Source organism: Blastococcus sp. LR1 (genome assembly GCF_020166105.1).
Lineage (GTDB): Bacteria > Actinomycetota > Actinomycetes > Mycobacteriales > Geodermatophilaceae > Blastococcus.
Genome location: NZ_JAIUJY010000005.1, coordinates 340,581 through 391,678 on the forward strand (window position 1 = coordinate 340,581; position 51,098 = coordinate 391,678).

Consider the following 51,098-nt stretch of genomic DNA (forward strand, 5'->3'; position numbering starts at 1 on the left):
GTGGCAGGTGCGGTCTGGGCACTCTCCACCTCGTTCACCGACCCCGTCGGTGGCGCGGACAGGCTGCTGTCGGAGATCGATGCCCTGGCGAACGGCGTGCGCGATCCCATGCGGAACGCCGACGTCCCCTTCGTCGTCCTCCGCTCGGAGCCGGTCGCGGCCGGGGGGCTGCTCGTCCGGAAAATCCCGCACTGCTCCCTCACCATCGACCGCGAGAGCGGCGTGGTCACCTGGGTGGACGACGCCGTCCGGCGCCGCGTCCAGTTGCCGCTGGGAAACGGTCCCGGGGAGGTGGCGGGGCTGCTGCGTGCGAGCTATCCGCCGGTGAAGGCCGGACATCCGCAGCTCCCCGATGTCTTCCGGCTGATGCTGGTCGACGGCAGCGGGCGGGTGCTCGCCCGCAGTGCGGTGCGGGCGGCCGCCCACATGGACCAGATGTGGCCGGTGGAGCTGCTCGAGACCAGCGGCCTCCCCGTGCAGACACGACGGTTCAAGAACACCCGGCTCCTCAACAAGGCGCATCCCGGAGCGGCGCCGCTGTGGGTCTTCAGCGGCGGTCTCTGGCTGCTCATGCTCTGGTCGTTGCTCGGGGCGGTGTTGCTGCTCGTCGTCGGCGGCCTCGTCGTCGGCGATCCCATCTGGTCGGACTGGTCGGGTTTCTTCGGCCCCTTCTGGCCGGACTGGTCGGGATTGTTCGACTAGTGAGGAGTGCGCCCGACGGGGTTGTCCACAGGCGGCTGTGAGTGCGCCACCTCCTCTCTGCGGAACGGTTACGTTCCGCGGCGATCGAATGAGGAGGTGGTACGGGCGTGGCGGACATCGTGGTCGATCTCCCCCTGCTCCGCGAGACCGCAGGCGGTCTCGGGATGCTCATGCACGAGTTCCAGCGGTCGGCGGCGATCGTCGAGGACGCGGAACCGGCTGTCGGTCGGAACGCGTTGCTGGACGAGCTGCGCGAGTTCGTCGACGAGTGGACGTGTAATCGCGAGAAGCTGCTCCAGTCGCTCCAGGCGGTGTACGAGGCGGCGACGCAGAGCCATGACGCCTACGTGCAGGTCGACAACGAACTCGCCCAGGCGATCCAGACCGCGACCGAGGGGTGCGCGCCGTGACCGCCACCCCGGTGGCGCCCGCCTCCTTCGAGCCGCTGGACCACCGCAACAGCGTGCCGGGCGACCCCGATGAGCTCGCCACCCTGGCCCGGCGGTACGCCGACACGGCCGCGGAGATCGAGGCGCAGGCCGCCAACCTGGCCGAGCTCACCTCGACGTCGCAGGAGGCGTGGAAGAGCGAGGCGGGCGACAACTTCGTCGAGGTGGCAGGAGACCTGGCCGGCCGCATCGGCCGGGCACGAGCACGGTACGAGGCCGCCGCGCAGGCGCTCTCCTTCTTCGCCACCGCCCTGGAAGGGGTGCAGACCGAGGCCTACGACGCTGTCCGCCGGGCGCAGGCGGCCGAGGATTCGCAGCGCGCGCTTCGCAACTCCGCACCCGACGCAGCCGCTCCCGGGGCGACTCCTGAGCAGCTTCGCGCCGCCGGTGCGGAGCAGCAGGCGCACCTGCGGGCGGTCGCCGGCGCGGCGGACGAATTGGCCGCCGCCCGCCGGGACTACTTCTTCGCCGTCGAGTCCTACGACCGGGCCGCGAGGGCGGCGGCCGAGATCTTGAGCACCGGGCGCAGCGGCGATGACCTGGCAGACGACTGGTGGGACGAGAACGCGTGGTGGATCGACGCGGTGCTCGACGTCATCTCCATCGTCGCGCTGGCGCTGGTGATCGTCGCGGTGGTCATCGCCATCGTCCTCGGCCCCGGGATCGCGATCGTCGGCACGCTCCTGGCCGCCAGCAGTGGCCTGAGCCTGATCTCCGCGGCCGTGCGCCTCGATCTGTGGGCCAGCGGCAACGGATCCCTGGAGGACGCCCTCTGGGACCTCGCGGGTGCGGCCACTCTCGGTCTCGGCAAGGGCGTCGCGGTGGTTGCCCAGGGATTGCTCAGAGTGACGCAGCGGGTCGGGGGCCGCATCGGGGCCGTACGCGCGGGCCGGCAGGCCTTCGCCGACGCCGGTCGCTCGCCCGTGCTGTTCGACGCAGGAAAGGCTGCCCGGGCGACCGTGGACGCTGCGGCGGCCTCGTCCGGCACCCGCCTGACCCGCGGGTTGGCATTCGGGGACGACGGCATCGCGGACGCTGTGTCCGCGATCCACCGGATCCGTCAGGCCGGTGGCAAGGGCGCGCAGCTCACCGCGCTCACCGGCCTCGCCGACACGATCGTCCTGGGAGCGGTGACGGGTCCGAGTGCCGCGATCAACATCCGGTCCTTCGTCCTGCTCCAGGACAGCGTCGTCGTGGACCCGGTGGGCGCGATGGACCAGGCGGCGGTGGACCGAGCGAACCGGACCGAGATCGTGCAGCAGTGGTCCATGCCGCTGGGACGGGTGTCGTGACGGCGCCGGCCAGGGCCGTCAGCGACTTCCGGATCCTCCTTCCCCCGGGATGGGCGCGCGTTCCGCTGGACGGCCGGGCGCCGCTGCGGATCAAGAACCTCGTCACCGAGCGGGTCCGCGACGTGCCTGCGCCGCGGCGGGCCGAACTCCGGGCGTGGCTGACCCGGGAGCTCACCGCGGCGCTCGAGTCGGCGGCCCGGCAGGGCGGGATCGACGTCCTGCTCAGCGTCGACCCGGTCGCCGGCCGGCCGGTTCCGGCGTCCGGGCTGATCACGCACGTGCGCGGACGAGGCGAGGGCACGCTCGAGTCGCTGCTCCGCACGCTGGGGTCCGGTGCCACGGGCGTGCGCGTCCGCGAGCTGGGGGTGGTCGAGGTCGCGGGCGCCCGGGCTGTCCGTCGGCTCACGTCGCGGCAGGAGAGGGTGCCCGACGAGGACGGTGATCCCGGCGGCGTGCTGACCGTCACGCAGGTCGACTACTTCGTCCCGGTGCCGGGATCCGACGGGTTGCTGTTGCTCACCTTCACGACGCCGGTCGAGCAGCTCGGTCCACCGCTGGTGAAGCTCTTCGACGTCATGGGCGGGAGCCTGCGGTGGGTCCTGACGTGACCGGCGGGCCGCCCGACATCGTCGTGGACTTCTCGGCGGCGTGGGCCCAGGTGGGCCCGGACGACGACCTGGCCGACTGGGCCGCCGCAGCGGCCCGGCGGAGCTGGACGCTGGCAGGAGTGGAACCGTCCGCGGTCGACGCGGACCTGCTGGCAGCCGAGTTCACGGTGCTGGCGAAGGCCGCCTTCGCGGTGCCCAGCTTCGGCGCCTTCGTGTTCTGCCCGGAGCCCTCCCAAGGTGCACGCGCCGCCGTCCGCCTGATCGGGCTGCGCTACCCGGCGGGGACGGAGGACGGGGTCATCGTCGAGGAGTTCCTGCTCCCCGCCGAGCAGCAGCTGCTGCCTCCGCAGGTGGAGCAGTCGACGGACTCCGGGCTCCGCCGGATCCAGATCCGGCAGCGCGCGTGGTCGGCCGACACCGGGAACGTGTCCGACCACATCGCCTACGTCTTCCCCTGCGAGGAGGGCGCGTGGGCCCTGACCACCTCGCTTCCCGATCCGCGGGAGGCCGAGCTCCTGCTCGCGGACCTGGACGAGCTGGCGGCAGGTCTGCAGCTCAGGACTGGGCTGTGACCGGCCCTGGCGCTCGTTCTCCACAGGACCCCGAGCCGTCCACAGATGACTGGCAGCCCTTCGACCCGGCGTCGCGTTCCGGCACGGTCGAGGGGTGCCTCCAACTACCGAGCTCGGTGCCCGCGGTGAACAGATCGCCGTCGCCCATCTGACCGACGCCGGCCTGCGCGTCCTGGACCGCAACTGGCGCTGCCGCGAGGGCGAGATCGACCTCGTGGCCCGCGACGGCGATGCCCTCGTCTTCTGCGAGGTGAAGGCGCGCAGGGGCCTCGGGTACGGGCATCCCGCCGAGGCGGTCACGCCCGCCAAGCGCCGTCGCATCCGGCTGCTCGCGCAGCGCTGGCTCGCCGCCCACGACGAGCACGCGCCCGAGGTGCGGTTCGACGTGGTGGGGGTGCTGGTGAGGGCCGGCGCGCCCGCTGAGGTCATGCACCTTCGCGGAGCCTTCTGATGACCCTCGCCCGCACCTGGTCGGTGGGCCTCGCGGGGGTCCGGGGCGCGATGGTCGAGGTGGAGGTGGACATCGCCGCCGGGCTGCCCGGGGTGGCGCTCGTCGGCCTGCCCGACGCGGTGGTTCGGCAGTCGGTGGACCGGGTGCGTGCCGCCATCGCGAACGCCGGGGGTGAGTTCCCGGCCCGCCGGATCACGATCGGACTGTCCCCGGCGTCAATGCCCAAGCAGGGGAGCGGCTTCGACCTCGCGCTGGCGGCCGCGGTGCTCGCCGCAGCGGGGACGGTGCCCGGTTCGGCCGTGGACCACCTGGTGCTGCTCGGCGAGCTCGGGCTCGACGGCTCCGTCCGTGGCATCCGCGGCATCCTGCCCGCGGTCCTGGCGGCGGCGCGGGCGGGGCACGACCAGGTCGTGGTGCCCACGGCCAACGCCGCCGAGGCCGCCCTCGTGGACCGGATCGACGTGCTCGCCGTCGAGACGCTCGGACAGCTCGTCGGCCACCTGAAGGGTGAGACGCGCCTGCAGCCCCACGTGCGGGGTGCGTTGCCACCGGAGCCGCCGTCCCCCGATCTCGGGGACGTCGTGGGGCAGGCCGCCGGGCGACGGGCGGTCGAGGTCGCGGCAGCCGGCGGCCATCACCTGTACCTCGCCGGCCCGCCCGGAGCCGGCAAGACCATGCTCGCCGAACGTCTGCCGGGGCTGCTGCCCGCCCTCGACGAGCAGGCCGCCCTCGAGGTGACCGCCATCCACTCGGTCGCCGGAACCCTGCCGGCCGACGCCCCGCTGGTCACCCGCCCGACGTTCGAGGCGCCGCACCACTCCGCCACGATGGCGGCGCTGATCGGTGGTGGCTCCGGCCAGATCCGCCCGGGCGCGCTCTGCCGGGCTCACCGCGGAGTTCTTTTTCTGGACGAAGCTCCCGAGTTCCCCCGCGCCGTGCTCGACACCTTGCGCCAGCCCTTGGAGCGCGGGCAGGTCACGATCCAGCGGGCAGCCGGGGCAGCGACGTTCCCGTGCCGCGCCCAGCTGGTCCTGGCCGCGAACCCGTGCCCGTGCGCGAGCGCCGCTGGTGACACCGCGTGCACCTGCAGCCCGCTGGAGCGCCGCCGCTACCAGTCACGACTGTCCGGTCCACTGCTGGACCGGGTCGACCTGCGCGTCGAGCTGCCGCCGGTGACACGGGCCGCGTGGCTCGACGGACTGCCGGCTCCCGAGTCCACCGCTGTCGTCGCCGGCCGGGTGGCCGACGCGCGTGCGGCGGCGGGGGAGCGGCTCGCCGGCACCGGCCTGACGGTCAACAGCGAGGTGCCCGGGCGCATGCTGCGGGAGCGCTTCGTCGTGCCGCGGATCGCGTTGCGGCTGGCGGAACGGGCGCTGGAGCGGGGCGCGATCTCCGTGCGTGGCTTCGACCGCGTCGTCCGGGTCGCCTGGACGTTGAGCGACCTGGCGGGGCGCACGGTCCCCGGCGCCGACGAGGTCGCCGAGGCGCTGGGCATGCGGCTGCAGCGGGCCGCGGCATGAGCACTCTCGAGGAGGACCTGGAGGCGGCCGCCGGCGTTCCGGGGAGCACGGGTCCGGGCGTGCGTCGCGCACGGGCCTGGCTGACCCGTGCGGTCGAGCCGGGCACCGTCGATCTCTGGCGCTACGTGGAGGACGTCGGACCGGTCGAGGCCGTGCGGCGGCTGCGCTCGGGCGTCGCACCGGCGAGCATCCGATCACTGGCCGGCCCACGGGTGGACCAGGACGAGACGGGAGCCGACTTCCGGCGGGCCGAGCGGTGCGGAGCGCGGCTGGTCGTCCCCGAGGACGACGAGTGGCCGGCCCTCTCGCTGCACGCGCTCACCGTCGCCGCTGCGCAAGAGCCACTCGAGCGCAAGTACCAGACCGACCGGACGCAGGCGCTCATCCCGCCGATCGCGCTCTGGGTCCGGGGCGCCGCGCGCCTCGACGAGGTCACCGACCGGTCCGTGGGCGTGGTCGGCGCCCGTGCGGCCACCGCCTACGGCGAGCACGTGGCGGGGGAGCTGGGGCACCAGCTCGGCGAGCGCGGCTGGACCGTCGTGTCGGGTGGAGCGTTCGGCATCGACGGCGCCGCGCACCGCGGAGCGCTGGCCGCCGGTGTGCCGACCGTCGCCGTCCTCTCCTGCGGGGTGGATCGCCCGTACCCCGCGGGGAACGGCGCGCTCTTCGCCCGGATCGCCGAGACCGGGCTGCTGGTCAGCGAATGGCCGCCGGGGTGCGCCCCGCTGCGCCACCGGTTCCTCGTCCGCAACCGGCTGATCGCCGCGCTCACCCGGGGAACGGTGGTCGTGGAGGCGGCGGCCAGGTCCGGCGCCCAGGCGACGGCCAAGCGCGCCCAGAAGCTGGGCCGGCCGGTGCTGGTCGTGCCGGGACCGGTCACGAGCGCGCTCTCGGTCGGCTGCCACGAGTTGCTGCGCGACGAGGACGTCGACGCCACGCTCGTGACCTCGGCGGCACAGGTCATCGAGGCCGTCGGCAGCATCGGCAGCGATCTGGCCCCACTCGTCGAGCGGCCCGCCTCCCCGCGGGACGGGCTCTCCGACCTCGCCACACGGGTCCTCGACGCCTGTCCGGTCCGACTCGGAGTGCCTCCGGAACGGCTGGCCGCGATCGCCGGCTGCGACGTGCTGGAGGTCCTCCGCGTGCTCCCCGCCCTGGAGCTCGCCGAGCTCGTCCAGTGGACCGGAACGGGCTGGCGGCTGACTCCGGCGCCGAAGCCGACCGGCGCGGCGCCTTGACCAGCGCCGCGCGCCGACGGACGGTGCCCCCGTGTCCAGTCCCAGCACCGCCGAGGTCCGCGCCGGGCTGCCGCCCGCGCTGGCCGAGGCGCTGGCCGGCTACGAGGAGCATCTGACCGCGCAACGCGACCTGTCGGAGAACACCATCCGCGGCTACGTGGGCGATGCGGTGCGGATGCTCGACCACCTCGCCCGCCGTGGTGGACAGCAGCCGCACGACCTCGACCTGGCCACGCTCCGCAGCTGGCTGGCCCAGGGGCGCACGCGTGGGCACAGTCGGTCGACCACCGCCCGCAACGCGGCGAGCGCCCGTTCCTTCACGGCCTGGCTGCGTCGCGCGCAGCTGCTGCCCGAGGACGTCGGCCAGCGGCTGGTCAGCCCGCGCGCCCGCCGGACGCTGCCCGACGTGCTCGCGCCGGCGCAGGCGCGGGAACTCGTGGAGAGCACCGCAGGCGCCGAGGAGCCGGTCGGCCTGCGCGACGCCGTCGTCCTGGAGCTGCTCTACGCCAGCGGTATCCGCGTCAGCGAGCTGGTCGGTCTGGACATCGACGACGTCGACCGCGGCCGGCGGCTGCTCCGGGTGCTCGGCAAGGGCAGCAAGGAGCGCAGCGTGCCCTACGGCGTGCCCGCGGAGCGCGCGCTGGACGCCTGGCTCGCCCGCGGCCGCCCGGCCCTCGCCACGCCCGACTCCGGCCCCGCCTTGTTGCTGGGACTCCGGGGACGCCGGCTCGACGCCCGTGAGGCCCGGCGCACCGTGCACGCCGCCACGGCCCGGGTTCCTGGCGCTCCCGACATCGGTCCGCACGGACTCCGGCACTCCGCCGCCACGCACGTGCTGGAGGGCGGCGCGGACCTGCGCTCCGTACAGGAGCTGCTCGGCCACGCTAGCCTCGCGACGACACAGATCTATACGCACGTGACCGTCGAGCGGCTCCGTGCGGTCCACGCCCAGGCGCACCCGCGTGCCTGAGGCCGACGGCCGGGCGGCAGGCGGCGCAGCGGCAGTCATGACCACGCGGGGCCACGGATGGGGAACCCGCAGCACGACCGAGGAGTGCGACCGTGTCTGAGGCAACGATCCACCGGCTCGACGAGTCCGGCGAGGACACCGACGCCATGCTGGCCGAGCTGTGGAACCGCTACGTCGAGGGCCGCGACTCCGCGCTCCGCGACCGGCTGATCCTGCACTACGCGCCGCTGGTCAAGTACGTCGCCGGCCGCGTCGGCAGCGGTCTGCCCGCCCACGTCGAGCAGGCCGACCTCATCTCCTACGGCACCTTCGGTCTGATCGACGCCATCACGCGCTACGAGCCCACCCGCGAGGTGAAGTTCGAGAGCTACGCGATGTCGCGCATCCGCGGCGCGATCATCGACGAGCTGCGCAACACCGACTGGATCCCGCGGTCTGTCCGCGTCAAGGCCCGTCTCTTCGAGCGCACCGTCGCCGAGCTCGAGGCCAAGTACCGCCGCACGCCGACCGACGAGGAGGTCGCCGACGCCATGGAGATGGACGTCGACGACATCCGCAAGTTCCTCGGCCAGCTCTCCCTGGTCAACGTGGTCGCGCTCGACGAGCTGCTCACCGACGACGACGGCGGCGCCCCCCGCCTCGGGGACACGCTGCGGGACCCCAGCGCGCTGGACCCGCAGGCGATGGCCGAGCACGGCGAGGCGCGGCAGCTGCTGGCCCGCGCGGTCGAGCAGCTGCCGGAGCGGGAGAAGGTCGTCGTCTCCCTCTACTACTTCGAGGGCCTGACCCTGGCCGACATCGGCCGCGTCCTGGGTGTCACCGAGAGCCGCATCTGCCAGCTGCACACCAAGGCGGTCCTGCACCTGCGCACCAAGCTCGCCGACATCGCCTGACGCCCGCCCCTCTCGAGGCGCTCCACCGGGAGCCGGTCGCCCGCTGGACGCCCGACCTGGCTCCCTCGACCGGCAGCAGCCGGACCCGGGGCGGGCGCAGCAGGTGCAGCGGATCGAGGTAGGTCTCGCCGCGGCGCAGCCCCCAGTGCAGGCACGCGGCGGCGGGGCAGCCGGCATGCCCGCTGACCAGCGTGCCCAGGGGTTCGCCTCGGCGGACCGGCTGTCCCGAGCCCAGAAGTGCGGCCACCGGTTCGTACGTCGTCCGGAGACCGCCGGCGTGGTCGACGCTCACCACGGGGCGTCCGGCGACCATGCCGGCGAAGACCACGATGCCGTCGCCCGCCGCCAGCACCGGCGCCCCCGGTGCGGTGGCCAGGTCGACGCCGCGGTGGCCCGGTCCGTAGGCGTGGGCGGGCGCCTCGAACGGCCGGGTGACGGCCAGGACACCGGACAGGGGAGCGGTCCACGGCGGAACGAGCCCGGGCAGCGGGGGCGTCGGGGGAGCGGCCGAGACGGGCAGGGCGGCGCCGATCACCAGCAGCCACGCGACGAGGAACGCTCGGAAGGGCACCGGTCGATGCTCGCCCGGGGGACGGGCGACCGAGCGGCGACGCGGAGATCTGTGGACGGCCCGGAGGGCTGTGGAGACGGGCCTCAGCGCGACTCCGGATCCGTCGCCTCCAGAACGGCCGCCCGGCGCTCGGGAGTCAGGGCCGCCGCCGCCGCGCGCATCAGCGCCGTCCGGGCAGCCACCGTCTCGTCGTCCTCACCGGCCTCGAGCACGATCAGGAAGCGGCCGTCCAGCGCGGCGGCGCCGTAGGACTGCGTGAACGCCGCGAGCCAGCCCTCCGGCAACGGCTCCCCGCCCTCGGCCTCGACCTCGGCGGCAAGCTGCGCCCGCGCGGCGTCGAGATCGGCGTCGTCGGACAGCGCCCACACGGTCAGGAACACCCGGGCATCGGCAGGAGTTCCGGGAGCGGTCGTCGTCCGGAGCAGGACCTTCCAACCGCGGTCCAGCGGCTGGTCGTCGGTGAGCTCACCGGCGAGCAGCGACGCCGCCCAGGCCGCTGTCTCCTCCAGCTCGGCTGTGCTCGCCCGCTCCTCGAACCGGCTGCCGGCCAGCCCGGGGACCGCGACGACGACCGCGTCCACGATCGGTGGCTCGCCCCGCTCCCGGCCGACCGCGATCAGGCCGGGCACGACCAGGACGGGGACGGCGATGATGACGGCGACGCGGACCAGCAGCCGGACGCGCCGGGGACCGGGTCCCTTGGACGGGATGGACGGCGGCCCGGGTCGTCCCTGGCCGGCCGCGGAGGCGGCCCATTTAAGGCGGAGGCGCACCACCAGGAGGCAGCCCCCGACGACGAGCAGGTAGCTGCCCCAAGTGCAGTAGGCGAACACCGGCACGGCCTCGAGGACGCCGTCGTCGTAGCGGCTGGGCGGTGGCGCGACCAGGAACGAGGTGGCCGCGGTTCCCACCATCAGGCCCGAGAGCCAGGCCGGGTAGCGCCGCCCACGCGCGACGGACAGCTCGCCGACCACCGCGGCCAGACCGAGCAGCGCCGGCAGGATCGCCGCACCCAGGGCCTGTCGGCCGCCGGTCGGCATCAGGTGCTCCATGCCCCAGGCCAGCTCCTCGTGCCCGCGCAGCACCACACCCGCGATCACCACGAGCGGAACGGAGAGCACCACGAGCACCCCCGCCAGCCGGCTGCCACCGGTGAGGTCGGACCCCGGCGGGCGAGAGGCGTTCGCCTCGGCGTGCCGGTCCCGGGCGGCCCGGGCCCGCTGCCTGCGGGAGAGGCGCTCCGGAGCGGGGTGGGGCATGGGGCGGCACTCCTGCTGGGTCGACGGGACCGGGTCGTTCCGGACGAGGAGCCTGCCACGGGAGCGCCTGTCGACCGGCGGGAAAGCCGGAGCCTGTGGACGCGTATGCTCTCCGGTGCGACCCGTCTCGGCGGGTCGACTTCGCGCGTCCTTCTTCCCGCCCATCGGCGGGGCAGTCGCCACCTCGGTCCCGGCCCAGAGCCGGGTGAGTGGTGCCGCGGGACGCCAGGGCGTGCACCACCCGGTGCCCGCAACAACCGGAATCCGCGCGGCCCCCGGCCGCGCGCGTGAGCAGAGAGGCTGCGATATGGCAGTCGTCAGCATGAAGCAGCTGCTCGACAGCGGCGTCCACTTCGGGCACCAGACCCGTCGCTGGAACCCGAAGATGAAGCGCTTCATCTTCACCGAGCGCAACGGCATCTACATCATCGACCTGCAGCAGACGCTCGGGTACATCGACAACGCCTACGAGTTCGTCAAGCAGACCGTGGCCCACGGCGGCTCGATCCTGTTCGTCGGCACGAAGCGTCAGGCGCAGGAGGTCGTGGCCGAGCAGGCCACCCGCGTGGGCATGCCCTACGTCAACCAGCGCTGGCTCGGCGGCATGCTCACCAACTTCCAGACGGTCTACAAGCGCCTCGAGCGTCTCAAGGAGATCGAGGACATGGAGCAGACCGGCGTGCTGGTCTCCCTGTCCAAGAAGGAGCAGCTGGTCCTCAGCCGCGAGAAGGCGAAGCTGGACCGCTCCCTCGGCGGTATCCGCGACATGAAGAAGGTGCCCAGCGCCATCTGGATCGTGGACACCAAGAAGGAGCACATCGCCGTCGGCGAGGCGCGCAAGCTGAAGATCCCGGTGGTCGCGATCCTCGACACCAACTGCGACCCGGACGAGGTCGACTACAAGATCCCGGGCAACGACGACGCGATCCGCAGCATCGCGGTGCTGACCCGGGTCGTCGCCGACGCCGTCGCCGAGGGCCTCATGGCCCGCTCGGCCGCGCAGGCCAACGCCGGCCGCGAGGCCGGCACCGAGCCCGCCGTCGCCGCCGGTGAGCCGCTGGCCGACTGGGAGCGCGAGCTCCTGACCGGGGGGGCCGACCAGGCCGCCGCCACCCCGCTGCCCGAGACCCCGGCCGAGGCGCCGACCGTCTCCGCCACCGAGGTCGCTCCGGTCGAGGGCGTGCCCGCCACCGGCAGCACCGAGACCGGCACCCAGGGCGCCCAGAACGGCTGATGCCTCCGGCGCCGCCCCGCTCGCGGGGCGGCGCCGCGGCACGTCCACCCATTGCTTCGCACCACCCAGCACATTGAGGAAGTGACATGGCTGAGTTCACTGCGGCCGACGTCAAGCGTCTTCGCGACGCCACCGGCGCCGGCATGATGGACTGCAAGAAGGCCCTCACCGAGGCCGACGGCGACTACGACAAGGCCGTCGAGTTCCTGCGGGTCAAGGGCGCCAAGGACGTCGGCAAGCGGCTCGAGCGCTCCACGACCAACGGCATCGTCGTCAGCAAGGACGGCGCGCTGCTCGAGGTCGACTGCGAGACCGACTTCGTCGCCAAGAACGCCGACTTCATCGCCCTGGCCGAGCGCCTGCTCCAGCTCGGCCTGACGAACAAGGCCACCGACGCGGAGACGCTGCTGAGCAGCGACGCCGACGGGCAGACCGTGGCCGCGCTGGTCGAGGCCGAGTCCGCCCGCATCGGCGAGAAGCTCGTGGTCAGCCGGTTCGTGGCCTTCGAGGGCAGCACCGCCACCTACCTGCACAAGCGGGCCACCGACCTGCCCCCGGCGATCGGTGTCGCGGTGCAGTACTCCGGCGGTTCCGAGGACGCGGCGCGCAGCCTGGCGATGCACATCGCCGCCGCGCGCCCCCGCTTCCTCACCCGTGACGAGGTCCCGGCCGAGACGGTCGAGACCGAGCGCCGCGTCGCCGAGCAGACCGCGAAGGAGGAGGGCAAGCCGGAGCAGGCGATCGTCAAGATCGTCGAGGGCCGCGTCAACGCCTTCTACAAGGACTTCGTCCTGCTCGAGCAGCCGTCGATCACCGAGCCCAAGCGCACGGTGAAGCAGATCGTCGACGAGGCCGGCATGACCGTCGAGCGGTTCGCCCGCTTCGAGGTCGGCCAGGCCTGACGCAGGACCCGCACGATGAACGGCCCCGCTCCCCGTCCGGGAGCGGGGCCGTTCGCCTGTGCGGCAGGATCACCATCGACACGATGACGAACGAGGGATGACACCTTGACCGACACCACCACGCCCTTGTCCGCTCCCAGCGCCTTCGAGCCGGCCGACGGGCACGGCTACAAGCGCGTGCTGCTGAAGCTCTCCGGCGAGGCGTTCGGCGGGGGCAGCGTCGGTGTGGACTCCGGCATCGTCCACAGCATCGCCCGGCAGCTCGCCGAGGTCGTGCACGGCGGTACCCAGGTCGCCGTCGTCGTCGGTGGCGGCAACTTCTTCCGCGGGGCCGAGCTCGCGCAGGCGGGCATGGACCGCCGGCACGCCGACTACATGGGCATGCTGGGCACGGTCATGAACGCGCTCGCGCTGCAGGCGTTCTGCGAGCAGGTCGGCCTGGAGACCCGGGTCCAGACGGCGATCGAGATGGGCCAGGTCGCCGAGCCCTACATCCCGCGCAAGGCGGTCCGGCACCTGGAGAAGGGTCGGCTGGTCATCTTCGGCGCGGGCGCCGGCATGCCCTACTTCTCCACCGACACCGTCGCCGCCCAGCGCGCCCTTGAGATCGGCTGCCAGGTGCTGCTGATGGCCAAGAACGGCGTCGACGGCGTCTACGACGACGACCCGCGCACCAACCCCGCCGCCCAGATGTACACCGATCTGGACTACGCGAAGGTGCTCGCCGACGAGCTGAAGGTCGCCGATGCGACGGCCATCAGCCTGTCCATGGAGAACCGCATGCCGATCGTCGTGTTCAACCTGCTGACGGACGGCAACATCGCGCGAGCGGCGTCAGGTGAGAAGATCGGCACGCTGATCAGCCAGTCCGCCGAGTCCTGACGGACCGGCCGACCCACGAACCCAGAGAGACGACGGCGGAGGTACCGCCGCCGATGGAGGGAAGACCCGTGATCGACGACACCCTGCTCGACGCCGAGGAGCGGATGGACAAGGCGCTGTCCGTCGCCCGCGAGGACCTCGGCTCGGTGCGCACCGGCCGGGCGGCCCCCTCGATGTTCAACAAGATCATGGTCGACTACTACGGCGCGTACACCCCGGTGCCGCAGATGGCCTCGATCACCGTGCCCGAGGCGCGGATGGCGGTCATCAAGCCCTACGACATGGGCCAGCTGCAGGCCATCGAGCGGGCCATCCGCGACTCCGACCTCGGCGTGAACCCGACCAACGACGGCCAGATCCTCCGCGTGGTGTTCCCGCAGCTGACCGAGGAGCGCCGCCGCGACCTGGTCAAGCAGGCCCGGTCCAAGGGCGAGGACGCCAAGGTCGCGATCCGCAACATCCGGCGCCGCGCCAAGGAGGAGCTCGACCGCATCGCCAAGGACGGCGAGGCCGGCGAGGACGACGTGCGCCGCGCGGAGAAGGAGCTCGACGACCTCACCTCGCAGCACGTCTCCTCGATCGACGACGCGATGAAGAACAAGGAGGCCGAGCTGCTCGAGGTCTGACCTCGCACTCGGCTGCCACGTCCATGACGCCTCCTCCCGCCGACCGCCCGGGCTCCCTCCGCCCGGGTGCCCAGTCGTTCCCGCGGCTCGGCGCCCGGCGCTCCCGGCCGGCCGGCGAGGGCGACACCGGACCGGTGCCGGTGGCCGGCTCCCGGCCCACCCCTCCGCTGCCGCCGCTGCCCTCGCGGGCGCCGCTGCCGGTGTCCGACGACACCGCGGCCTTCCCCCGGACCGGCGCCCCCGGGCCCGCCGTCCCCACGTCGACGGCGGCGCCGCAGCCGGAGATCGACTCGCTGCCGACCACCGAGAAGCCGGTCGGCCGGGCCGGGCGGGACCTGCGCGCGGCGTTCGGCGTGGCGCTCTGCCTCGGCGCGGCCATCGTGGGCACGCTGCTGGTGTGGCCCCCGGCGTTCCTCGCCGTGCTGGCCGCCGCCGTGCTGGTCGCCGTGGTCGAGCTGGGACAGGCGCTGAGGGCCGGAAACTTTCATCCGCCGCTGGTGCCCCTGCTCGTCGGCACCGTCGCCATGGGGGCCCTGGCCTGGACCCGCGGTCCTACCGGGCTGATCACCGGGTTCTTCCTGACCGCGCTCGCCGTGCTGGTGTGGCGGCTGGCCGGCGGTCCCGCGGGCTACCGGCGCGACGCCGCGGCCGGCGTGCTCACCGCGCTCTACGTGCCGCTGTTCGCCGGCTTCGCGGTGCTGCTGCTCGCCCCCGACGACGGCGCCGCCCGGGTCCTGGTGTTCATCGGGACCGTGGTCTGCAGCGACGTCGGTGGCTATGCCGCGGGCGTGCTGTTCGGCAAGCACCCCATGGCGCCGTCCATCAGCCCCAAGAAGTCGTGGGAGGGCTTCGCCGGATCGGTTCTGGCCTGCGTGCTGCTCGGCACGCTGGTGCTCACGCTCACGTTCCACGCACCGTGGTGGACCGGGGTGGTCTTCGGCGTCGCCATCGCCATCACGGCGACCGTCGGCGACCTCGCCGAGTCGCTGATCAAGCGCGACCTCGGGATCAAGGACATGGGCACGATCCTGCCCGGGCACGGCGGCATCATGGACCGGCTGGACTCGCTGCTGCCGTGCGCGGCTCTGGCCTACCTGCTGCTGTCGTTGTTCGCGCCGGTCTAGGTCCAGGCGGACCAGGCACGGCCGACCGGCGCGAAGCCCCGCCGGGCGTACCAGTGCCGGGGCCAGTCATCGGCTGCTGCCTCGAGCACCACCAGGTCGCACCCTGAGCCGTCCGCGAGCTGCAGCGCCCGGCGCAGCAGGGCGTCCGCGTGCCCCCGGCCGCGGGCTGCCGGAGCTGTCAGCACGGAGTCGACCGCCGCGGTCGCGCCGTCCACCCGCAACTGGGCCGAGGCCACCACCTCGCCGTCCTCCCGCACCACGAGGTCGGTGATCGCCACGACGCGGTCGTTCAGGTGCTCGCGGCCGACGAGGTCGGCGACCACCCGGTCGAGATCCCGGCCCAGGTGCGCCAGCCCCCCGCGCCAGGACCGCGCCCAGAAGTCGTGCAGCTCCGGCTGCGGAACCATCTGCACGCGCGCCACGTCCCCGCCCGGCGCGGGCCCGGTGCGCGCCATCAGCACCAGCTCCTCGGTCTCCCAGCCCCGGTCGCGCAGCCCGGCGGCCGTGGTCTCCGCGCCGGGCCAGGCGAGCCAGGCCGCGCGGTGCGGCCAGCCGGCGTTGCCGCCGACCTCTTCGACGGTGGCCTCCACCGCGGCCGCATCGACGGGGCCGGTGAGGACCAGCCGGTTGTTGTCGTGCGAGCGCACGTGGTCGGGGTCGAGCACCGCCACGCCACCGGGCACCTCACCCAGCCCCACGGCGCGGCGCACCGGCAGCGACGCGAAGAACGCGACGGCGCGGCCGAGGAGGTCGCCGGGGGAGGGGAGTGGCGGCAGCGGAGCACGGTAGGGCACCACCGCGATGACGGCGCTCGTCGGCAGGGGTCCGTAGAGGTGCGGGAACAGCATCCCGGCGGGGTCCTCGGGGCGGCCCGGCTCGAACCGCACCGGGTCGGGGAGCCGCGCGGGATCGACCACCAGCAGCGCCACGTCGCGCCGGCCCGGGAAGAGCGCCTGTGCCGGCAGGTGGACCTGGTCCGGTGTCGACAGGTGCACGAAGCCGACGTCGGCCAGCGAGGCCGGCCGGACGACGCCGGCGGTGAGCGCCGCGCGCCAGGCGGCGGGCTCGATCAGATGGAGGACCACGTCCTCCCCACCCTTCGCCGGCTCAGGGCGGGACCCGGGACGCGGCCGAGAGGTACCTGATGTCACCCCGTGATCGTGCCCGACTCTGCGATCCTGCCCGCATGACGGAGGAGGACCTCGAGCACATCGCTCACGGCTACCGCCAGTTCGTGGCCGAGGCGGAGCCCACCTCGCCGCTGTACGCGGACCTGGCCCGGCACGTCGCGGCGTCCCCGGCCGTGCTGGGCTTCCTCGCGGAACTCCCGACCGGGAAGCGGCAGCCCAATCTGCTCTTCGCCGCCCTGCAGTTCCTCGGCGGCGCGCCGGCGGACGGCCTCGACCTCGAGCGCCGGATCACCGAGGACGGCGACCGGGTGCGCGAGGTCCTCCTCACCCGTGCCACCCAGACCAACGAACCTGCCCGCTGCGGCGCCCTGCTGCCGGTGCTCGCCCAGCTGGACGGCCCGCTGACCCTGATCGAGGTCGGCACCTCCGCCGGCCTGTGCCTCTACCCCGACCGGTACGGCTACGACTACGACGGCGTGCGGGTCGGCCCGACGGGCTCCGTCCGCATCCGGGTGGAGACCTCGGGCAATGTGCCGGTGCCGCAGCGGGTGCCCGAGGTGGTGGCCCGCATCGGCATCGACCTCAACCCGCTGGACCCGGCCGACCCCGGGGACCGCGCGTGGCTGCGCGCGCTCGTCTGGCCCGGCCCGGCCGCCGAGGAACGGCTCGCCCGGCTCGAGGCGGCGGCCGAGGTCGCCGCCGCCGAGCCTCCGACCGTCCTGCGCGGCGATCTGGTCGACCGGCTGCCCGACGCGCTGGAGTTCGCGGCCCCCGGCAGCACCGTGGTGGTGATGCACACGGCCGTCCTGCCCTACGTGCCCCGCGACGCGCGGGCGCGGTTCGCCGACGCGGTCGGCGGGCTCCCGGTGCGGTGGCTCGCGCAGGAGCCGCCCGGCGCCGTCCCGGGCACCGGGGAGCGCCCGGCCGGTGGGTGGGGCAGGGAGTTCGTCGTCTCGCTGGACAGCCGGCCGCTGGCCAGATCGGCACCGCACGGCGGGCGGCTCGAGTGGCTGGTCGGCGGACTGGAAGCATCCGGGACGTGACCGAGGACCTCCAGGCAGGCCCCACCGACTGGGGGACGACGGTCGGCGTCGGCCCGTGGGAGGGGCCGTGGCCCGAGGACCCGCGGTACGACCCGCAGCTGCTGGCCGAGGGCGACCGGCGCAACGTCGTCGACAGCTACCGGTACTGGACCGTCGAGGCGATCGTCGCCGATCTCGACGCCCGCCGGCACCCGTTCCACGTCGCCATCGAGAACTTCGGGCACGACTCGAACATCGGCACGGTGGTGCGGACCGCCAACGCCTTCCTCGCCGCCGAGGTGCACGTCGTCGGCCGACGCCGCTGGAACCGGCGCGGAGCGATGGTCACCGACCGCTACCAGCACCTCCGCCACCACGCAGACGTCGGCGGGCTGCTGGAGTTCGCCACCGAGCAGCGGCTCACGGTCGTCGCCGTCGACAACGGCCCGGGCGCCGTGCCGATCGAGACCGCCGACCTGCCGGAGCGGTGCGTGCTGCTGTTCGGCCAGGAGGGGCCGGGGCTCACCGAGCAGGCCCGCGAAGGTGCGGCCATGACCGTCTCGATCGCCCAGTTCGGCTCCACCCGCTCCATCAACGCCGGGGTGGCCGCGGGGATCGCCATGCACGCGTGGATCCGGGCGCACGCGGCCATCGGAGAGCCGTGACCGACAAGGTCGACCTCAAGCGTTCACTGGACGCCTACCGGGCCGTCCGGGGTCGGTTCCGCGTCGTCGACGTGCCCGAGCTGCAGTACCTGATGATCGACGGGCACGGCGACCCGAACACCTCGCCGGCGGTCGCCGAGGCCGTGGCGGCGCTCTACCCGGTGGCCTACGGGATGAAGTTCGCGAGCAAGGTGGAGCTGGGGCGGGACTACGTCGTGCCGCCGCTCGAGGGGCTGTGGTGGGCCGAGGACATGCGCTCCTTCACCGCGGCGCGGGACAAGACCCGGTGGAACTGGTCCCTGATGCTCCTGACCCCGGACTGGATCGACCGGCCCACGTTCCTCGCGGCCGCCGGACGGGCCGCTGCCCGGAAGCGCCCCGCCCGGCTGGACGACGTGCGTCTGGAGACGCTGGCCGAGGGACGGTGCGTGCAGACGCTGCACGTCGGGTCCTTCGACGACGAGGCCGAGGTGCTCGCGCACCTGCACGACGTGGTGATCCCCGATCTCGGGTTCCACATGACCGGCCGCCACCACGAGATCTACCTGAGCGATCCCCGCAGGACCGCGCCCGCCAGGCAGCGGACCATCCTCCGGCAGCCGGTGGCCCCGGCGCTCGGGTAGGCGGTCACTCGCTGAGCGGCGGGTCGGGGTCGATCCCGCGGGCGCGCAGCGCCGCCTCGATCGCCTCGCAGACGGCGCGGACGATGGCGACGCGGGCCCAGCGCTTGTCGTCGCCGGGGATCACGTGCCACGGGGCGACGTCGGTGTGCGTGCGCTCCAGCATCTCCTCGACCGCGGCCTCGTACTCGGCTCGCTTCTCCCGGTTGCGCCAGTCCTCGTCGGTGAGCTTCCAGGCCTTGTAGGGGTCGGCCCGCCGGCTCTCGAACCGGTGCAGCTGCTCCTCAGGGGAGACGTGCAGCCAGAACTTCACGACGATGGTGCCCTCGGCCGCCAGCGACGTCTCCAGGTCGACGATCTCCCCGTAGGCCCGCCGCCAGGCGTCCTCCGTCGCGAATCCCTCGACCCGCTCGACGAGCACCCGGCCGTACCAGGTGCGGTCGAGCACGGCCATGCCTCCCCAGCCGGGCAGCACCGGCCAGAACCGCCACAGGAAGTGGTGCCGCTTCTCGTCGCGGGTCGGCGCGGCGAACTGGGCCACCCGCACGTGCCGCGGATCGAGCTCGCCGACCAACCGCTGGATGGCGCCGCCCTTGCCCGAGGCGTCCCAGCCCTCGAACAGCACGAGCAGGGGTGGTCCGACCTCGCCGGGACCGATCTGCCCGCCCAGGAGCAGGCGCAGGTGGACGAGCCTCTCCTGGGCCTCCTCCAACTGCTTCTTGCCGTCCTTCTTGGACAGACTGGCGGACAGATCGACCTGGTCGAGCCGGCTCATGGGCGTGACCTTGCCAGGGATCCACCCCGTCCGCGTGAGTTCGGTCTCCGGACCGGCCGCCTACGGCGGGGGAGTGGGACCATGGACGACGCCATGACTGCCCTGCCCCTCGTCTTCGACGCCCCCCGCCGCGGTATGCCGCCCCGCCACCTCGCCGACCTCACCCGTGAGGAGGCGCGAGCCGCGGTGTCCGAGCTGGGGCAGCCGGCCTTCCGGGCCGACCAGCTGGCCCGGCACTTCTACCGGGGAGTGACCGACCCGGCGCAGATGACGGATGTGCCCGCGGCCGTCCGCGAGACGTTGACCGAGGCGCTGCTGCCCGGGCTGCTCACCGTCGTCCGGCACCAGACCGCCGACGACGGCCGCACCCGCAAGACCCTCTGGCGGCTGCACGACGGCGCCCTGGTCGAGAGCGTGCTCATGCGCTACCCCGACCGCGCCACCGTCTGCATCTCCAGCCAGGCCGGTTGCGGCATGGCATGCCCGTTCTGCGCGACCGGTCAGCAGGGCCTGACCCGCAACCTCTCGGCCGCCGAGATCATCGGCCAGGCCGTGGCCGCGTCGGCCGCGATGGCCAACGGCGAGCTCGACGGCGGCCCCGGCCGGCTGTCCAACGTCGTCTTCATGGGCATGGGTGAGCCCCTGGCCAACTACGCCCGCGTGCGCAAGACGCTCGACGCGCTCCTCACCCCGGCGCCGCACGGGCTGGGCCTGTCGCAGCGCTCGGTCACCGTCTCCACCGTCGGCCTGGTGCCGGCCATCCGGAAGCTGACGGAGGAGGGGCGCAACGTCACGCTGGCGGTCAGCCTGCACGCGCCGGACGACGAGCTGCGCAACACCCTCGTGCCGATCAACACCCGCTGGAAGGTCGGCGAGGTGGTCGAGGCCGCCGACGCCTACGCGAAGAAGACCGGGCGCCGGTACTCCATCGAGTACGCGCTCATCCGCGACGTGAACGACCAGCCGTTCCGCGCCGACCTGCTCGGCAAGCTGCTGGCCGGACGGCTGGCGCACGTGAACCTCATCCCGCTGAACCCGACCCCGGGCAGCAAGTGGGACGCCAGCCCGCTGCCCGCGCAGCGCGAGTTCGTCGCCCGGCTGCGGGCCGCCGGGGTGCCGACGACGGTGCGCGACACCCGCGGCCAGGACATCGACGGCGCCTGCGGCCAGCTCGCCGCGGCCGACCAGGTCGATGGCATGCCGAGCGTCGCGCTCGCCGCCCCGTCGATGGAGCCGGTCGAGGCGCCCGTGCCGCTGGGGGCCGAGGCGGACCAGGAGTGACCTCGGGCGCCCCGACCCCGGCAGCGGCCGAGGCGCACGAGCACAGTCACGCCGACATCTCCGGCGGCTGGCTGCGGGCCGCCGTCTTCGGCGCGATGGACGGCCTGGTCACCAACACCGCGCTGGTCGCCGGTGTCGGGGGCGGCGGGGCATCGTCCCGGGCGATCGTGCTCTCCGGCGTCGCCAGCCTGGTCGCGGGCGCCATCTCCATGGCGCTCGGCGAGTACACGTCGGTGAAGACCCAGAACGAGCAGCTCGACCTGGAGGTCGAGAAGGAGCGGCGCGAGCTCGAGCGCAACCCCGAGGGGGAGCTGGCCGAGCTGATCGAGATGCTGCGCGTCCGTGGCGTCGACGACCGGCTGGCCCGCAAGGTCGCCGTGCAGCTGTCGCGTGACCCGGAGACGGCGCTGCGGCTGCACGTGGTGGCCGAGCTGGGACTCAGCCCGGACGACAAGCCGTCGCCGAGGGTGGCGGCGGTGTCGTCGTTCCTCACCTTCGCCACCGGCGCGCTGATCCCGCTGCTGCCGTTCCTGCTGGGCTCGTCGCTGCTCTGGGCGGCACTGGTGTGCGGGGGAGCGGGCATGTTCGCCGCCGGGGCGGTCTCCGCCCGGTTCACGCCGCGATCGTGGTGGTTCGCCGGGCTGCGGCAGCTGCTGTTCGGCGCGGCAGCCGCCGGCGTCACCTACCTGATCGGCACGGCGATCGGTGTCAGCGTCGCCTGAGGAAGGATCCGGGGTCCTTCCTCAGCGGCGCCAGGCGGTCTTCTTGCGGCGCAGGTCCCAGATCAGCACCAGCGCCATGAGCGCCACGATGCCGAGCAGCCACAGGTCCTCGACCCGGCCCTCGTGGTTGCCGATGTAGAAGGAGGCGACGACCAGGGTCGCGAGCCAGCCACCGATCTGGCCCCACTTGCCGGTCTCGCCGTGCCAGCCCCAGTCCGCGGGGCTCTCGTGCTCGACGGGGTGCGCGCCGGCGCGGACGACCCCCTCTTCACGTCCGGGCTGGCTGACCCGCTGGGTCGACGGGGAGTGGAAGGCCTCGGTCACCCCGCCATTCTGGCAGGCGTCCGCGCCGAACACCGTGCGAGGTGCGTCGGCGGGTCGTCAGTCGGAGCAGGAGAGTCCCGCAGCCGCCACGGCCGCGGCGGTGTCCGCGGTGGGCAGCCGGACCAGCGAGGGGCTCAACGGGGCCGATGCCGGAAGGGTCGCGAGGTCCCCGATGTCGGCGCCCGCCAGCCCGGCCAGGTCCAGCACCGAGGTGCCCGGGTCGACGGCGAGCCCGCCGGAGGCCGCCCAGGCGACCGACTGGAGGCGCCAGGGCCGGCGCAGGGCCGATTCCCGCACCCGGTCGAGCAGGGCCGAGAGGACGGTGCCCGCTGTGGTGGCGCGACCGTCGGGGTCGACGGTCGCGGGCACCCATCGCCCGTCGACCAGCTGCTCGGGCTGCCGCGACCGGACCAGGGCCAGCGCAGTCGCGCCGTCCACGTGCAGGCGGCCGGGGGTCGTCAACTCCAGGCCGGCGGGCCGATCGCGCACCGGCTCCGGGACGTCGACCTCCAGCCCGCCCACGGCGTCGACCGTCGCGGCGAACCCGGCCAGGCCGACGGTGATCAGGTGGTCGGTGGGGATGCCGAGGCCGCAGAGCGCGTCGACGGTCGCCTGGGGGCCGTCGAGCCAGGTCAGCGCCAGCCGTCCCGATGTCCCGGAGGCCCGGACGAGCAGGTCGCGGGGGACGGAGAGTGCCGTGGTGCCCGCCTCGGTCCGGTGCACCACGACGACGACGTCGGCGCGGCTGCCGGGGACGTCCTCGGCCGTGCCGAAGTCGGTGGGGGAGGCGCCTGCGGGCAGCTGTGCGCGCGAGTCGAGACCGACGAGGACCCAGGTCTCGCCGTCGACGTCCTCGGGCCGCTCGGGCAGGTCGACGTCCACCTCGTCGATGCGGGAGGTGAGGACGGCTGCATCGACCGCCGGGGCGGCGATCAGCAGGGCGAGCAGGAGCAGGAGGAGCCGTCGGCGTCGCCGGGAACGCGGCGGACGCCGGCCAGGGGGGCCCTGGCCGGCGTCCGATGCGTGCTGTGCGGTCATGCTCAGGCCTGGAGGGCCCCCGCGGCGCGGCGGCGCGTGGCCACGACCAGGCCGCCTCCGGCCAGGAGGAGCCCGGCGCCCAGGGCGAGCGGCAGGGTGACGCTCGCGCCGGTGTAGGCCAGTCGCGCGTCGTTCGCGCCGACGACCTCGAAGGACTCCTGGAAGTAGCTGCCCTTGTCGCCGACGAGGACGAGGGTGTGGTCGTCGCCGACCGGGGTGCCGGCCGGGACGGTGAACGAGACGGTCAGGACGCCCGCGGAGTCGGCGGTGAAGGTGCCCACGTTCTGCGGGGTGGAGTGCAGGGTGACCCGGACGACCTCGTGGGGCTGGAAGCCGCGGTAGACGCGGACGACCTTCTCGCCCGGCGCCGCGATCCGGTCGCTGGCGGCGGTGGTCGCTCGGTTGGCGCCGATCCCCGGCGTGTTCGCTGCTGTGCCGCGGACCGCGTCCACGGGCGTCGCGGTGGCGGGCGACCGGGTACCGGCGGGCTTGCCGTCCTTGGTGACGGTGATGACGATGTTCGGGTAGTCGAAGCCGGCGTCGTAGCTGTCGCAGAAGTTCGCGAACTCGTACGTGCCGAGCTCCGTCGGGGCGGTCTGGATCATCGTCCAGGTCCCGTCGGTGTCGGCCTCGGTGGCGTCGCCCCACTGCGGGTCGACGGCAGGCAGGAACACGGCCACGCCGTTCTCGCCATCGGTGCCGGGGAGGCAGCCGGTGCCGGTGATCGTGAACTCCGCGCCCGGGGCCAGGGTGGTGGCGCTGACGGTGGCGGTCCCAGGCGCGGCGAGCGCGGCGGGGGCGAACGTCATGCCGAGGGAGACGGCGGCAACGGCGAAGCCGGTGGTGGCGGCGACGCGGCCGCGGGTGCGCTGGGACATGGGGGCCTCCGGCCATCAGGGGCCCGGGTTCCCGAGCCGTCGGGCAGAAGTATCGGGACCGGATGACTCCTGATGTGCTGAATTGGCCACGACGCGCCGATACGCGTGAAATAGCTGTCGAGAACAGCCTGGTCAGACGATCGCCACTCGCGCCGACAATGACAAGAACTGCCAATCGTGGCGGCCTTCAGCTGCGATCTGCGCCACTGAGGTCCCTGGCGGGCGGGCCGACCCGACCCGGGGTTGGCAGGATGACCGCATGAGCCAGGCGCGCGAGGTCACCCTTCTCGGCTCGACCGGGTCCATCGGTCGGCAGGCGGTCGCCGTGGCCCGGCAGAACCCGGAGCGGGTCCGCATCACCGGGCTCGCCGCCGGTGGCGGCGACGTCGCCACGCTCGCCGACCAGGCGCTCTCCCTCGGCGTGCGCACCGTCGCCGTCGCGAAGGCGACCGCCGCCCAGGACCTGCAGTTGGCGTTCTACGCCGCCGCGTCGCAGCGAGGGTGGAACAAGGGCGAGTACGCGCTGCCGGAGATCCTGGCCGGCCCTCGCGCGGCCGAGGAGCTCGCCGCCCGGCCGGCCGACGTCGTGCTCAACGGCATCACCGGATCGATCGGGCTGGGCCCCACGCTCTCCGCGCTGCACGCCGGGCGGACGGTGGCGCTGGCCAACAAGGAGTCGCTGATCGCCGGGGGCGACCTGGTGCTCGCGGCCGCCGCGCCCGGGCAGCTCGTCCCGGTCGACTCCGAGCACTCCGCGATCGCCCAGTGCCTGCGGGGCGGGAGCCGCGAGGAGGTCGCCCGGCTGGTGCTCACCGCCAGCGGCGGGCCGTTCCGCGGGCGCACCCGCGAGGAGCTGGCAGATGTCACCGTCGAGCAGGCGCTGGCCCACCCGACCTGGGCGATGGGCCCGGTCGTCACCATCAACTCCGCCACCCTGGTGAACAAGGGGCTGGAGCTCATCGAGGCGCACCTGCTCTTCGGCGTGCCGTTCTCCGACATCGACGTCGTCGTGCACCCGCAGTCGATCGTCCACTCGATGGTCACCTTCGCCGACGGCGCCACCATCGCCCAGGCCAGCCCGCCGGACATGCGGCTGCCGATCGCCCTGGCGCTCGCCTGGCCCGACCGGCTGCCGGAGGTGCAGCCGGCGCTCGACTGGTCGACGGCGAGCACCTGGGAGTTCCAGCCGCTGGACGAAGACGCCTTCCCCGCCGTCCGGCTGGCGCGCGAGGTCGGAGAGGCCGGGGGCGTCGCTCCGGCCATGTACAACGCCGCCAACGAGGAGGCTGTCGCGGCGTTCGTGGCGGGTCGTCTGTCGTTCACCGGGATCGTGGACCTCGTCGCGCGTACCCTCGACGCCGCGCCGGACCTCGGCGTCCCCACCTGCGTCGACGACGTCCTGGCGGCGGAGAAGTGGGCCCGGGAGCATGCCCGGGGTGTGATCGCCGGAGGCTGAACTGAGCGGGATCCTGCTGACGGTCCTGGGGATCGTCCTGTTCGCGCTCGGCCTGATGTTCTCCATCGCCTTCCACGAGGCGGGCCACTTCTGGTGGGCGCGGAAGTTCGGCATGCGGGTGCCGCAGTTCATGGTCGGCTTCGGGCCGACGGTCTTCTCCCGACGCCGGGGCGAGACCGAGTACGGCGTCAAGGCGATCCCGCTGGGCGGCTACATCCGCATCGTCGGGATGATCCCGCCGGCCGAGGAGAACGAGAGCAAGCGGGCCACCCGCATGCGCAGCTTCATCGCCGAGGTGCGTGGCGCGGCCCTCGACGACGTGCTGCCCAGCGACGGCGACCGGGTGTTCTACAAGAAGCCCTGGTGGCAGCGGGTCATCGTCATGTTCGCCGGCCCGTTCCACAATCTCGTGCTGGCCGTCGTCTTCTTCACGATCTTCCTCACCGCCTTCGGGCTGCCCGAGATCACCACGACCGTCTCCCGCGTCAACGACTGCGTGCTGCCCGCCGGCGCGGTGACGGCGAACGCGGAGGACCCCTGCGCCGTTCCGATCACCCCGGACGGGCAGACCTGCGAGGCGGGGGCCGCCGGCTGCGCCCTCCCCGTCCGCAGCCCGGCCGCGGAGGCGGGTCTGCGGGCCGGCGACACGATCCTCGCGATCGACGGCGACCCGGTCTCCCGCGAGACCGACGTCGGCTGGAACGAGGTGCAGGAGGCGATCCGCGTCAGCGCGGGGACGCCGCTTGCCCTCACCGTCGAGCGCGACGGCGATGAGCGGGAGCTCACCGTCACCCCGATCGAGAATCTCGCCTACCTCGACGAGGAGGGGGAGCGGACCGGCATCGTCGGGTTCGTCGGCGTCAGCCCCGCCGACCGCCAGGTGCGGCAGCCGTTCGCCGAGGTCCCGGGGCAGCTGGGCTCGATGGTCGTCACGTCGGTGCAGCGGCTGGCCGAGATCCCCGAGCGGATCCCGCAGCTGTTCCGCGCCACGTTCATGGGCGAGGAGCGCGATCCGCTGGGCCCCATCGGCGTGGTCGGGGTCAGCCGCATCTCCGGCGACGTCTTCGCCTACGAGCAGTTCTCCGCCGCAGAGAAGATCGGCTACTTCATCTCGCTGCTCGCGGGGATGAACATGGTGCTGTTCCTGTTCAACCTGCTGCCGATCTACCCACTCGACGGCGGGCACGTCGCCGGCGCCCTGTACGAGAAGGCCCGCTCCACCGTGGCCCGGCTGCGCGGCCGGCCGGACCCGGGGCCCTTCGACATCGCCCGGCTCATGCCCGTCGCCTACGCCGTGGCCGGGCTCTTCCTCGGGCTGTCGTTGCTGCTGCTGATCGCCGACGTCGTCAACCCCGTCCGCCTGGGCCTGTAGCCCGTCCGGACGCAGGTCACAGCGCCGTCTGCGGCGTGGTGGCGCCGGCGGGGGATACTGGCTCCCATGGCGATCCCCGTCGGCCTCGGCATGCCCGCTGCGCCCCCGCCCGTTCTCGCTCCGCGACGGAAGACCCGTCAGTTGGACGTGGGCGGCGTCGGCGTCGGCAGCGACCACCCCGTCAGCGTCCAGTCGATGTGCACCACCAAGACGGCGGACATCAACGCGACCCTCCAGCAGATCGCGGAGCTGACCGCCTCGGGCTGCCAGATCGTGCGCGTCGCGGTGCCTGACACCGACGACGTCGAGGCGCTGCCGATCATCGCCAAGAAGTCGCAGATCCCGGTCATCGCGGACATCCACTTCCAGCCCCGCTACGTGTTCGCCGCGATCGACGCCGGCTGCGCCGCGGTCCGGGTGAACCCCGGCAACATCAAGAAGTTCGACGACAAGGTCGGCGAGATCGCCCGGGCGGCCAAGTACGCGGGCACCCCGATCCGCATCGGCGTCAACGCCGGCTCCCTCGACAAGCGGCTGCTCGCCAAGTACGGCAAGGCCACCCCCGAGGCGCTGGTCGAGTCCGCGCTCTGGGAGTGCTCGCTGTTCGAGGAGCACGACTTCCGCGACATCAAGATCTCGGTCAAGCACAACGACCCCGTGGTCATGGTCCGCGCCTACGAGCTGCTGGCGGAGCAGTGCGACTACCCGCTGCACCTCGGCGTCACCGAGGCGGGCCCCTCCTTCCAGGGCACGATCAAGTCGGCCGTCGCCTTCGGTGCGCTGCTCAGCCAGGGCATCGGCGACACGATCCGCGTCTCCCTCTCCGCGCCGCCGGCCGAGGAGGTCAAGGTGGGCAACCAGATCCTGGAGTCGCTGAACCTCAAGCAGCGCGGGCTGGAGATCGTCAGCTGTCCCTCGTGCGGGCGCGCGCAGGTCGACGTCTACAAGCTGGCCAACGAGGTCACCGCCGGGCTCGAGGGCATGGAGGTGCCGCTGCGCGTCGCCGTCATGGGCTGCGTCGTCAACGGCCCGGGGGAGGCCCGCGAGGCCGACCTCGGCGTCGCCTCGGGCAACGGCAAGGGGCAGATCTTCGTCAAGGGCGAGGTCGTCAAGACGGTGCCGGAGTCGATGATCGTGGAGACCCTCATCGAGGAGGCCCTGCGCATCGCCGGCGAGCACGTCGACGCCGGCGAGCCCTCCGGGCCGCCGGTCGTCACCGTCAGCTGACCGTGCTCCGCGCGCCCACTGCCCGCGTCCTCGACGAGAGCGACGAGCCGGCCGTCACCGAGCTGCTGGCCACGGACCCGGTGGCCGCCTGCTGGCTGGCCGGTCGGGTGGCGACGGTGGGCACCGGGGCGCTCGCCATCGGTGCCCCGCTCTGGGGGTTCGGCGAGGGCCGGTCGCTCGACGCGATCTGCCTGGCCGGCGCCAACCTGATCCCCTTCGCCGTCCCCGGCGCCGAGCGGGCAGCGGCCGAGGCCTTCGCCGAGCGCGCCCGCCGGGCGGGCCGGCGGTGCAGCACGATCGTCGGCCCGGCCGCGTCGGTCGAGCCGTTGTGGGAGCTGCTCGAGCCCGCCTGGGGCCCGTGCCGCGACCACCGGCCGCGGCAGCCGCTGCTGGCCATCGACGGGCCGCCCGCCGTCGCGGTGGAGCCGCGGGTCCGCCCGGTGCGCCCGGAGGAGCTGGAGACGCTGCTCCCGGCGTCGATCGCGATGTTCACCGAGGAGGTCGGCGTCAGTCCGCTGCGTTCCGACGGCGGCGTGGGCTACCGCGGCCGCGTCGCGGACCTCATCCGGGGCGGTCGCTCGCTGGCCTGGATCGAGGACGGGCAGGTGCTGTTCAAGGCCGAGATCGGCGCGGTGTCGCGGGCCGCCTGCCAGGTCCAGGGGGTCTGGGTCGCCCCCTCCCACCGCGGGCGCGGCATCGGCACCGCCTGCACGGCGGCGGTCGTCGAGTACGCCCGAGCTGTCATCGCGCCGGTGGTCAGCCTGTACGTCAACGACTACAACACCCGGGCCCGGGCCTCGTACGCGCGCGTGGGATTCCGCGAGGTCGGGATGTACTCCAGCGTGCTCTTCTGAAGAAGGACCGCCGTTCCCCCCGCGACTCGCGAGCTCGCCGCGCGTCCCGGAACGGCAGCCGTTCCAGCACGTCACCCTTCTGAGAGGGTGTCCGCGTGCGGAGACGACCGGCCCCGATCCTGCTGACCTCCCTCGTGCTCGCCGTGCCTCTGCTGGCCGGCTGCTCCGGCAGCGAGGACGACGTGCGCGGCGCCGCCGAGGCCTTCCTCGAGGACTGGGCCGCCGGGGAGACCGAGGCCGCGGCCGGGGCCACCAACGACGCCGCCGTCGCCACAGCCCTGCTGGAGCAGACCGCGGCCGACCTGCCCGGGGCGGCGCTCACGGCCGAGGTCGGGAACGTGACGATCGAGGACGACATCGCCACCGTGGAGTGGAACGCCACGTGGGACCTCGCGGCGGCGCCCGACTGGAGCTACGAGGGCCTGCTCCGCCTCGTCGAGGGCGCCGATGCCTGGGAGGTCGTGCCGCAGCCGGAGATGGTGCACCCGGAGCTGGGGGAGGGACAGCGCCTGGAGCTGGTCCGCACGCTGCCCGAGCGCGCGCCCCTCACCGATGCCGACGGGACGCCGCTGTTCGCCGAGACCGAGGTCGTCAACGTCGGCGTCGCCAAGGGGCAGGAGACGGACCTGCCGGCCCTCGCCGCGGCGCTGTCGGCGGCCACGGGGATCGCCGCCGACGAGATCGTCGCCGACGTCCAGGCCGCGCCCGCGGGGCAGTTCGTCCCGGTCATCACGCTGCGCCGTCCGGACTTCGAGCGGATCCGCGCCCAGGTGTTCGACCTGCCCGGTGCGGTGTTCCCGACCGACACCCGATCGCTGGCGCCCTCGCCCCGGTTCGCCGAGGCGCTGCTCGGCCGGGTCGGTGGCGCGACGGCCGAGATCATCGAGGAGACCACGGAGGACGGCGTCCCCCGGTTCGCGGCAGGTGACGAGGTCGGGCTCTCCGGCCTGCAGCGGGCCCTCCAGGAGCAGCTCTCCGGCACCGCCGGCTTCACCGTGTCCGTGGTCAGCACCGACGAGGGCACCGGGGACGCCGGGCGGGAGATCGCCGCGGTGGAGCCAACACCGGGGGAGACGATCCGGACGCCGCTGGTGCGGTCCATCCAGGAAGCCGCCGACGCCGCCGTCGCGGGAGAGACCCGCCCCACGCACCTCGTCGTCGTGCGCCCGGGCACCGGTGAGTTCCTCGCCGTCTCCTCCAACGAGATCGCCGACGCCGGCAACGCGCTCTCCGGTCGGTTCCCGCCGGGCTCGAGCATGAAGGCGATCACCGCCACCGCGCTGCTGTCGGCGGGAGCGGTGGCGCCGGATGCCGTGGTGCCCTGCCCCGGGACCACCACGGTCGACGGCCGCGAGTTCGAGAACCAGGACCAGTTCGACCTGGGGACGGTGCCGTTCACCGAGGCCTTCGCGCAGTCGTGCAACACGACCTTCATCCAGGAGGGGCTGGAGCTGCCCGACCCCGCGCTGGCCGAGGCGGCCGCGGCCTACGGGGTCGGCAGTGACTGGCAGCTGCCGGTGGACGTCTTCGGCGGAACGGTGCCCTCGGACAGCACCGGCACGACCAAGGCGGCCAACGCGATCGGCCAGGGACAGGTCCTGATGAGCCCGGCCCAGATGGCGCTGGTCGCTGCGGGCATCGCCAGCGGCAGGCCCGCGGCGCCCGTCCAGGTCATCGGGGGAGAGCCTGCCGGCGCCGCACCCACGGGCCCGGCTGCGGCGGTGCTCGACGCGCTGCGGCCGATGATGCGCCAGGTCGTCCTCACCGGGACGGCGACGGCGCTGGCCGACCAGGGGGAGGTGTTCGGCAAGACGGGCACCGCGGAGTACGGCAGCAACACGCCTCCGGACTCGCACGGCTGGTTCGTCGGTTACCGCCTGGGCGGCGCCGGAGGCGACCTGGCCTTCGCGGTCCTGGTCGAGGGCGGTCAGTCCAGCAGCGCCGCGGTGGCCGTCACCGACGCGTTCCTGGGCGCGGTGCGCTGAGCCGATCCGGTCAGGGCGCGGAGAGCCCCGGCAGCGCTCGCGTCGTGGAGGTCTGACCGGCAGCGGTGCGCCAGCTGACCGCCCGCACCTCGCCGGCGCCGAGCGCCGCCATCGCCAGCTCGCGGACCGGGCGGTCCACGCCCCGGGCGAGCACCCGCACCCAGGCCGAGGCCGCGCCGTCCTCGAGGGTCACGGCGAGCGCGGCCGCGTCGACCGCGGAGAGCACCGGGAACGGGAGGGCGTAGCCGCCCTCCGGCCCGGCGGGGTCCTCGCCGCGCTCGGTGAGCAGCGCGGCCAGCTGGTCGCGGACGTCGCGGTGCGCGTTCTCGGCCGCGGCGACCGGGGCGCGCTGACCCGACGGGAGCGCGGCCCCGACGACGCCGTAGCCCCAGACGGCGGCGTGCTCGGCGGCGAGGGCGTCGGCCAGTGCGCCGTTCTCCTCGGTCGTCTCGGTGCTCTCGTCAGCCATCGGCGGACCTCCTCATGCCAGCAGAGCCTCGTGGCCCCGGAGGCCGGCGGCGATGGAGCCGAGCAGCGCCGCCCGCGCACCGGTCTGGTCCAGGCACGCGGCGGCGTGCGACGTCGCGGCGGCGGCTACCTGCGCGCGCAGCCACTCCTGCGCCCCGACCACGGGAGGGGCGTCGGCGGGCGCGGCCCCGGCGGGGCGGTCGCCCGGCGCGGCGGCCCGCAGCCGGTCCAATTGCTCGCCGGCCTGGGTGACCAGCTCGGCGGCGGCCGCGGCGAGCGCGGGATCGGCCTGGAAGGCCAGCTCGTACGCGGCGACCAGCGTCTCCTGGACGGCGACCTGACCGGCGAGCTCGTCGGCCTGCTCGCTGGTGATCGCCTCCTGGCCGTCGTCGGAGGAGGTGCACCCAGCGACGGCGACCAGCCCCACCGCGGAGACCGCGAGCAGGGTGCGGCGGGTGAACGTCCGCGGGCCGGAAAGGGCGGTGGGAGGCATCGCCCCCATCCTCGCAGCCGAACGCCGTCGGAGCCGGTCGTGCGTCCGGCTCGACGTGCCGCGTCGCCCCGGCGCACCTCGTCCGCCCCTCGCGCACCACGGTCGCGGGGTCCCGCGGACCGGTGCGGCGGTCCGGCCGCGCCCGGCGGGCGGTAGCCTGGGCCCTTCCCCCCGACACCGGGTCCGGCTGCGCACCAGGTGCACGGCGCCGGTCCAGTGGGGGTGCGCGCACGCATCGTGCGGCTGACCGAGCCTGAGGAGGCAAGTGTGTCCGCCTCTCGCGGAACCCAGCGGAGCGACCCCGCCACCGAGCGGCTGTCGGGCTGGATCCAGCCGGTCGTCACCGGAGCGGGCTACGACCTCGAGGAGCTCGTGGTCACCCCCGCCGGTCGGCGCAGCGTCGTGCGCGTCGTCGTCGACCGCGACACCGGCGTGACCCTCGACGACATCGCCGAGGTCAGCCGGGCGGTCTCGGAGGTCCTCGACAGCAACGACGACGGCATGGGGCGCACCCCCTACGTGCTCGAGGTGACCAGCCCGGGCGTCGACCGGCCGCTGACCGAGCCGCGGCACTGGCGGCGCAACAACGGCCGCATGGTGCAGGTGGCCGCCGGTCCGGCTGGCTCGACCGAGCAGCTGACCGGCCGGATCACCGCCGTGGACGACGCGGGCGTCACGCTCGCGGTGGAGGCCAAGGGCAAGCCCGGGGCGAAGAAGCGGGCGCCGGAGCCGCGGCTGGTGCCGTGGGCGCAGCTGGGCGCCGGCCGCGTGCAGGTGGAGTTCGCCCGGAACGACGACCACGTCGGCACCGATGACGACATGACGCAGGACGACGCCGCGGAGCTCGAGGACCTGGACCTGGACCTGGACCTGGACGAGGACCTGGACGAGGCCGAGCTCGCGGACGACGACGGAGGAGAGAAGTGAACATCGACGTCACCGCGCTCAAGGCGGTGGAGCGGGAGAAGGGCATCCCGGTCGACACTGTGATCGAGGCGCTCGAGACGGCGCTGGTCACCGCCTACCGGCACGCGGACGGCGCCGCCAAGCACGTGCGGGTGCACGTCGACCGCAAGAGCGGCGAGGTCGCCGTCCTTGCGCAGGAGCGCGGGCCCGACGGCGAGGTCGTGCGGGAGTGGGACGACACCCCCTCGGACTTCGGCCGGATCGCCGCCAGCACCGCCAAGCAGGTGATCGTGCAGCGCCTCCGCGACGCCGAGCACGAGCAGACCTTCGGCGAGTACGCCGGCAAGGAAGGCGACATCGTCAGCGGCATCGTCCAGGCCGACCAGCGGCGCAACGCCAGCGGCCTGGTCATGATCGACATCGGCAAGGTCGAGGCCGTGCTGCCGGCGGCCGAGCAGGTGCCGGGGGAGACCTACAGCCACGGCACCCGCATCAAGGCCTACGTCGTCGCGGTGTCCCGCACCTTCCGCGGTCCGCAGGTCACCGTCTCCCGCACCCACCCGAGCCTGGTGCGCAAGCTCTTCGCCCTGGAGGTCCCGGAGATCGCCGACGGCAGCGTCGAGATCGTCGCGGTGGCCCGCGAGGCCGGGCACCGGTCGAAGATCGCCGTCCGCACCAAGGTGCCGGGCCTGAACGCCAAGGGTGCCTGCATCGGGCCCATGGGCCAGCGGGTGCGCAACGTGATGAGCGAGCTGCACGGCGAGAAGATCGACATCGTCGACTGGGTCGAGGACCCCGCCGACTTCGTGGCCCAGGCGCTGAGCCCGGCCCGGGTGAACAGCGCGACGCTGGTCGACGCGCAGGCCAAGGCCGTGCGGGTCGTCGTCCCCGACTACCAGCTGTCGCTGGCGATCGGCAAGGAGGGGCAGAACGCCCGTCTGGCCGCCCGCCTCACGGGCTGCCGGATCGACATCCGCAGCGACGCCCAGCATGAGGGCGATGCCGCAACCCCCTCGCCGGGGGTGGGGCGCGCCCCGCTGAGGTCGGCCGCGGCCGGTCACCCGGACGGGGGACGCGACGGCGCCCCCGGCGCCCGGTCGCACGCTCCCGGGGGCGGCCAGCGCTCCGCGCCGCGGCGCGCGGAACATCGCGGACCGGCCACGCGCTAGAGTTAGCGGTGGCCGAAACGTCGAATCCGGTCCGCACCTGCGTGGGGTGCCGGAAGAAGACGTCGGTCGACGACCTGCTGCGCGTGGTCGTCGTGGCCGGGACACTCGTCCCGGATCCACGGCGGATCCTGCCCGGGCGTGGTGCCTCGTTGCACCCGACCGCGGAGTGCCTGCGCGCAGCGGAGCGTCGCCGGGCCTTCCAGCGGGCGCTGCGCAGCAGCGTCCCCGTGGAGGCCGGTCCGCTCCGGGAGCACGTGCTCGGCGCCTCGTCCTGAGGTGCCGGACGGCAGTCGGATCGGGCACACAGCAGCACTCAGTCGGACCGGCACGAGGCCGGTCCGCATGTCGACAGGACACCGTCGGATGACTCAGCCGTGAAGTTCTCACGATGACCATGCGCCACTAACGACGAGGTCGAGCGGGCAAGCCGCCGGCCTCACAAAGAGGAGACCCGTGCCAGGCAAAGCCCGCGTACACGAACTCGCCAAGGAGTTCGGTGTCGACAGCAAGACCGTGCTCGCCACGCTCAAGGAGCAGGGCGAGTTCGTGAAGTCCGCGTCCTCCACCGTCGAGGCCCCCGTGGCCCGACGGCTCCGTGAGGCACTCGGCGCCGCCACCGGCGGCAGCAGCGCACCGGCCGCTCCCGCGGCCCGCCCCAGCGCCCCGGCGCCCAAGCCCGCCGCTCCCGCGGCACCGGCCGCGCCCTCGGCGCCGGCCGCTTCGGCGCCGGCCGCTTCGGCTCCGGCCGCTCCGGCTCCGGCTCGTCCGTCCGCCGCTCCGGGACCGCGTCCCGGCCCGCGGCCGGCCACGCCGGCTCCGGCCGCCCAGGCGCCCGCTCCGCAGGCGCCCGCCCCCGAGGCTCCGGCCGCCCAGGCTCCGGCTGCCCAGGCTCCGGCTGCCCAGGCTCCGGCGGCTCCGCGTCCGGCTGGGCCCCGCCCGGCCGGTGGTGGCGCCCCCGGCGGTCCGCGTCCCGGCCCCCGGCCGGCTCCGCGTCCCGGTAACAACCCCTTCAGCAGCGCGCCGCGTCCGGCTCCGGCCGGTGGCGCCCCGCGTCCGGGCGGTCCGGCTGCGGGCGGTCCTCGCCCCGCGCCCGGCGCCGGTGGCCCCCGTCCCGCGGGTCCTGGCGGTCCCCGCCCGGCTCCCGGCGCGGGCGGTCCCCGTCCGGCCCCGGGTGCCGGCGGTCCGCGTCCCGCTCCCGGTTCCGGCGGTCCCCGTCCCAACCCGGGCATGATGCCGCAGCGTCCGTCCCCGGGCATGATGCCCGGGCGTCCGGCCGGCGGCGGTCGTCCCGGTGGCGGCCCCGGTGGTCGTTCCGGCGGTCCCGGTGGCGGCGGTGGCCGTCCTGGTGGTCCCGGCGGCGGCGGTGGCTTCCGTCCCGGTGGCGGCGGCGGTGCCCCCGGCGCCGGCGCGCCGGCCGGTGGTGGCTTCCGTGGTGGCGGCGGTGGCCGTGGCCGTGGTCGCGGTGGCTCCGGTGCAGGCACTGCGGGCGCCTTCGGGCGTCCCGGTGGTCGCGGTCCGGTCCGCGGGCGCAAGAGCAAGAAGCAGCGGCGTCAGGAGTTCGACTCCATGGCGGCGCCCAGCATGGGCGGCGTCAGCCTGCCCCGTGGCAACGGGCAGACCGTCCGGCTGCCCCGTGGCGCCTCGCTGACCGACCTCGCCGAGCGCATCAACGCCGAGCCGGCCGCGCTGGTCACCGCCCTGTTCCACCTGGGCGAGATGATCACCGCGACGCAGTCGGTCAACGACGAGACGTTGCAGCTCCTCGGTGCCGAGATCGGCTGGGTCATCCAGGTCGTCAGCCCCGAGGACGAGGACCGCGAGCTCCTCGAGACCTTCGACCTCACCTTCGGCGACGAAGAGGGTGAAGAGGGCGACTGGGAGTCCCGTCCGCCGGTGGTCACCGTCATGGGTCACGTCGACCACGGAAAGACCAAGCTGCTCGACGCCCTGCGGCACAGCAACGTGGTCTCGAAGGAGGCCGGTGGCATCACGCAGCACATCGGCGCCTACCAGATCGTCACCGAGCTGGAGCACAACGAGCGTCCGATCACCTTCATCGACACCCCGGGTCACGAGTCGTTCACCGCGATGCGTGCCCGTGGCGCGAAGGTCACCGACATCGTCGTGCTGGTCGTGGCTGCCGACGACGGCGTCATGCCGCAGACGGTCGAGGCGCTCAACCACGCCCAGGCCGCCGAGGTGCCGATCGTCGTCGCGGTGAACAAGATCGACAAGGAGGGGGCCAACCCCGCCAAGATCCGCCAGCAGCTCACCGAGTACGGGCTGGTGGCCGAGGAGTACGGCGGCGACACGATGTTCGTCGACGTCTCCGCGACCACCCGTCAGGGTCTCGACGAGCTCCTGACCGCGATCCTGCTGACCGCCGACGCCTCCCTCGACCTGCGCGCGAACACCGAGCAGGATCCGCAGGGTGTCGTCATCGAGGGCAAGCTGGACAAGGGTCGTGGCCCCGTCGCCACGGTGCTGGTCCAGCGCGGAACGCTGCGTCAGGGCGACTCGATCGTGGCCGGAGACGCCTACGGTCGCGTCCGCTCGCTGCTCGACGAGCACGGCAACAAGCTCAAGGAAGCCCTGCCGTCGCGGCCGGTCCAGGTCGTCGGCCTGACCTCGGTCCCGCGTGCCGGTGACACCTTCCTCGTCGTCGAGGAGGACCGGGTGGCCCGGCAGATCGCCGACCGCCGCCAGGCCCGCATCCGCAACGCGCAGAACGCCTCCATGCGCAAGCGGATCAGCCTCGAGGACCTCGACGCGGCGCTCAAGGAGACCCGTCAGCTCAACCTGATCATCAAGGGCGACAACTCGGGCACCGTCGAGGCGCTCGAAGAGGCGCTCATGAAGATCGAGGTCGACGACGAGATCTCGCTGCGGGTCATCCACCGCGGCGTCGGTGGCATCACCAAGAGCGACATCGACCTCGCGCTGGCCGACGACGTCATCGTCCTGGGCTTCAACGTCCGGGCCGAGGGTCAGGCCACCGAGCTCGCCAGCCGCGAGGGGGTGGACGTCCGGTACTACACGGTCATCTACCAGGCGATCGACGAGATCGAGGCTGCGCTCAAGGGCATGCTCAAGCCCATCTACGAGGAGGTCCAGCTCGGTACGGCGGAGGTCCGCGAGGTCTTCCGGGTGCCGAAGATCGGCAACGTCGCCGGTTCGCTGGTCCGCAGCGGCACGATCGTCCGCAACTCGAAGGCCCGTCTCATGCGCGACGGTGCCGTGGTCGCCGACAACCTGACCGTGGAGTCGCTCCGCCGGTTCAAGGACGACGCGACCGAGGTCCGCGAGGGCTACGAGTGCGGTATCGGGCTGGGGTCGTTCAACGACATCAAGCCCGACGACGTGATCGAGACCTTCGAGATGCGCGAGAAGCCGCGCGAGTAACAGAAGGACCCCGCTGCCCCCACGCCACGCTCCGCGCGGCGTGGGGCCCTGCAGCGGAGCCGTTCCAGCACGCTGACGTAGGAAGGCGGTGGGGGATGTTCACCGGATCCCTCACCGCCGACCTGCTGCTGGGCGATGTCCACTCGCTCAAGGGCAAGCGCGCCGTCGTCCGGCCGATCGTGGCCGAGCTGCGGCGGCGCTTCGCCGTCGCCGCCGCGGAGGTCGGTGACCAGGACCTGCACCGACGTGCGCAGGTCGGGGTCGCCGCCGTGGCCGGCGACGCCGGGCAGGTCACCGACGTGCTCGACGCCTGCGAGCGGTTGCTGGCTGAGCGGCCAGAGGTGACGCTGCTGTCGACGCACCGTCAGCTCGTCAGCGACAGCGACTGACGCACCGGTCGGCGCAGCCCCCGCCGTCCACCCCGTTCTCCGGCGCGCCTCGAGGCGCGCCCCGCCCCTAGGAGGGTCCGATGGCCGACCCGGCCCGCGCCCGCAAGCTCGCGGTGCGCATCCGTCAGATCGTCTCCGCCGCGATCGAGACCCAGATCAAGGACCCCCGGCTGGGCATGGTGACCGTCACCGACGCCCGCGTCACCAGTGACCTCCGCGAGGCCACGGTCTTCTACACCGTCTACGGCGACGAGACCGCGATCGCCGACTCCGCGGTGGCGCTGGCCAGCGCCACCGGGGTGCTGCGGTCGACCGTCGGCAAGCAGACGGGGATCAAGTTCGTCCCCTCGCTGGAGTTCATCGCCGACATCGTCCCGGACACCGCCCGGGAGCTCGAGGAGGCGCTCGAGCGTGCCCGGCACGCCGACGCCGAGCTCGCCCGCGCCCGGGAGGGCGCCAGCTACGCCGGTGAGCCCGACCCCTACCGCCGTCCCGCCGAGGACGACGAGGACGAGGACGAGGACGACACGGTGGCCTCCGGCGCTGCCGATGAGGGATCCGAGGACCCCGCCCCGACGAGGAGCGCACTGTGACCGAGAACGACCCCGACCCGTACGAGCCCGACGAGGGCGAGGGCACGTCGGTGCTGGGCGGCCAGGCCGTCCCCGCCTCCGGTGACCCGACCGACGGCGGCAAGACCGGCGAGATCGGGGAGGCCCCGAGCATCGCCTCCGACGAGCCCGACGACGGCACCGAGTACGCCGTGGGCGGGGGCGACATCACCGAGCACCAGGGCGGCCGGGTGGCCGACCCCGACCCGGGCGCGTGAGCGCGGGAACCACGACGCCGCCCGAACCGGTGGACGCGGACCTCACCGAGGCGCTGCGCGCGGCGTCCGAGGTGCTGGCAAACGCCGCTGATGCGCGGGCCACTGTCGTCCTCTCCGGTCACGTGCAGCCGGACGCGGACGCGCTGGGCAGCACTCTCGCACTGGCCGAGGGCCTCCGTCGCCGCGGTGCGCGCGTCCTCGCGACGTTCCCCGGCCCCTTCACCCTGCCGGCGTCGCTCGGCTGGATCCCGGGCGCCGAGGGGCTGGTCCCCTCGGACTCGGTGCCCGCCTCGCCCGACGTGTTCGTCAGCCTGGACGCCGCGTCACCGGGACGCCTCGGCGAGCTCGCCCCGCTGCTGGAGCGGGCCGCGACCTCCGTCGTCGTCGACCACCACGCCAGCAACCCCGGTTTCGGGCGGCTGCGCGTCGTCGATCCGACCGCGCCGGCGACGGTCACCCTCGTCGCCGATCTGCTCGACGGCCTGGGTGTGACGCTGGACCGCCACTTGGCCACCTGCCTCTACGCCGGGCTGGCCGCCGACACCGGCTCCTTCCGGTTCGGCAGCACCCGCCCGGAGACCCACGAGCTCGCCGCCCGGCTGCTCAGCACGGGCATCGACCACGCCGCCATCAGCCGCCGGCTGTTCGACACCGCGCCGTTCGGCTGGCTCGGACTGCTCTCGGTGGTGACCGGTCGTGCGACCCTGGAGCCCGATGTGGGCGCCGGGCTGGTGTGGACCTGGTCCAGCGCCGCCGAGGCCGGCGAGCACGGCCTGGCGGGGGAGCAGCTGGAGGCGCTGGTCGACGTCATCCGGGCCACCGAGGAGGCCGACGTCGCCTGTGTGCTGAAGGGGCAGCCCGACGGCTCGTGGACGGTGTCCATGCGCTCCCGTGGCGGCACCGACGTCGCGCAGGTGGCCATGGCCCTGGGCGGAGGCGGGCACCGCGCCGCCGCCGGCTACACCTCGCACCTGGACCGCGAGGGAACCGTCGCAGCGCTGCGCGACCAGCTTCGCGGCCGATGACCGGGCGGTCCACCGGACCGCGCAGCTCGCCCGGAGTGCTGGCCCTGGCGCTCCCGGCGCTGGTGGTGCTGGCCGCCGAGCCGCTCTACCTGCTCGTCGACACCGCCGTCGTCGGCAACCTGGGCACGGTCGCGCTCGGCGGGCTCGCCGTCGGCGGAGGACTGCTGGCGTGGGCGGCAGCCCTGCTGAACTTCCTGGCCTACGGGACTACGGCACGCGCAGCCCGGCGAGCCGGTGCCGGCGACCGTGCCGGCGCGGTGGACGAGGGCGTGCAGGCCACCTGGCTGGCGGTCGCGCTCGGCCTGCTCGTGCTCCTGCTCTTCCAGCTCCTCGCGGGCCCGCTGACCCGGATGCTGGCCGGCGGTGCCGGCCCCGTCGCCGCGGCGGGGGAGCAATGGCTCCGCATCGCCTCGCTGGGGGCGCCGCTGCTCCTGGTCTCCCTGGCCGGCAACGGCTGGCTGCGCGGCGTGCAGGAGCTCCGCCGCCCCGTGCGCTACGTGCTCGCCGGGAGCCTGCTCAGCCTGGTGCTCTGCCCGCTGCTCGTGCACGCGGCCGGGCTCGGCCTGGTGGGCTCGGCCTGGGCCAACGTGGCCGGCCAGGCGCTCACCGCCGCGATGTTCGTCCGGTCGTTGGTGCGGGAGGGCGCCGGCTGGCGGGTGCGCCCGTCGGCGGTGGTGCGCCAGCTGGTGATCGGCCGCGACCTCCTGCTGCGGGCCGCGGTCCTGCAGGTGTCCTTCCTCGTGGCGGCCGGCGTCGCGGCGCGGACCAGCACGGCCGCCCTGGGCGCGCACCAGATCGCGCTCCAGCTGTTCTTCTTCCTCGCACTGGTGCTCGACGCCTACGCGATCGCCGCCCAGACCCTGGTCGGGCACGCGCTCGGGGCGCAGCGCCCCGAGGAGGCGCGGGAGACCGCCCGGCGCGTGGCGCTCTGGGGGCTGGGCACCGGCTGCGGCGTCGCCGTCGTGCTGCTGGCCCTGCGCGGAGTCGTGCCGCCGCTGTTCACCGACGACCCCGCGGTGCTGGCGCAGGCCGCCGTCGTCTGGTGGTTCCTGGCCGGCTTCCAGCCGGTGGCCGGAGTGGTCTTCGCGCTGGACGGCGTCCTGATGGGCGCCGGTGACGTGGCCTACCTCCGAACCGTCACGATCGCGTCCGCGCTGGTCGGGTTCCTGCCGCTCTCCCTGCTGGCCGGCCCGCTGGACCTGGGCCTGGCCGGCGTGTGGACCGGGCTGACGCTCTTCATCGCGCTGCGGCTGGTCGCCGTGCTGGCCCGGGTGGCGGGTGACCGCTGGCTGAGCGCGCCTGAGACGGTTAGGGCGTGAGCCCCGCGAGAGCGACGGTAGGAACCGAGCCGTGAGCAAGCGTCCGGATGCCGATGTCCCGCCCGGCCTGATGCTCGTGGACAAGGCCGGTGGCATGACCTCCCACGACGTCGTGGCCCGGGCGCGGCGGGCGCTGTCGGTGCGCAAGGTCGGGCACGCGGGCACGCTCGACCCGATGGCCACCGGCCTGCTGGTCCTGGGCGTCGGGACGGCGACCCGGCTGCTCGGCTACGTCGGCGGGCACGACAAGACCTACGAGGCCACGATCCGGCTCGGCCAGGCCACGGTCACCGACGACCGCGAGGGCGAGCTGCTGAGCTCGGCCTCCACCGCCGCCCTGGACGACGACGCCGTGCGCGCCGCCCTGGCCGCGCAGACCGGCCCGCTGCAGCAGGTGCCCTCGGCGGTGAGCGCGGTCAAGGTCGACGGCCGCCGCTCCTACGACCGCGTGCGGGCGGGGGAGACCGTGGAGCTCGCCGCCCGTTCGGTCACCGTGCGCCGGCTGGAGGTGCACCGCATCGCGCGGCCCGAGCCGGACCTGGTCGACGTCGACGTCACGATCGACTGCACCGCCGGCACCTACATCCGCGCGATCGCCCGCGACGCCGGTGCAGCCCTCGGCGTGGGCGGCCACCTCACCGCACTCCGCCGCACCGTGTCGGGGCCCTTCTCCGTCGCCCGGGCCGGCACGGTCGAGGAGTCGGCGGCCGCTCTGGTGGCCGACGGCGGCCCCGGTTTCCTGGGCCTGACCGAGGCGGCCCGGCTGGTCTTCCCGGACCGGGCGCTCACCGCCGAGGAGGCGGTCGCGCTCGGCTACGGGCAGCGCATCCCCGCAACGGGCGCGCCCGGCCTGCACGCCGCGGTCGACCCCGACGGCCGGCTCGTGGCGCTGGTCGAGGACGCCGGTCGCGTCGCGAAGGTGACGGTCGGCTTCCCGCCGTCCTGACCGCCGGGCGTCAGCGCAGCACCTCGAGCATCGTGCCGGCGCCGCGCTGGAACTCGTACGCGACCGGGCGCACCCGAGCTCGCAGCCCGTCGTCCCCGAGCCGGTCGACGAGGTGGGCGACCAGCTCCGGCATGGCGCGGCCGGCCTGGTCGACCAGCGGGTAGATCCGGACCCCGGCCCGCGACACCCGGGCCATCTCGCGCAGCGCCGCGACGTGGAACCCGGCGTCGAGGCGGTCGGCGTAGGTGAGCAGCAGGTGCGAGGAGAGCACCAGGTCGACGCTGCGGTCCGCGAACGGGAGCGCCGGCAGAGTCGCGGCGACGTACCGCTCCGGGTGCGCCCGCCGGTCCGCGGCGAACAGCGCGGCGGCGTCGGCGCGGTGGCGTGCGTGACCCGCCGGGTCGCCGAAGAAGTCCCACAGGTACCGGTCGGCGTTCGCCACTGCCCAGGCCTGCCCGCGGGCCAGCTCCGCGGACAGGCGCTCCTCCAGCCGTTCTGCCGGCGTGACGTACACCGGGTCGACGGCGACCGCGCGTGCCCCGAGGGCGCACGCCGCCGCGGTGAAGCTGGACGCTCCGCCGGGGCAGTCGAGGACCCGGCCGGCGACGTCCTCGTCGCTCAGGGCGAACATCGCGCGGTACTCGTCGAAGGACCGGGCGCTGACGAGGTAGTCGCCGATGTCCCGGGAGCCGACGAGGTCCTCGCCGCTCACCGCTGCGCCCCGGGCAGTGCCTCGGCTAGGTGCACCAGCCGCAGTCCGGGGCGGACGTCCTCGCGGGAGCTCTCCGTGTAGCCCAGCCGGCCGTACAGGCGGAGGTCGGCCCCGCTGAGGGCGCCGGTGAACAGCGCGGCGCGGGGGAGCCGCGTGGCGTTCTCGGCGGCGACCAGCAGCCGGGTGCCGATGCCGCGGCCCTGCAGGTTCGCGGCGGAGGAGGGAAGGGGGCGGAGCTCGACGGGCGGGGACACGGCGGTCCTCTCGGACGACGGCGGACCGCGTGCGTCCACCGATGCGGGTGGACTGGGACGACGGAGCGCAGCCACCTACCGGCGGCGCCACCGACTCGTCGTCATGCCGCGGATGCTGCCACGCTCGGGAGCCCGGTGGCGGCTGCTCGTTCGTCCCGGTGGTTGATCTTGCGATTGGCCGGGACGCGGTGCGGGAACGGGAGGGCCATGAGTGTCGTCAAGATCAACGCGATCACCGTGCCCAAGGACAAGCAGGAGCGCTTCGAGGAGCGGTTCCGTGGCCGGGCCGGTGCGGTCGAGAGCACCCCCGGGTTCGAGTGGTTCGAGCTGCTGCGCCCGGTCGAGGGCACCGACCAGTACCTCGTCTACACCCGGTGGAGCAGCACCGAGGCCTACGAGGCGTGGCAGTCGGGGCAGGACTTCGACCGCGCCCACGACGGTGGCGGCGACACCCTGGCCTCCGCGGCGCCGCACTCCGCGCACGTCTGGACCTACGAGGTGCTCGAGAACGCCGGGCCCAAGGAGACCCAGGCCTGAGCCGGGTTACTGTGACGGCATCGGTCCCGCACACCCGCGGGGCCGGTGCCGGGCCGGCGTGCCGCCGCTCGGCGCCACTCCGCAGCACGCCCGGGTAGGAGCCATGACCGACACGCTCGCCGACAGCCGTACCTCTTCGCGGATGTTCCTCGCGGACGTGCCGGTGGTCGTGGAGGACGTGCGTCGCCGCTCCGCCGCCGAGCGCGAGGAGCTGCTCGCCGACCCCGGGTTCGGCCGCTACTTCACCGACTCCATGTTTGTGGCCCGGTACCAGGCCGGCCGGGGCTGGTACGACGCCCGGCTCACCCAGTACGGCCCGCTGCCGATGGATCCCGGCACCGCCGCGCTGCACTACGCGCAGTCGATCTTCGAGGGCCTCAAGGCCTACGCCCAGCCTGACGGCAGCGTCGCGATGTTCCGCCCCGAGGCCAACGCCGCACGCTTCGTCCGCAGCGCCGAGCGGCTGGCGATGCCCCCGGTGCCGGAGGAGGCGTTCCTCGCCGCCGTCGACGCCCTGGTCGACGCCGACCGCGACTGGGTCCCGAGCGGCCCCGACCAGTCGCTCTACCTGCGCCCCTACCAGCTGGCCAGCGAGTCCTTCCTCGGCGTCCGCCCGGCGCACGAGTACCTGTTCCTGGTCATCGCCAGCCCCGCCGGCGCCTACTTCCCGCGCGGCGTGCAGCCGGTCTCGGTCTACGTGTCCGAGGACTACGCCCGGGCGGCCCCCGGCGGCACCGGCGACGTGAAGTGCGCCGGCAACTACGCGGCCAGCCTGCTGCCGCAGCAGGAGGCCAGCGCGCTCGGCTGCGACCAGGTCGTCTACCTCGACGCGGTGGAGAAGAAGTACATCGAGGAGCTGGGCGGGATGAACCTGTTCTTCGTCCTCGGTTCCGGCGACGACGCCGAGCTGCTCACCCCCGAGCTCTCCGGCAGCCTGCTCCCCGGCATCACCCGCGACTCCCTGATCCGCGTGGCCGGCGACCTGGGCCACCGCGTGAGCGAGCGCAAGGTGAGCCTCGAGGAGTGGCGCGACGGCGTGCTCGACGGCTCCATCACCGAGACCTTCGCGTGCGGAACGGCGGCCGTCATCACGCCGATCGGCGAGGTCAAGGCCCGCAGCGGCGAGTTCGCCGTGGGCGACGGCACCCCCGGCCCGCTCACCATGCGGCTGCGCGAGACGCTGCTCGGCATCCAGCACGGGCGGGTGGCCGACACCCACGGCTGGCTGCACCGGGTCTCCTGACCGGGACCGGGCGCGTGTTGCGCTGGCGGGGGCTGGAGGCGACCCCGGGCGACCTCGGCCGGACGGTGGTCACCGTCGGGATGTACGACGGCGTCCACCTCGGTCACCAGAAGCTGATCGGAGCCGCGGTCGCGCGCGCCCGGGCGATGCGTCGGCCCTGCCTGCTGCTCACCTTCGACCCCCACCCGGCCGAGGTGGTGCGCCCCGGCTCGCACCCGGCGATCCTCACCTCGCTGGACCGCAAGGCCGAACTCGTCGCGGGCCTCGGCGTCGACGCCATGTGCGTGCTGCCGTTCACCGCCGAGTTCAGCCGCCTGGCGCCGGAGACGTTCACCCACACCGTGCTGGTGGAGCGGCTGCACGCGGCGCAGGTCGTGGTGGGGGAGAACTTCACCTACGGGCACAAGGCCGCGGGCGACGTCGCGAGCCTCGGCGAGGAGGGCCGCCGCTTCGGCTTCGCCGTCGACGGGGTGCCCCTGGCCCAGGACTCGTCCGACGACGGCGAGGTCACCATCTCCAGCACCTACATCCGCGCCTGCGTCGCCGCCGGGGACATGGTGTCGGCGGCCCGGGCGCTCGGGCGGCCGCACCGGGTCGACGGCGTCGTCGTGCGCGGGCACCGCCGCGGGCGGGAGCTGGGTTACCCGACGGCGAACGTCGAGACCCCGCCGTTCACCGCCATCCCGGCCGACGGCGTCTACGCCGGCCACCTGGTCACCCGGCACGACGACGGCACCAGCGCCCAGCGGCTGCCCGCGGCGATCTCGGTGGGCACCAATCCCACGTTCCAGGGGACCCGCCGCACGGTCGAGGCCTTCGCGCTGGACTACAGCGGTGATCTCTACGGCGAGCACGTCGGCGTCGAGTTCACCGCCCGGCTGCGGCCGATGGCCGCGTTCGACGGCGTCGAGGCCCTGCTGGCCGCGATGGCGCAGGACGTCACCGAGACCCGCCGCGCGCTGGGCCTCCCCGAAGCTCGCTGACCCGGCCGGGTCGTGCGGCGACGCACCGTGATCAGCCGGCGGCAGCGGCGCTGGTAACCTTCGGGGCAGCCGGTACCACCGGCGTGTGTGCAGCCTGCCCTCGTGCGTCAGACCGGGGGCCACACGTGACCGCCCAGGAGGCGAACCATGGCGCTCGACAGCGCAACCAAGCAGCAGATCATGACCGACTACGCGACGGTCGAGAAGGACACCGGTTCGCCCGAGGTGCAGGTCGCGATGCTGACCCGCCGGATCAGCGACCTGACCGAGCACCTGAAGATGCACAAGCACGACCACCACAGCCGGCGGGGCCTGCTCCTGCTGGTCGGCCGGCGTCGCCGGCTGCTGAACTACCTGGCGAAGACCGACATCAACCGGTACCGCTCGCTCATCGAGCGGCTCGGCCTGCGCCGCTAGTACGTCGAGGGGACCGCCCCCGGTTCACACCGGGACGGTCCCCTCTCTCGTGCGGCACCCGCCGCACGGGCCACGGCGAGCCCGACCGACGCGATCCGCGACGGGCCGGTCCTCGGTAGTGGCCCCCGGGCACGCATCGGTCCCCCTCCGCAGGGGAGCCGGTTCCCGAGGGCTTCGATCGAGCACCGGTCACCCCGGACGCCGACGGCGGACCTCCGCCGCAAGAGGAGTCGCACGACGGCACGAGGCCGCTGCGACGAAGAGAGAGAAGGACATATGTCCGCACCCACCATCACCGCCGAGTTCGACGCCGAGGACGGCGTCACCACCGCCACCGCGGTCATCGACAACGGCAGCTTCGGCACCCGTTCCATCACCTTCGAGACCGGCCGCCTCGCCAAGCAGGCCGCCGGCTCCGTCGTCGTCACCATGGGCGACACCATGCTGCTGTCGGCCACCACCGCCGGCCGTCAGCCGAAGGAGCAGTTCGACTTCTTCCCGCTGACCGTCGACGTCGAGGAGCGCATGTACGCCGCCGGGCGCATCCCCGGTTCGTTCTTCCGCCGCGAGGGCCGCCCCTCCGAGGACGCGATCCTCACCTGCCGCCTGATCGACCGCCCGCTGCGCCCGACGTTCGCCAAGGGCCTGCGCAACGAGGTCCAGGTCGTCATCACCGTCATGGCGCTGGACCCCACGCACCTCTACGACGTGGTCGCGATCAACGCCGCCTCGGCGTCCACCCAGCTGTCGGGCCTGCCGTTCTCCGGCCCCATCGGCGCCACCCGCGTGGCCCTGATCAACGGCCAGTGGGTCGGCTTCCCCACCCACACCGAGCTCGAGGACGCCGTCTTCGACATGGTCGTGGCCGGCCGCGTGCTCCCCGACGGCGACGTCGCGATCATGATGGTCGAGGCCGAGGCCACCGAGAAGACGATCGAGCTCATCGCCGGTGGCGCCACCGCCCCGACCGAGGAGGTCGTGGCGCAGGGCCTCGAGGCCGCCAAGCCGTTCATCAAGGCGCTGTGCGACGCGCAGTCGGCCATGGCGGAGAAGGCGGCCAAGCCGGTCGCCGACTTCCCCCGCTTCCTGGACTACCAGGACGACGTCTACGCCGCCGTCGAGGCGCAGGTCGGCGACAAGCTGGCCCAGGCCCAGCAGATCGCCGGCAAGGCCGAGCGCGAGGACGCCACCGACGCCCTCAAGGACGAGGTCAAGGCTGCGCTGGCCGGCCAGTTCGAGGGCCGCGAGAAGGAGATCTCCGGTGCCTTCCGCGCGCTGACCAAGAAGGTCGTGCGCCAGCGCATCCTGCGCGACAAGGTCCGCATCGACGGCCGCGGCCTGACCGACATCCGGCCGCTGTCGGCCGAGGTCGAGGTCATCCCGCGCGTGCACGGCTCGGCGCTGTTCGAGCGCGGCGAGACCCAGATCCTGGGTGTCACCACGCTGAACATGCTCCGCATGGAGCAGCAGCTGGACACGCTGTCGCCGGTCAGCCGCAAGCGCTACATGCACAACTACAACTTCCCGCCGTACTCCACCGGTGAGACCGGTCGCGTGGGCTCGCCCAAGCGCCGCGAGATCGGCCACGGCGCGCTCGCCGAGCGCGCTCTGGTGCCGGTGCTGCCGGACCGCGAGGAGTTCCCCTACGCGATCCGTCAGGTCTCCGAGGCCCTCGGCTCGAACGGCTCCACCTCGATGGGTTCGGTCTGCGCCTCGACGCTGGCCCTGCTCAACGCCGGTGTGCCGCTGAAGGCGCCGGTCGCCGGCATCGCCATGGGCCTGGTCTCCGACGAGGTCGACGGCAAGACCGAGTACGTCGCGCTGACCGACATCCTCGGCGCCGAGGACGCTTTCGGTGACATGGACTTCAAGGTCGCCGGCACCAAGGACTTCGTCACGGCCCTCCAGCTGGACACGAAGCTCGACGGCATCCCCTCCGACGTCCTCGCCGGTGCGCTGACCCAGGCCCGCGCGGCCCGGCTGCACATCCTCGACGTCATGGGCGAGGCGATCGACGCCCCCGACGAGATGAGCCCGTTCGCGCCCCGCGTGACCACGGTGCGCATCCCGGTCGACAAGATCGGCGCGGTCATCGGCCCCAAGGGCCAGATGATCAACGCGATCCAGGACGAGACCGGCGCGGACATCACGATCGAGGACGACGGCACGATCTACGTCGGCGCCTCCGACGGCCCCTCGGCCCAGGCCGCGGTGGACCGGATCAACGCCATCGCCAACCCGCAGATGCCCAAGGTCGGCGAGCGCTTCCTCGGCACGGTCGTCAAGACCACGCCGTTCGGCGCCTTCGTCTCCCTGCTCCCGGGCAAGGACGGGCTGGTGCACATCAGCAAGCTCGGTGGCGGAAAGCGGATCAGCAAGGTCGAGGACGTGTGCAACGTCGGCGACAAGCTGCAGGTCGAGATCACCGACATCGACGCCCGCGGCAAGATCAGCCTGGCGCCCGTCGCCGAGGGTGGCGCCGAGGCCTCCTCCGAGGCGCCGGCCGAGGCCGCCGCACCTGCGGGTGAGTGACCACGTCTGACGTGTTCGGGACCGGGGCGGGTGCGCATGCACCCGCCCCGGTTCCTGTCGGGGAGACCGCCCTGCTCGACCTCGACGAGGTCGGCGGACGGGTGGAGCGCACCACCCTGCCCGGGGGCCTCCGGGTCCTGACCGAGACGATGCCGGGAGTCCTCTCGGCGACGCTCGGCATCTGGGTGGGGGTCGGCTCGAGGGACGAGACGCCGGCCGTGGCCGGCTCGTCGCACTTCCTCGAGCACCTGCTGTTCAAGGGCACCTCGTCGCGCTCCGCGCTGGAGATCGCGACGGCCATGGACGCGGTCGGCGGTGAGATGAACGCGTTCACCGCCAAGGAGCACACCTGCTACTACGCGAACGTGCTCGCCAGCGACCTGCCCCTGGCCGTGACGCTGCTGGCCGATCTGGTCACTGACGCCACCAATACCGCGGCGGACCTGGAGTCCGAGCGCACGGTCGTGCTCGAGGAGATCGCCATGCGCGACGACGAGCCCGCGGACGCCGTGCACGACCTGTTCGCCGAGACGCTGTTCGGGGACACCTCCCTGGGCCGCTCGGTGCTGGGAACCGTGGAGTCGATCGAGGGCCTGACCCGGGATGACGTCGACGGCTGGTATCGCTCGCGGTACGCCGCGCCGTCGATCGTGGTCACGGCGGCCGGCCGGGTGGACCACCAGCAGGTCCTGGACCTGGTGACGGCGGCCTTCGGGAGCCGGCTGTCCGGGACCGCCGAGCCGGCGCCGTTGCGCACCGGTGACCTGGAGGTGGTCCGGCCGGCTCGCAGCACCGGGCTGATCTCGCGGCGGACCGAGCAGACGCACCTGCTGTTCGGCGCCCCGTCCATGGGGCGCAACGACGAACGGCGCTACACCGCCGCGGTGCTGGACGCCGCGGTCGGCGGCGGTATGAGCTCGAGGCTGTTCCAGGAGATCCGCGAGAAGCGGGGGCTGGTCTACAGCGTCGGCTCGGCGCTCAGCCACTACGCCGGCGCCGGCGCCTTCTCCGTGTACGCAGGCTGCGCCAAGAAGCGGGTGCCGGAGGTCCTCAGGCTGATCCGCGAGGAGCTGGACCGGGTGGCCGCCGACGGACTCACCTCCGAAGAGGTCGCCCGCGCCCGTGGGCAGCTGCGCGGGGGACTGGTGCTGGGGCTCGAGGACACCGGGTCGCGGATGAGCCGGCTGGGCAAGAGCGAGCTCTCCTACGGGGAGTACGTGCCGGTCCGCGACGTCCTGGCCCGCATCGACGCCGTCGACGAGATGCAGGTGCGGTCCGTGGCCGCCGAGCTGTTCGGCCGGGAGACGTGCCTGGCCGTGGTCGGCCCCTACCGCGAGTCCGACCTCGACGAGCTCTGAGGTGCCGGCCGATCTCCTCCGCGGCGTGGTTCCGCGCGCCGCCTTCGCCGTCGTCGGGGTCGTCTCGCTGTTCGTCCTGTTCGTCCCCGCCGCGGGGGTGCCGACGGCGCCCCCGGGGACGGACAAGGTCGTGCACCTGCTGCTCTTCGCCGCCCTCGCCGTCACGGGCCGGTGGGCAGGGGTCACCCGAGTGCCGCTGGTGGTGGGCCTGGTCGCCTACGCGGCGGTCAGCGAGGTCGTGCAGGGGACGACGGCCCTGGGCCGCTCCGCCTCGCTCGCGGACGGGCTGGCGGACGTCGCCGGCATCCTGCTGGGGCTCCTGATCTGGTCGGTGGGCACCCGCCGGACGCGCTGATCGGCGTCGCTGTCTTGCGTCGGCGACGCGGTCCGGGAAACCTGACCGCGTGACCACGACCGACCAGCAGTCAGCTTCCCAGTCCCCACTCGTCCCGGTGGGGGTGCTGGGCGCCCGGGGCCGGATGGGCGCCGAGGTGGTCAAGGCCGTCAACGACGCCGAGGACCTCGAGCTCGTCGCGATGGTCGACGACGGCGACTGGCTGTTCAACGTCGCCGATGCCGGCGCCCAGGTGGTCGTGGACTTCACCCGCCCGGACGTCGTCATGGACAACATCCGGTTCTGCATCGACAACAACATCCACTGCGTCGTCGGGACCACCGGCTTCGACGAGGCGCGGCTGGCCACGGTCGCCGAGTGGCTGGAGCCCAAGCCGGAGCTGGGCGTCGTGATCGCGCCCAACTTCGGCATCGGCGCGATCCTGCTGATGCGATTCGCCCAGGAGGCCGCGCGCTTCTTCCCCTCGGTGGAGGTGGTGGAGCTGCACCACCCGAACAAGGTGGACGCCCCCTCCGGGACCGCGCTGCGCACCGCCCGACTGATCGCGGCCGCGCGGCGTGCCGCGGGGATGCCGCCGTCGCCCGACGCGACGACCGACTCGCTGCCCGGCGCCCGGGGTGCCGACGTCGAAGGGGTGCCGGTGCACGCGGTCCGGCTCACCGGGCTGGTCGCGCACCAGGAGGTGCTGCTGGGCGCGGCGGGGGAGGCCCTCACGATCCGGCACGACTCCTTCGACCGGGCCTCGTTCATGCCGGGCGTGCTGCTCGCGGTGCGGGAGATCGGCCGCCGACCGGGGCTCACCGTGGGGATCGAGAGCTTCCTGGGCCTGTAGCCGGGCGCCCGGGACGCGCTCCTGAGAGGGGGGCGTTCCGGAACGCGCAGAGTGTGACGCGGACCGCGCCGCTGGGGGTTGCACAGGGACCTAAGACCTCGTGTAGTGTTCTCCATGCGCCGCGCGGCCCGGAAGGGCCGCCGGACCGGACACTGCCCTTGAGGGCCTCCGGAAACCGGCGTAGAGTTGGACATCCAGCCAGTGACGGAGCCCGTGAGGGTCGAGTTTCTGCGCGTCCGCTCCTTGAGAACTCAACAGCGTGCCGAAAGTCAGTGCCAAGTAATACC

At 73.6% G+C, this 51,098-nt stretch carries 54 protein-coding genes and 1 pseudogene (1 of these 55 only partly in view); 44 read left to right on the forward strand and 11 right to left on the reverse strand.

Translation table 11 applies throughout. From position 1 onward, the window contains the following. From LBW97_RS16590 to whiG, 10 genes are all read left to right on the forward strand, one after another. Positions 1–702, forward strand: the 3' portion of a protein-coding gene (locus LBW97_RS16590) for a hypothetical protein (protein ID WP_224500457.1). It extends 303 nt beyond the left edge of the window; the window shows 702 of its 1,005 coding nt (coding positions 304–1,005); its start codon lies beyond the left edge, outside the window; its stop codon occupies positions 700–702. A gap of 107 nt (positions 703–809) precedes the next feature. After that, positions 810–1,112: a hypothetical protein gene (locus LBW97_RS16595; RefSeq protein ID WP_224500458.1), complete on the forward strand. Its 303-nt coding sequence runs from the start codon at positions 810–812 to the stop codon at positions 1,110–1,112. Beyond that, positions 1,109–2,443 (forward strand): hypothetical protein, encoded by a 1,335-nt coding sequence (locus LBW97_RS16600; RefSeq protein ID WP_224500459.1) that lies wholly within the window; start codon positions 1,109–1,111, stop codon positions 2,441–2,443. Before LBW97_RS16595 ends, LBW97_RS16600 begins: the two co-directional genes overlap by 4 nt. Continuing rightward, entirely contained in the window at positions 2,440–3,051 is a 612-nt protein-coding gene (locus LBW97_RS16605) for a hypothetical protein (protein ID WP_224500460.1), read from the forward strand. Before LBW97_RS16600 ends, LBW97_RS16605 begins: the two co-directional genes overlap by 4 nt. Beyond that, positions 3,036–3,623 carry a hypothetical protein gene (locus tag LBW97_RS16610; RefSeq protein ID WP_224500461.1) on the forward strand — a complete coding sequence of 196 codons (588 nt, stop codon included), beginning with the start codon at positions 3,036–3,038 and terminating at the stop codon, positions 3,621–3,623. Before LBW97_RS16605 ends, LBW97_RS16610 begins: the two co-directional genes overlap by 16 nt. A 94-nt stretch (positions 3,624–3,717) precedes the next feature. Continuing rightward, positions 3,718–4,074: a YraN family protein gene (locus LBW97_RS16615; protein WP_224500462.1), complete on the forward strand. Its 357-nt coding sequence runs from the start codon at positions 3,718–3,720 to the stop codon at positions 4,072–4,074. Continuing rightward, positions 4,074–5,594, forward strand: coding sequence for a YifB family Mg chelatase-like AAA ATPase (locus LBW97_RS16620; RefSeq protein WP_224500463.1), 1,521 nt, complete (start codon positions 4,074–4,076; stop codon positions 5,592–5,594). The genes LBW97_RS16615 and LBW97_RS16620 overlap by 1 nt, the downstream gene beginning before the upstream one ends. Continuing rightward, the gene (gene dprA / locus LBW97_RS16625; protein WP_224500464.1) at positions 5,591–6,832 is read left to right on the forward strand and encodes a DNA-processing protein DprA; all 1,242 of its coding nucleotides are present in this window, start codon (positions 5,591–5,593) and stop codon (positions 6,830–6,832) included. The genes LBW97_RS16620 and dprA overlap by 4 nt, the downstream gene beginning before the upstream one ends. A gap of 31 nt (positions 6,833–6,863) precedes the next feature. Then, positions 6,864–7,802 (forward strand): tyrosine recombinase XerC, encoded by a 939-nt coding sequence (locus LBW97_RS16630; protein WP_224500465.1) that lies wholly within the window; start codon positions 6,864–6,866, stop codon positions 7,800–7,802. A 92-nt stretch (positions 7,803–7,894) separates the two neighbouring features. Further along, positions 7,895–8,695 (forward strand): RNA polymerase sigma factor WhiG, encoded by an 801-nt coding sequence (whiG, locus tag LBW97_RS16635; RefSeq protein WP_224500466.1) that lies wholly within the window; start codon positions 7,895–7,897, stop codon positions 8,693–8,695. Here whiG and LBW97_RS16640 read toward each other — a convergent pair. Both LBW97_RS16640 and LBW97_RS16645 read right to left on the reverse strand, forming a co-directional pair. After that, positions 8,619–9,266: a peptidoglycan DD-metalloendopeptidase family protein gene (locus LBW97_RS16640; protein ID WP_308010492.1), complete on the reverse strand. Its 648-nt coding sequence runs from the start codon at positions 9,264–9,266 to the stop codon at positions 8,619–8,621. The genes whiG and LBW97_RS16640 overlap by 77 nt on opposite strands. 83 nt (positions 9,267–9,349) lie before the next feature. Next, a complete protein-coding gene (locus LBW97_RS16645) occupies positions 9,350–10,525 on the reverse strand; it encodes a hypothetical protein (protein ID WP_224500467.1) in 1,176 nt (391 codons plus the stop codon). Positions 10,526–10,832: 307 nt separating this feature from the next. On the opposite strand from LBW97_RS16645, the gene rpsB reads away from it, so the two are divergent. The 5 genes from rpsB to LBW97_RS16670 all read left to right on the forward strand — a co-directional run bounded on the left by rpsB (position 10,833) and on the right by LBW97_RS16670 (position 15,293). Next, positions 10,833–11,759, forward strand: a complete 927-nt coding sequence (rpsB, locus tag LBW97_RS16650; protein ID WP_224500468.1) for a 30S ribosomal protein S2 — start codon at positions 10,833–10,835, stop codon at positions 11,757–11,759. An 86-nt stretch (positions 11,760–11,845) separates the two neighbouring features. Further along, complete coding sequence (tsf, locus tag LBW97_RS16655) at positions 11,846–12,661, forward strand: translation elongation factor Ts (RefSeq protein WP_224500469.1); 816 nt, start codon at positions 11,846–11,848, stop codon at positions 12,659–12,661. 126 nt (positions 12,662–12,787) lie between these two features. Further along, positions 12,788–13,543, forward strand: coding sequence for a UMP kinase (gene pyrH, locus LBW97_RS16660; protein ID WP_224500514.1), 756 nt, complete (start codon positions 12,788–12,790; stop codon positions 13,541–13,543). Positions 13,544–13,611: 68 nt separating this feature from the next. Continuing rightward, a complete protein-coding gene (frr, locus tag LBW97_RS16665; RefSeq protein ID WP_224500470.1) occupies positions 13,612–14,169 on the forward strand; it encodes a ribosome recycling factor in 558 nt (185 codons plus the stop codon). 23 nt (positions 14,170–14,192) lie between these two features. Next, entirely contained in the window at positions 14,193–15,293 is a 1,101-nt protein-coding gene (locus tag LBW97_RS16670; RefSeq protein ID WP_224500471.1) for a phosphatidate cytidylyltransferase, read from the forward strand. On the opposite strand, the gene LBW97_RS20265 is transcribed toward LBW97_RS16670, so the two are convergent. Next, positions 15,290–16,378, reverse strand: coding sequence for a GNAT family N-acetyltransferase (locus tag LBW97_RS20265; RefSeq protein ID WP_308010493.1), 1,089 nt, complete (start codon positions 16,376–16,378; stop codon positions 15,290–15,292). The two genes, LBW97_RS16670 and LBW97_RS20265, sit on opposite strands and share 4 nt — an antisense overlap. Positions 16,379–16,479: 101 nt before the next feature. On the opposite strand from LBW97_RS20265, the gene LBW97_RS16685 reads away from it, so the two are divergent. Genes LBW97_RS16685 through LBW97_RS16695 form a run of 3 tightly spaced genes read left to right on the forward strand, consistent with a single transcriptional unit; the run spans position 16,480 to position 18,733 of the window. Beyond that, on the forward strand, positions 16,480–17,466 hold the full coding sequence (locus tag LBW97_RS16685; protein ID WP_224500472.1) for a DUF2332 domain-containing protein: 987 nt from the start codon (positions 16,480–16,482) through the stop codon (positions 17,464–17,466). Beyond that, positions 17,463–18,110, forward strand: coding sequence for an RNA methyltransferase (locus tag LBW97_RS16690; RefSeq protein ID WP_224500473.1), 648 nt, complete (start codon positions 17,463–17,465; stop codon positions 18,108–18,110). The genes LBW97_RS16685 and LBW97_RS16690 overlap by 4 nt, the downstream gene beginning before the upstream one ends. Continuing rightward, complete coding sequence (locus LBW97_RS16695) at positions 18,107–18,733, forward strand: GyrI-like domain-containing protein (RefSeq protein ID WP_224500474.1); 627 nt, start codon at positions 18,107–18,109, stop codon at positions 18,731–18,733. The genes LBW97_RS16690 and LBW97_RS16695 overlap by 4 nt, the downstream gene beginning before the upstream one ends. 4 nt (positions 18,734–18,737) lie before the next feature. On the opposite strand, the gene LBW97_RS16700 is transcribed toward LBW97_RS16695, so the two are convergent. Continuing rightward, positions 18,738–19,505 carry a polyphosphate kinase 2 family protein gene (locus tag LBW97_RS16700; RefSeq protein ID WP_224500475.1) on the reverse strand — a complete coding sequence of 256 codons (768 nt, stop codon included), beginning with the start codon at positions 19,503–19,505 and terminating at the stop codon, positions 18,738–18,740. A 93-nt stretch (positions 19,506–19,598) separates the two neighbouring features. Here LBW97_RS16700 and rlmN point away from each other — a divergent pair, with 93 nt between their 5' ends. After that, positions 19,599–20,786 (forward strand): 23S rRNA (adenine(2503)-C(2))-methyltransferase RlmN, encoded by a 1,188-nt coding sequence (gene rlmN, locus LBW97_RS16705; protein WP_224500476.1) that lies wholly within the window; start codon positions 19,599–19,601, stop codon positions 20,784–20,786. Beyond that, the gene (locus LBW97_RS16710; RefSeq protein ID WP_224500477.1) at positions 20,783–21,508 is read left to right on the forward strand and encodes a VIT1/CCC1 transporter family protein; all 726 of its coding nucleotides are present in this window, start codon (positions 20,783–20,785) and stop codon (positions 21,506–21,508) included. The genes rlmN and LBW97_RS16710 overlap by 4 nt, the downstream gene beginning before the upstream one ends. A gap of 21 nt (positions 21,509–21,529) precedes the next feature. Here the strand turns inward: LBW97_RS16710 and LBW97_RS20500 are convergent, their stop codons facing one another. From LBW97_RS20500 to LBW97_RS16725, 3 genes are read right to left on the reverse strand one after another with little or no spacing between them, the layout of a single operon-like run. After that, positions 21,530–21,832 (reverse strand): DUF2631 domain-containing protein, encoded by a 303-nt coding sequence (locus LBW97_RS20500; protein WP_224500478.1) that lies wholly within the window; start codon positions 21,830–21,832, stop codon positions 21,530–21,532. Positions 21,833–21,889: 57 nt separating this feature from the next. Continuing rightward, positions 21,890–22,870, reverse strand: a complete 981-nt coding sequence (locus tag LBW97_RS16720; RefSeq protein WP_224500479.1) for an LCP family protein — start codon at positions 22,868–22,870, stop codon at positions 21,890–21,892. A gap of 2 nt (positions 22,871–22,872) precedes the next feature. Beyond that, entirely contained in the window at positions 22,873–23,748 is an 876-nt protein-coding gene (locus LBW97_RS16725; protein ID WP_224500519.1) for a hypothetical protein, read from the reverse strand. Positions 23,749–24,007: 259 nt separating this feature from the next. Here LBW97_RS16725 and dxr point away from each other — a divergent pair, with 259 nt between their 5' ends. From dxr to LBW97_RS16750, 5 genes are all read left to right on the forward strand, one after another. Then, positions 24,008–25,204, forward strand: coding sequence for a 1-deoxy-D-xylulose-5-phosphate reductoisomerase (dxr, locus tag LBW97_RS16730; protein WP_224500480.1), 1,197 nt, complete (start codon positions 24,008–24,010; stop codon positions 25,202–25,204). A 37-nt stretch (positions 25,205–25,241) separates the two neighbouring features. After that, positions 25,242–26,576, forward strand: coding sequence for an RIP metalloprotease (locus LBW97_RS16735; protein ID WP_255601379.1), 1,335 nt, complete (start codon positions 25,242–25,244; stop codon positions 26,574–26,576). Between the two features lie 66 nt (positions 26,577–26,642). Next, positions 26,643–27,803 carry a flavodoxin-dependent (E)-4-hydroxy-3-methylbut-2-enyl-diphosphate synthase gene (ispG, locus tag LBW97_RS16740; RefSeq protein WP_255601262.1) on the forward strand — a complete coding sequence of 387 codons (1,161 nt, stop codon included), beginning with the start codon at positions 26,643–26,645 and terminating at the stop codon, positions 27,801–27,803. Positions 27,804–27,805: 2 nt separating this feature from the next. Next, entirely contained in the window at positions 27,806–28,657 is an 852-nt protein-coding gene (locus LBW97_RS16745) for a DUF4081 domain-containing GNAT family N-acetyltransferase (protein WP_224500482.1), read from the forward strand. A gap of 95 nt (positions 28,658–28,752) precedes the next feature. Beyond that, positions 28,753–30,642 (forward strand): penicillin-binding transpeptidase domain-containing protein, encoded by a 1,890-nt coding sequence (locus LBW97_RS16750; protein WP_224500483.1) that lies wholly within the window; start codon positions 28,753–28,755, stop codon positions 30,640–30,642. Between the two features lie 10 nt (positions 30,643–30,652). Here the strand turns inward: LBW97_RS16750 and LBW97_RS16755 are convergent, their stop codons facing one another. Further along, positions 30,653–31,111 (reverse strand): ferritin-like domain-containing protein, encoded by a 459-nt coding sequence (locus tag LBW97_RS16755; RefSeq protein WP_224500484.1) that lies wholly within the window; start codon positions 31,109–31,111, stop codon positions 30,653–30,655. Between the two features lie 12 nt (positions 31,112–31,123). Continuing rightward, positions 31,124–31,603: a hypothetical protein gene (locus LBW97_RS16760; RefSeq protein WP_224500485.1), complete on the reverse strand. Its 480-nt coding sequence runs from the start codon at positions 31,601–31,603 to the stop codon at positions 31,124–31,126. Between the two features lie 267 nt (positions 31,604–31,870). On the opposite strand from LBW97_RS16760, the gene rimP reads away from it, so the two are divergent. From rimP to truB, 11 genes and pseudogenes are all read left to right on the forward strand, one after another. Then, positions 31,871–32,530 carry a ribosome maturation factor RimP gene (gene rimP, locus LBW97_RS16765; RefSeq protein ID WP_224500486.1) on the forward strand — a complete coding sequence of 220 codons (660 nt, stop codon included), beginning with the start codon at positions 31,871–31,873 and terminating at the stop codon, positions 32,528–32,530. Then, positions 32,527–33,678, forward strand: a complete 1,152-nt coding sequence (nusA, locus tag LBW97_RS16770; protein WP_224500487.1) for a transcription termination factor NusA — start codon at positions 32,527–32,529, stop codon at positions 33,676–33,678. Before rimP ends, nusA begins: the two co-directional genes overlap by 4 nt. Positions 33,679–33,686: 8 nt before the next feature. Further along, a complete protein-coding gene (locus tag LBW97_RS16775; RefSeq protein ID WP_224500488.1) occupies positions 33,687–33,953 on the forward strand; it encodes a YlxR family protein in 267 nt (88 codons plus the stop codon). A gap of 178 nt (positions 33,954–34,131) precedes the next feature. Next, positions 34,132–34,275: pseudogene (locus tag LBW97_RS16780) on the forward strand (translation initiation factor IF-2 N-terminal domain-containing protein); the annotation flags it as partial. Between the two features lie 969 nt (positions 34,276–35,244). After that, positions 35,245–37,080: a translation initiation factor IF-2 gene (gene infB / locus LBW97_RS16785; RefSeq protein ID WP_224500517.1), complete on the forward strand. Its 1,836-nt coding sequence runs from the start codon at positions 35,245–35,247 to the stop codon at positions 37,078–37,080. A 95-nt stretch (positions 37,081–37,175) separates the two neighbouring features. Continuing rightward, a complete protein-coding gene (locus LBW97_RS16790; RefSeq protein ID WP_224500489.1) occupies positions 37,176–37,469 on the forward strand; it encodes a DUF503 domain-containing protein in 294 nt (97 codons plus the stop codon). An 80-nt stretch (positions 37,470–37,549) separates the two neighbouring features. Then, complete coding sequence (gene rbfA / locus LBW97_RS16795) at positions 37,550–38,062, forward strand: 30S ribosome-binding factor RbfA (RefSeq protein WP_224500490.1); 513 nt, start codon at positions 37,550–37,552, stop codon at positions 38,060–38,062. Continuing rightward, complete coding sequence (locus LBW97_RS16800; protein WP_224500491.1) at positions 38,059–38,298, forward strand: hypothetical protein; 240 nt, start codon at positions 38,059–38,061, stop codon at positions 38,296–38,298. The genes rbfA and LBW97_RS16800 overlap by 4 nt, the downstream gene beginning before the upstream one ends. Further along, on the forward strand, positions 38,295–39,323 hold the full coding sequence (locus LBW97_RS16805) for a bifunctional oligoribonuclease/PAP phosphatase NrnA (protein ID WP_224500492.1): 1,029 nt from the start codon (positions 38,295–38,297) through the stop codon (positions 39,321–39,323). Before LBW97_RS16800 ends, LBW97_RS16805 begins: the two co-directional genes overlap by 4 nt. Next, positions 39,320–40,642 carry an MATE family efflux transporter gene (locus LBW97_RS16810; protein WP_224500493.1) on the forward strand — a complete coding sequence of 441 codons (1,323 nt, stop codon included), beginning with the start codon at positions 39,320–39,322 and terminating at the stop codon, positions 40,640–40,642. The genes LBW97_RS16805 and LBW97_RS16810 overlap by 4 nt, the downstream gene beginning before the upstream one ends. Positions 40,643–40,673: 31 nt before the next feature. After that, the gene (gene truB, locus LBW97_RS16815; RefSeq protein WP_224500494.1) at positions 40,674–41,588 is read left to right on the forward strand and encodes a tRNA pseudouridine(55) synthase TruB; all 915 of its coding nucleotides are present in this window, start codon (positions 40,674–40,676) and stop codon (positions 41,586–41,588) included. Positions 41,589–41,598: 10 nt separating this feature from the next. Here the strand turns inward: truB and LBW97_RS16820 are convergent, their stop codons facing one another. Both LBW97_RS16820 and LBW97_RS16825 read right to left on the reverse strand, forming a co-directional pair. Beyond that, positions 41,599–42,300 carry a methyltransferase domain-containing protein gene (locus LBW97_RS16820; protein ID WP_224500495.1) on the reverse strand — a complete coding sequence of 234 codons (702 nt, stop codon included), beginning with the start codon at positions 42,298–42,300 and terminating at the stop codon, positions 41,599–41,601. Beyond that, complete coding sequence (locus LBW97_RS16825; RefSeq protein ID WP_224500496.1) at positions 42,297–42,554, reverse strand: GNAT family N-acetyltransferase; 258 nt, start codon at positions 42,552–42,554, stop codon at positions 42,297–42,299. The genes LBW97_RS16820 and LBW97_RS16825 overlap by 4 nt, the downstream gene beginning before the upstream one ends. Before the next feature lie 207 nt (positions 42,555–42,761). Here LBW97_RS16825 and LBW97_RS16830 point away from each other — a divergent pair, with 207 nt between their 5' ends. The 8 genes from LBW97_RS16830 to dapB all read left to right on the forward strand — a co-directional run bounded on the left by LBW97_RS16830 (position 42,762) and on the right by dapB (position 50,811). Continuing rightward, positions 42,762–43,091, forward strand: coding sequence for an antibiotic biosynthesis monooxygenase (locus LBW97_RS16830; RefSeq protein ID WP_224500497.1), 330 nt, complete (start codon positions 42,762–42,764; stop codon positions 43,089–43,091). 103 nt (positions 43,092–43,194) lie between these two features. After that, complete coding sequence (locus tag LBW97_RS16835) at positions 43,195–44,334, forward strand: branched-chain amino acid aminotransferase (protein ID WP_224500498.1); 1,140 nt, start codon at positions 43,195–43,197, stop codon at positions 44,332–44,334. Positions 44,335–44,348: 14 nt separating this feature from the next. After that, a complete protein-coding gene (locus tag LBW97_RS16840; RefSeq protein ID WP_224500499.1) occupies positions 44,349–45,317 on the forward strand; it encodes a bifunctional riboflavin kinase/FAD synthetase in 969 nt (322 codons plus the stop codon). A gap of 147 nt (positions 45,318–45,464) precedes the next feature. After that, positions 45,465–45,734, forward strand: coding sequence for a 30S ribosomal protein S15 (rpsO, locus tag LBW97_RS16845; RefSeq protein WP_113812701.1), 270 nt, complete (start codon positions 45,465–45,467; stop codon positions 45,732–45,734). A 276-nt stretch (positions 45,735–46,010) separates the two neighbouring features. Further along, positions 46,011–48,266 (forward strand): polyribonucleotide nucleotidyltransferase, encoded by a 2,256-nt coding sequence (locus LBW97_RS16850; RefSeq protein WP_224500500.1) that lies wholly within the window; start codon positions 46,011–46,013, stop codon positions 48,264–48,266. Next, positions 48,263–49,624 (forward strand): pitrilysin family protein, encoded by a 1,362-nt coding sequence (locus tag LBW97_RS16855; protein ID WP_224500501.1) that lies wholly within the window; start codon positions 48,263–48,265, stop codon positions 49,622–49,624. The genes LBW97_RS16850 and LBW97_RS16855 overlap by 4 nt, the downstream gene beginning before the upstream one ends. A 1-nt stretch (position 49,625) precedes the next feature. Then, on the forward strand, positions 49,626–49,979 hold the full coding sequence (locus tag LBW97_RS16860; protein WP_224500502.1) for a VanZ family protein: 354 nt from the start codon (positions 49,626–49,628) through the stop codon (positions 49,977–49,979). Positions 49,980–50,028: 49 nt separating this feature from the next. Next, positions 50,029–50,811 (forward strand): 4-hydroxy-tetrahydrodipicolinate reductase, encoded by a 783-nt coding sequence (dapB, locus tag LBW97_RS16865; protein WP_224500503.1) that lies wholly within the window; start codon positions 50,029–50,031, stop codon positions 50,809–50,811. Positions 50,812–51,098: the final 287 nt, after the last annotated feature.

Excerpts from the sequence above, each read along its gene's own strand:
- tsf (WP_224500469.1), top strand. The coding sequence starts at position 11,846 with ATGGCTGAGTTCACTGCGGCCGACGTCAAGCGTCTTCGCGACGCCACC.
- LBW97_RS16835 (WP_224500498.1), top strand. The coding sequence starts at position 43,195 with ATGACCGACACGCTCGCCGACAGCCGTACCTCTTCGCGGATGTTCCTC.
- dprA (WP_224500464.1), top strand. The coding sequence starts at position 5,591 with ATGAGCACTCTCGAGGAGGACCTGGAGGCGGCCGCCGGCGTTCCGGGG.
- rpsB (WP_224500468.1), top strand. The coding sequence starts at position 10,833 with ATGGCAGTCGTCAGCATGAAGCAGCTGCTCGACAGCGGCGTCCACTTC.
- LBW97_RS16755 (WP_224500484.1), bottom strand. The coding sequence starts at position 31,111 with ATGGCTGACGAGAGCACCGAGACGACCGAGGAGAACGGCGCACTGGCC.
- LBW97_RS16790 (WP_224500489.1), top strand. The coding sequence starts at position 37,176 with ATGTTCACCGGATCCCTCACCGCCGACCTGCTGCTGGGCGATGTCCAC.
- rpsO (WP_113812701.1), top strand. The coding sequence starts at position 45,465 with ATGGCGCTCGACAGCGCAACCAAGCAGCAGATCATGACCGACTACGCG.
- LBW97_RS16685 (WP_224500472.1), top strand. The coding sequence starts at position 16,480 with ATGACGGAGGAGGACCTCGAGCACATCGCTCACGGCTACCGCCAGTTC.
- LBW97_RS16830 (WP_224500497.1), top strand. The coding sequence starts at position 42,762 with ATGAGTGTCGTCAAGATCAACGCGATCACCGTGCCCAAGGACAAGCAG.
- LBW97_RS16725 (WP_224500519.1), bottom strand. The coding sequence starts at position 23,748 with ATGTCCCAGCGCACCCGCGGCCGCGTCGCCGCCACCACCGGCTTCGCC.
- LBW97_RS16645 (WP_224500467.1), bottom strand. The coding sequence starts at position 10,525 with ATGCCCCACCCCGCTCCGGAGCGCCTCTCCCGCAGGCAGCGGGCCCGG.
- rbfA (WP_224500490.1), top strand. The coding sequence starts at position 37,550 with ATGGCCGACCCGGCCCGCGCCCGCAAGCTCGCGGTGCGCATCCGTCAG.
- LBW97_RS16720 (WP_224500479.1), bottom strand. The coding sequence starts at position 22,870 with ATGACCGCACAGCACGCATCGGACGCCGGCCAGGGCCCCCCTGGCCGG.
- LBW97_RS16810 (WP_224500493.1), top strand. The coding sequence starts at position 39,320 with ATGACCGGGCGGTCCACCGGACCGCGCAGCTCGCCCGGAGTGCTGGCC.
- LBW97_RS16700 (WP_224500475.1), bottom strand. The coding sequence starts at position 19,505 with ATGAGCCGGCTCGACCAGGTCGATCTGTCCGCCAGTCTGTCCAAGAAG.
- LBW97_RS16760 (WP_224500485.1), bottom strand. The coding sequence starts at position 31,603 with ATGCCTCCCACCGCCCTTTCCGGCCCGCGGACGTTCACCCGCCGCACC.
- LBW97_RS16850 (WP_224500500.1), top strand. The coding sequence starts at position 46,011 with ATGTCCGCACCCACCATCACCGCCGAGTTCGACGCCGAGGACGGCGTC.
- LBW97_RS16670 (WP_224500471.1), top strand. The coding sequence starts at position 14,193 with ATGACGCCTCCTCCCGCCGACCGCCCGGGCTCCCTCCGCCCGGGTGCC.
- infB (WP_224500517.1), top strand. The coding sequence starts at position 35,245 with ATGGCGGCGCCCAGCATGGGCGGCGTCAGCCTGCCCCGTGGCAACGGG.
- LBW97_RS16620 (WP_224500463.1), top strand. The coding sequence starts at position 4,074 with ATGACCCTCGCCCGCACCTGGTCGGTGGGCCTCGCGGGGGTCCGGGGC.
- dxr (WP_224500480.1), top strand. The coding sequence starts at position 24,008 with ATGAGCCAGGCGCGCGAGGTCACCCTTCTCGGCTCGACCGGGTCCATC.
- ispG (WP_255601262.1), top strand. The coding sequence starts at position 26,643 with ATGGCGATCCCCGTCGGCCTCGGCATGCCCGCTGCGCCCCCGCCCGTT.
- rlmN (WP_224500476.1), top strand. The coding sequence starts at position 19,599 with ATGACTGCCCTGCCCCTCGTCTTCGACGCCCCCCGCCGCGGTATGCCG.